The organism is Cyanobacterium sp. (assembly GCF_054166785.1).
Genome location: NZ_JBSZCP010000040.1, coordinates 1 through 55866, shown reverse-complemented (window position 1 = coordinate 55866; position 55866 = coordinate 1). Strand labels below are relative to the sequence as shown.

The 55866-nt window shown below is 39.0% G+C and carries 65 protein-coding genes (1 of these 65 only partly in view); 19 read left to right on the top strand and 46 right to left on the bottom strand.

Translation table 11 applies throughout. From position 1 onward, the window contains the following. Window positions 1–174 carry the 3' portion of a phage holin family protein gene (locus ACXITR_RS08220; protein ID WP_457996744.1) on the top strand. It extends 165 nt beyond the left edge of the window, so only the last 174 of its 339 coding nucleotides appear in the window; its start codon lies beyond the left edge, outside the window; it ends in the stop codon at window positions 172–174. 41 nt (window positions 175–215) lie between these two features. On the opposite strand, the gene asnS is transcribed toward ACXITR_RS08220, so the two are convergent. From asnS to ACXITR_RS08205, 3 genes are all read right to left on the bottom strand, one after another. After that, window positions 216–1604, bottom strand: coding sequence for an asparagine--tRNA ligase (asnS, locus tag ACXITR_RS08215; protein ID WP_457996743.1), 1389 nt, complete (start codon window positions 1602–1604; stop codon window positions 216–218). A gap of 146 nt (window positions 1605–1750) precedes the next feature. Beyond that, entirely contained in the window at window positions 1751–2194 is a 444-nt protein-coding gene (locus ACXITR_RS08210; RefSeq protein WP_457996742.1) for a bacteriohemerythrin, read from the bottom strand. A gap of 106 nt (window positions 2195–2300) precedes the next feature. Continuing rightward, a complete protein-coding gene (locus ACXITR_RS08205) occupies window positions 2301–3011 on the bottom strand; it encodes a TIGR04283 family arsenosugar biosynthesis glycosyltransferase (RefSeq protein WP_457996741.1) in 711 nt (236 codons plus the stop codon). Window positions 3012–3066: 55 nt separating this feature from the next. Here ACXITR_RS08205 and ACXITR_RS08200 point away from each other — a divergent pair, with 55 nt between their 5' ends. Further along, window positions 3067–3567, top strand: a complete 501-nt coding sequence (locus tag ACXITR_RS08200) for a DUF427 domain-containing protein (RefSeq protein ID WP_457996740.1) — start codon at window positions 3067–3069, stop codon at window positions 3565–3567. Window positions 3568–3608: 41 nt separating this feature from the next. Here ACXITR_RS08200 and crtH read toward each other — a convergent pair whose 3' ends face one another. Further along, a complete protein-coding gene (crtH, locus tag ACXITR_RS08195) occupies window positions 3609–5099 on the bottom strand; it encodes a carotenoid isomerase (RefSeq protein WP_457996739.1) in 1491 nt (496 codons plus the stop codon). 398 nt (window positions 5100–5497) lie between these two features. On the opposite strand from crtH, the gene ACXITR_RS08190 reads away from it, so the two are divergent. Continuing rightward, the gene (locus ACXITR_RS08190; protein WP_457996738.1) at window positions 5498–6451 is read left to right on the top strand and encodes a PhoH family protein; all 954 of its coding nucleotides are present in this window, start codon (window positions 5498–5500) and stop codon (window positions 6449–6451) included. A gap of 6 nt (window positions 6452–6457) precedes the next feature. Here the strand turns inward: ACXITR_RS08190 and ACXITR_RS08185 are convergent, their stop codons facing one another. Beyond that, window positions 6458–7504, bottom strand: a complete 1047-nt coding sequence (locus ACXITR_RS08185) for a HEAT repeat domain-containing protein (RefSeq protein WP_457996737.1) — start codon at window positions 7502–7504, stop codon at window positions 6458–6460. 280 nt (window positions 7505–7784) lie between these two features. On the opposite strand from ACXITR_RS08185, the gene ACXITR_RS08180 reads away from it, so the two are divergent. Then, window positions 7785–8993, top strand: a complete 1209-nt coding sequence (locus ACXITR_RS08180; RefSeq protein WP_457996736.1) for a GNAT family N-acetyltransferase — start codon at window positions 7785–7787, stop codon at window positions 8991–8993. 310 nt (window positions 8994–9303) lie between these two features. Here the strand turns inward: ACXITR_RS08180 and ACXITR_RS08175 are convergent, their stop codons facing one another. Beyond that, window positions 9304–9831 (bottom strand): tetratricopeptide repeat protein, encoded by a 528-nt coding sequence (locus tag ACXITR_RS08175; RefSeq protein WP_457996735.1) that lies wholly within the window; start codon window positions 9829–9831, stop codon window positions 9304–9306. 147 nt (window positions 9832–9978) lie between these two features. Here ACXITR_RS08175 and ACXITR_RS08170 point away from each other — a divergent pair, with 147 nt between their 5' ends. From ACXITR_RS08170 to ACXITR_RS08160, 3 genes are all read left to right on the top strand, one after another. Beyond that, window positions 9979–10911 carry a TIGR04168 family protein gene (locus tag ACXITR_RS08170; protein ID WP_457996734.1) on the top strand — a complete coding sequence of 311 codons (933 nt, stop codon included), beginning with the start codon at window positions 9979–9981 and terminating at the stop codon, window positions 10909–10911. 104 nt (window positions 10912–11015) lie between these two features. Continuing rightward, window positions 11016–12113, top strand: a complete 1098-nt coding sequence (gene aroC, locus ACXITR_RS08165; protein WP_457996733.1) for a chorismate synthase — start codon at window positions 11016–11018, stop codon at window positions 12111–12113. Window positions 12114–12207: 94 nt separating this feature from the next. Continuing rightward, window positions 12208–13425 carry an NAD(P)/FAD-dependent oxidoreductase gene (locus ACXITR_RS08160; protein ID WP_457996732.1) on the top strand — a complete coding sequence of 406 codons (1218 nt, stop codon included), beginning with the start codon at window positions 12208–12210 and terminating at the stop codon, window positions 13423–13425. 61 nt (window positions 13426–13486) lie between these two features. On the opposite strand, the gene ACXITR_RS08155 is transcribed toward ACXITR_RS08160, so the two are convergent. Then, window positions 13487–14545 carry a glycosyltransferase family 4 protein gene (locus ACXITR_RS08155; protein WP_457996731.1) on the bottom strand — a complete coding sequence of 353 codons (1059 nt, stop codon included), beginning with the start codon at window positions 14543–14545 and terminating at the stop codon, window positions 13487–13489. A gap of 310 nt (window positions 14546–14855) precedes the next feature. Between ACXITR_RS08155 and ACXITR_RS08150 the strand changes: the two genes are divergently transcribed. Beyond that, entirely contained in the window at window positions 14856–15155 is a 300-nt protein-coding gene (locus ACXITR_RS08150) for a c-type cytochrome (protein ID WP_457996730.1), read from the top strand. 27 nt (window positions 15156–15182) lie between these two features. Here ACXITR_RS08150 and ACXITR_RS08145 read toward each other — a convergent pair whose 3' ends face one another. Beyond that, the gene (locus ACXITR_RS08145; RefSeq protein WP_457996729.1) at window positions 15183–15872 is read right to left on the bottom strand and encodes an N-acetylmannosamine-6-phosphate 2-epimerase; all 690 of its coding nucleotides are present in this window, start codon (window positions 15870–15872) and stop codon (window positions 15183–15185) included. 225 nt (window positions 15873–16097) lie between these two features. Here ACXITR_RS08145 and ACXITR_RS08140 point away from each other — a divergent pair, with 225 nt between their 5' ends. Both ACXITR_RS08140 and rsmA read left to right on the top strand, forming a co-directional pair. Then, a complete protein-coding gene (locus tag ACXITR_RS08140; RefSeq protein ID WP_457996728.1) occupies window positions 16098–18005 on the top strand; it encodes a cation:proton antiporter in 1908 nt (635 codons plus the stop codon). A 128-nt stretch (window positions 18006–18133) separates the two neighbouring features. Continuing rightward, a complete protein-coding gene (rsmA, locus tag ACXITR_RS08135) occupies window positions 18134–18952 on the top strand; it encodes a 16S rRNA (adenine(1518)-N(6)/adenine(1519)-N(6))-dimethyltransferase RsmA (RefSeq protein WP_457996727.1) in 819 nt (272 codons plus the stop codon). A 60-nt stretch (window positions 18953–19012) separates the two neighbouring features. Here rsmA and ACXITR_RS08130 read toward each other — a convergent pair whose 3' ends face one another. The 3 genes from ACXITR_RS08130 to ACXITR_RS08120 are packed head-to-tail and all read right to left on the bottom strand — an operon-like array spanning window position 19013 to window position 22386. Further along, entirely contained in the window at window positions 19013–21154 is a 2142-nt protein-coding gene (locus tag ACXITR_RS08130; protein ID WP_457996726.1) for a Tex family protein, read from the bottom strand. Window positions 21155–21175: 21 nt separating this feature from the next. After that, the gene (locus ACXITR_RS08125) at window positions 21176–21337 is read right to left on the bottom strand and encodes a hypothetical protein (RefSeq protein WP_457996725.1); all 162 of its coding nucleotides are present in this window, start codon (window positions 21335–21337) and stop codon (window positions 21176–21178) included. A 44-nt stretch (window positions 21338–21381) separates the two neighbouring features. Next, the gene (locus ACXITR_RS08120; RefSeq protein WP_457996724.1) at window positions 21382–22386 is read right to left on the bottom strand and encodes an ABC transporter permease; all 1005 of its coding nucleotides are present in this window, start codon (window positions 22384–22386) and stop codon (window positions 21382–21384) included. Between the two features lie 340 nt (window positions 22387–22726). Here ACXITR_RS08120 and crtB point away from each other — a divergent pair, with 340 nt between their 5' ends. The 4 genes from crtB to ACXITR_RS08100 all read left to right on the top strand — a co-directional run bounded on the left by crtB (window position 22727) and on the right by ACXITR_RS08100 (window position 28187). Next, window positions 22727–23653: a cyanoexosortase B gene (gene crtB, locus ACXITR_RS08115; RefSeq protein WP_457996723.1), complete on the top strand. Its 927-nt coding sequence runs from the start codon at window positions 22727–22729 to the stop codon at window positions 23651–23653. 68 nt (window positions 23654–23721) lie between these two features. After that, window positions 23722–24621 (top strand): cyanoexosortase B system-associated protein, encoded by a 900-nt coding sequence (locus tag ACXITR_RS08110; RefSeq protein WP_457996722.1) that lies wholly within the window; start codon window positions 23722–23724, stop codon window positions 24619–24621. A gap of 111 nt (window positions 24622–24732) precedes the next feature. Further along, the gene (locus tag ACXITR_RS08105) at window positions 24733–25890 is read left to right on the top strand and encodes a polysaccharide biosynthesis/export family protein (RefSeq protein ID WP_457996721.1); all 1158 of its coding nucleotides are present in this window, start codon (window positions 24733–24735) and stop codon (window positions 25888–25890) included. 35 nt (window positions 25891–25925) lie between these two features. Beyond that, window positions 25926–28187: a GumC family protein gene (locus tag ACXITR_RS08100; protein WP_457996720.1), complete on the top strand. Its 2262-nt coding sequence runs from the start codon at window positions 25926–25928 to the stop codon at window positions 28185–28187. Window positions 28188–28227: 40 nt separating this feature from the next. On the opposite strand, the gene dndC is transcribed toward ACXITR_RS08100, so the two are convergent. Further along, window positions 28228–29781 carry a DNA phosphorothioation system sulfurtransferase DndC gene (gene dndC / locus ACXITR_RS08095; RefSeq protein WP_457996719.1) on the bottom strand — a complete coding sequence of 518 codons (1554 nt, stop codon included), beginning with the start codon at window positions 29779–29781 and terminating at the stop codon, window positions 28228–28230. 182 nt (window positions 29782–29963) lie between these two features. Between dndC and ACXITR_RS08090 the strand changes: the two genes are divergently transcribed. From ACXITR_RS08090 to ACXITR_RS08080, 3 genes are read left to right on the top strand one after another with little or no spacing between them, the layout of a single operon-like run. Beyond that, window positions 29964–30530: a DUF2062 domain-containing protein gene (locus ACXITR_RS08090; protein WP_457996718.1), complete on the top strand. Its 567-nt coding sequence runs from the start codon at window positions 29964–29966 to the stop codon at window positions 30528–30530. Window positions 30531–30561: 31 nt separating this feature from the next. Continuing rightward, window positions 30562–31113, top strand: a complete 552-nt coding sequence (locus tag ACXITR_RS08085) for a hypothetical protein (RefSeq protein ID WP_457996717.1) — start codon at window positions 30562–30564, stop codon at window positions 31111–31113. A gap of 9 nt (window positions 31114–31122) precedes the next feature. Further along, window positions 31123–31617: a chemotaxis protein CheW gene (locus ACXITR_RS08080; protein WP_457996716.1), complete on the top strand. Its 495-nt coding sequence runs from the start codon at window positions 31123–31125 to the stop codon at window positions 31615–31617. 48 nt (window positions 31618–31665) lie between these two features. Here the strand turns inward: ACXITR_RS08080 and rpmE are convergent, their stop codons facing one another. The 31 genes from rpmE to tatC all read right to left on the bottom strand — a co-directional run bounded on the left by rpmE (window position 31666) and on the right by tatC (window position 49268). Then, window positions 31666–31917, bottom strand: coding sequence for a 50S ribosomal protein L31 (gene rpmE, locus ACXITR_RS08075; protein ID WP_457996715.1), 252 nt, complete (start codon window positions 31915–31917; stop codon window positions 31666–31668). Between the two features lie 127 nt (window positions 31918–32044). Next, on the bottom strand, window positions 32045–32443 hold the full coding sequence (gene rpsI / locus ACXITR_RS08070; protein ID WP_457996714.1) for a 30S ribosomal protein S9: 399 nt from the start codon (window positions 32441–32443) through the stop codon (window positions 32045–32047). Window positions 32444–32445: 2 nt separating this feature from the next. Beyond that, window positions 32446–32901 (bottom strand): 50S ribosomal protein L13, encoded by a 456-nt coding sequence (gene rplM / locus ACXITR_RS08065; protein ID WP_457996713.1) that lies wholly within the window; start codon window positions 32899–32901, stop codon window positions 32446–32448. Between the two features lie 18 nt (window positions 32902–32919). Further along, a complete protein-coding gene (gene truA / locus ACXITR_RS08060; protein WP_457996712.1) occupies window positions 32920–33738 on the bottom strand; it encodes a tRNA pseudouridine(38-40) synthase TruA in 819 nt (272 codons plus the stop codon). Window positions 33739–33761: 23 nt separating this feature from the next. Beyond that, window positions 33762–34112, bottom strand: a complete 351-nt coding sequence (gene rplQ, locus ACXITR_RS08055) for a 50S ribosomal protein L17 (protein ID WP_457996711.1) — start codon at window positions 34110–34112, stop codon at window positions 33762–33764. Window positions 34113–34191: 79 nt separating this feature from the next. Beyond that, the gene (locus ACXITR_RS08050) at window positions 34192–35178 is read right to left on the bottom strand and encodes a DNA-directed RNA polymerase subunit alpha (protein WP_457996753.1); all 987 of its coding nucleotides are present in this window, start codon (window positions 35176–35178) and stop codon (window positions 34192–34194) included. Between the two features lie 147 nt (window positions 35179–35325). Next, window positions 35326–35718, bottom strand: a complete 393-nt coding sequence (rpsK, locus tag ACXITR_RS08045) for a 30S ribosomal protein S11 (protein ID WP_015223438.1) — start codon at window positions 35716–35718, stop codon at window positions 35326–35328. Between the two features lie 179 nt (window positions 35719–35897). After that, on the bottom strand, window positions 35898–36278 hold the full coding sequence (gene rpsM, locus ACXITR_RS08040) for a 30S ribosomal protein S13 (RefSeq protein WP_069790217.1): 381 nt from the start codon (window positions 36276–36278) through the stop codon (window positions 35898–35900). 83 nt (window positions 36279–36361) lie between these two features. Next, complete coding sequence (gene rpmJ, locus ACXITR_RS08035; RefSeq protein WP_015223440.1) at window positions 36362–36475, bottom strand: 50S ribosomal protein L36; 114 nt, start codon at window positions 36473–36475, stop codon at window positions 36362–36364. Window positions 36476–36678: 203 nt separating this feature from the next. Next, window positions 36679–36909, bottom strand: coding sequence for a translation initiation factor IF-1 (gene infA, locus ACXITR_RS08030; RefSeq protein ID WP_457996710.1), 231 nt, complete (start codon window positions 36907–36909; stop codon window positions 36679–36681). Between the two features lie 75 nt (window positions 36910–36984). Next, complete coding sequence (locus tag ACXITR_RS08025; protein WP_457996709.1) at window positions 36985–37539, bottom strand: adenylate kinase; 555 nt, start codon at window positions 37537–37539, stop codon at window positions 36985–36987. Between the two features lie 140 nt (window positions 37540–37679). After that, the gene (secY, locus tag ACXITR_RS08020; protein WP_457996708.1) at window positions 37680–38993 is read right to left on the bottom strand and encodes a preprotein translocase subunit SecY; all 1314 of its coding nucleotides are present in this window, start codon (window positions 38991–38993) and stop codon (window positions 37680–37682) included. A gap of 170 nt (window positions 38994–39163) precedes the next feature. Then, window positions 39164–39628, bottom strand: coding sequence for a 50S ribosomal protein L15 (rplO, locus tag ACXITR_RS08015; RefSeq protein ID WP_457996707.1), 465 nt, complete (start codon window positions 39626–39628; stop codon window positions 39164–39166). Window positions 39629–39652: 24 nt separating this feature from the next. Continuing rightward, window positions 39653–40201: a 30S ribosomal protein S5 gene (gene rpsE / locus ACXITR_RS08010; RefSeq protein ID WP_446683559.1), complete on the bottom strand. Its 549-nt coding sequence runs from the start codon at window positions 40199–40201 to the stop codon at window positions 39653–39655. Window positions 40202–40213: 12 nt separating this feature from the next. Further along, window positions 40214–40576 (bottom strand): 50S ribosomal protein L18, encoded by a 363-nt coding sequence (gene rplR, locus ACXITR_RS08005; RefSeq protein WP_457996706.1) that lies wholly within the window; start codon window positions 40574–40576, stop codon window positions 40214–40216. Window positions 40577–40578: 2 nt separating this feature from the next. Continuing rightward, window positions 40579–41118, bottom strand: coding sequence for a 50S ribosomal protein L6 (rplF, locus tag ACXITR_RS08000; RefSeq protein WP_457996705.1), 540 nt, complete (start codon window positions 41116–41118; stop codon window positions 40579–40581). Between the two features lie 135 nt (window positions 41119–41253). Beyond that, window positions 41254–41655: a 30S ribosomal protein S8 gene (gene rpsH / locus ACXITR_RS07995; RefSeq protein WP_457996704.1), complete on the bottom strand. Its 402-nt coding sequence runs from the start codon at window positions 41653–41655 to the stop codon at window positions 41254–41256. 29 nt (window positions 41656–41684) lie between these two features. Continuing rightward, window positions 41685–42227, bottom strand: coding sequence for a 50S ribosomal protein L5 (rplE, locus tag ACXITR_RS07990; RefSeq protein ID WP_457996703.1), 543 nt, complete (start codon window positions 42225–42227; stop codon window positions 41685–41687). Between the two features lie 48 nt (window positions 42228–42275). Further along, the gene (rplX, locus tag ACXITR_RS07985; RefSeq protein WP_457996702.1) at window positions 42276–42632 is read right to left on the bottom strand and encodes a 50S ribosomal protein L24; all 357 of its coding nucleotides are present in this window, start codon (window positions 42630–42632) and stop codon (window positions 42276–42278) included. 3 nt (window positions 42633–42635) lie between these two features. Next, complete coding sequence (gene rplN / locus ACXITR_RS07980) at window positions 42636–43004, bottom strand: 50S ribosomal protein L14 (RefSeq protein ID WP_015223451.1); 369 nt, start codon at window positions 43002–43004, stop codon at window positions 42636–42638. 40 nt (window positions 43005–43044) lie between these two features. Then, window positions 43045–43293, bottom strand: coding sequence for a 30S ribosomal protein S17 (rpsQ, locus tag ACXITR_RS07975; protein WP_457996701.1), 249 nt, complete (start codon window positions 43291–43293; stop codon window positions 43045–43047). An 18-nt stretch (window positions 43294–43311) separates the two neighbouring features. After that, complete coding sequence (gene rpmC / locus ACXITR_RS07970; protein WP_457996700.1) at window positions 43312–43533, bottom strand: 50S ribosomal protein L29; 222 nt, start codon at window positions 43531–43533, stop codon at window positions 43312–43314. A 6-nt stretch (window positions 43534–43539) separates the two neighbouring features. Then, the gene (gene rplP, locus ACXITR_RS07965; protein WP_015223454.1) at window positions 43540–43956 is read right to left on the bottom strand and encodes a 50S ribosomal protein L16; all 417 of its coding nucleotides are present in this window, start codon (window positions 43954–43956) and stop codon (window positions 43540–43542) included. Window positions 43957–44073: 117 nt separating this feature from the next. Further along, entirely contained in the window at window positions 44074–44796 is a 723-nt protein-coding gene (gene rpsC / locus ACXITR_RS07960; protein WP_457996699.1) for a 30S ribosomal protein S3, read from the bottom strand. A gap of 31 nt (window positions 44797–44827) precedes the next feature. Then, on the bottom strand, window positions 44828–45181 hold the full coding sequence (gene rplV, locus ACXITR_RS07955) for a 50S ribosomal protein L22 (RefSeq protein ID WP_083260397.1): 354 nt from the start codon (window positions 45179–45181) through the stop codon (window positions 44828–44830). 99 nt (window positions 45182–45280) lie between these two features. Next, on the bottom strand, window positions 45281–45559 hold the full coding sequence (gene rpsS, locus ACXITR_RS07950; protein ID WP_015223457.1) for a 30S ribosomal protein S19: 279 nt from the start codon (window positions 45557–45559) through the stop codon (window positions 45281–45283). Window positions 45560–45612: 53 nt separating this feature from the next. Further along, window positions 45613–46455 (bottom strand): 50S ribosomal protein L2, encoded by an 843-nt coding sequence (gene rplB / locus ACXITR_RS07945; RefSeq protein WP_069790233.1) that lies wholly within the window; start codon window positions 46453–46455, stop codon window positions 45613–45615. Window positions 46456–46494: 39 nt separating this feature from the next. Then, window positions 46495–46833, bottom strand: a complete 339-nt coding sequence (locus ACXITR_RS07940) for a 50S ribosomal protein L23 (RefSeq protein WP_015223459.1) — start codon at window positions 46831–46833, stop codon at window positions 46495–46497. Beyond that, complete coding sequence (gene rplD, locus ACXITR_RS07935) at window positions 46823–47461, bottom strand: 50S ribosomal protein L4 (RefSeq protein WP_446683555.1); 639 nt, start codon at window positions 47459–47461, stop codon at window positions 46823–46825. The genes ACXITR_RS07940 and rplD overlap by 11 nt, the downstream gene beginning before the upstream one ends. 38 nt (window positions 47462–47499) lie before the next feature. Further along, window positions 47500–48183 carry a 50S ribosomal protein L3 gene (gene rplC / locus ACXITR_RS07930; RefSeq protein ID WP_457996698.1) on the bottom strand — a complete coding sequence of 228 codons (684 nt, stop codon included), beginning with the start codon at window positions 48181–48183 and terminating at the stop codon, window positions 47500–47502. Between the two features lie 320 nt (window positions 48184–48503). Beyond that, window positions 48504–49268 (bottom strand): twin-arginine translocase subunit TatC, encoded by a 765-nt coding sequence (tatC, locus tag ACXITR_RS07925; protein ID WP_457996697.1) that lies wholly within the window; start codon window positions 49266–49268, stop codon window positions 48504–48506. Window positions 49269–49696: 428 nt separating this feature from the next. Between tatC and ACXITR_RS07920 the strand changes: the two genes are divergently transcribed. Continuing rightward, the gene (locus ACXITR_RS07920; protein WP_457996696.1) at window positions 49697–51850 is read left to right on the top strand and encodes a tetratricopeptide repeat protein; all 2154 of its coding nucleotides are present in this window, start codon (window positions 49697–49699) and stop codon (window positions 51848–51850) included. Between the two features lie 20 nt (window positions 51851–51870). Here ACXITR_RS07920 and ACXITR_RS07915 read toward each other — a convergent pair whose 3' ends face one another. The 3 genes from ACXITR_RS07915 to ACXITR_RS07905 all read right to left on the bottom strand — a co-directional run bounded on the left by ACXITR_RS07915 (window position 51871) and on the right by ACXITR_RS07905 (window position 54931). Continuing rightward, on the bottom strand, window positions 51871–52320 hold the full coding sequence (locus ACXITR_RS07915) for a hypothetical protein (protein WP_457996695.1): 450 nt from the start codon (window positions 52318–52320) through the stop codon (window positions 51871–51873). Window positions 52321–52385: 65 nt separating this feature from the next. Continuing rightward, on the bottom strand, window positions 52386–54407 hold the full coding sequence (locus ACXITR_RS07910; protein WP_457996694.1) for an FHA domain-containing protein: 2022 nt from the start codon (window positions 54405–54407) through the stop codon (window positions 52386–52388). Between the two features lie 23 nt (window positions 54408–54430). Then, window positions 54431–54931 carry an FHA domain-containing protein gene (locus ACXITR_RS07905; RefSeq protein ID WP_457996693.1) on the bottom strand — a complete coding sequence of 167 codons (501 nt, stop codon included), beginning with the start codon at window positions 54929–54931 and terminating at the stop codon, window positions 54431–54433. Window positions 54932–55167: 236 nt separating this feature from the next. Between ACXITR_RS07905 and ACXITR_RS07900 the strand changes: the two genes are divergently transcribed. Beyond that, entirely contained in the window at window positions 55168–55455 is a 288-nt protein-coding gene (locus ACXITR_RS07900; protein ID WP_457996692.1) for a sll1863 family stress response protein, read from the top strand. Window positions 55456–55866 lie beyond the last annotated feature (411 nt).

The window sequence follows — 55866 nt, the reverse complement described above, 5'->3', positions numbered from 1 at the left end:
TTCCCCATAACCATTGTTACCTTGGGGTTATTTTTGTTGGTGGTAAATGCAATTTGCTTTTCTCTGGTGGGTTATTTTACCCCCGGTTTTAAAGTGGGAGGATTTCTGAATGCCTTATTTGGCTCGGTGATAGTTTCTATCGTATCCACTATCATCAATCAAATTGTTTTTTAGTTTTTTTTGTTGGGTTTCGTTTCCTCCACCCAACCTATGGATTAAAATTCGGCACTCATGGGGGTGCGGGGGAAGGGAATCACATCTCTGATGTTGTCGATGCCCGTCATGAATTGTACTAATCTTTCAAAGCCTAAACCAAATCCTGCATGGGGTACGGTGCCATATCTCCTTAAGTCTAGGTACCACCATAAATCTTGGGGATTGATGTCCATTTCTTTAATTCTGGCTTCTAATACATCATATCTTTCTTCCCTTTGAGAACCGCCAATGATTTCTCCGATATTAGGTGCTAAGATGTCCATGGCGGCGACGGTTTTTTGGTCTTCATTCATACGCATATAGAATGCTTTGATGCCTTTGGGGTAGTTGGTGACGATGACGGGTTTTTTGAAGTATTCCTCGGCTAAATATCTTTCATGCTCTGATTGTAAGTCTATGCCCCATTCTACGGGAAATTGGAAGGTGCGATCGCACTTTAATAGTAAATCCACGGCTTCAGTGTAGGTAATCCGTGCAAACTCATTATTGATGATATTTTCAGCATTAGCAAGTACCGTATTATTGATACGTAAATTAAAAAATTCCATATCTTCAGGACAATTTTTCAACACATAATCAAAAACATATTTTAAAAATTCCTCCGCCAAATTTTGATCCCCCTCCAAATCACAAAAAGCCATTTCAGGTTCCACCATCCAAAACTCAGCAAGGTGACGGGAAGTGTTAGAATTTTCTGCCCTAAAAGTGGGTCCAAAAGTATAGACATTTTCAAAGGACATGGCCATAATTTCGGCTTCTAGCTGTCCACTAACCGTTAAATAGGCTTTCTTCCCAAAAAAATCTTCCTTATAATCGGTTTTGCCGTCTTCATAACGGGGAATATTATCCAAATTAAAATTAGTCACCGTAAACAATTCCCCCGCCCCCTCACAGTCACTAGCCGTAATAATAGGAGTATGCACCCACAAAAAACCTTTTTCCTGAAAAAATTGATGGATGGCATTAGCACAGGCATTACGCACCCTCATCACTGCCCCAAGGGTATTGGTGCGCCCCCGTAAATGGGCAATAGTACGTAAAAATTCGAGGGAATGACGTTTTTTTTGTAGAGGATAATCTTTGCCATCACATTCCCCATAAACCTGTACCTTATCAGCCTGTAACTCTATTCTTTGCCCCTTGGCAGGAGATTCCACCAAAACCCCCTCTACCGCTAAAGATGCCCCTGTACTCAGTCTTTTGATGATAGTATTATAATCAGGGATGTCTTGATTTAAAACCACTTGTAAGTTAGCTAAAGATGAACCGTCACTTACTTCAATAAAGGTAAATTCTTTTAGTTCTCTTTTAGTTCTTACCCACCCTTGAATTTTAACTTTTTCTTGGGGTTGTCCTTGACGCAAAATATTAATTATACGGTTATTCATCTTGATATAAAAAGTAAAAAAAACTAAAATTTATGGTTTATTTATTTTAACATATACTATCTAATATAATTTATTTTAAACTGTTATTAGTAACTTAATTAGCTAGTAAAAGAAGATGAATAATTGTCTATTTACCCCTTGTTAAATCAGTAGTTGTTCATTTCTTCTCGTTCATACCTTCTCATTTCTCCTTTCTTTTGTTTAATATAATGGATCATTTGTAGGTCTTCTCCTTTAATGTGATGGATTAACCAATCTGTTAAAAATCTTGATACTTTTGCGGTGATAAATTGTTGATGTTCTAACAGTTCTTTTTGTAAAACGATCACATCATGTTTTAAGGATTCATGTTTTTCTTTATGGAGAGCATAATTAGGATAATTATAGTCAATCATAAATTGCTCTTCTGCATCGAAGTGTTTAATGGTATATTCTACTAATCTTGCTAATGTGTTGTTAATTACTTCTTGTCCATGACCTTCCATCATGGCATTATGTAGTTGATTGATTAACTTGAATAGGTATTGATGTTGTTGGTCAATTACACTTTCCCCCGTCATATATTCTTCTCTCCAAAAGGCAATAGACATAATTGATTTCTCCTCAAGCTCTATACTTTTAATTATATGCTAGGGTTTTTTAAAATAAAATTTTTTATGACTTTTTAGCCTTAATTTTTACAAGAATTTATAAAAGTTAACTATTTTTCCATTCCCTATATATTTTGGCTAATTTATGGGGATTTATTTTTAAGTAATAGCCGATGATTATAATTTGATTAATAATGGTTGTTTTTAATATACCTAATTTTTTCCATCGACGAGCCGAGGTAGTAACGGCGGAATTAGCAATTTTTATTTTGCCTCTTTTTTGTAGTTTTTTCACCAAAGCAAAGTCTTCCATAATCGGGATTTCAGGAAAACCCCCTATCATTTCAAAGGTTTCTTTTTTCATAAAAATTCCTTGATCTCCATAGGGTAAAGACCATAAGTGCGATCGCACTTTAACCATATTACAAATAAATTTAAACAGAAAATTATGCCCTTCGATCATCAAATTAAACGCTCCCGCCACAACCCCAGATTGACTTAAAATAGTTTCAATCTGTTGATAATAATTAGAAGGTAAAAGAGTATCTCCATGGAGGAATAACAGTAGATTTCCTTTTGCCGATTTTGCCCCCAAATTCATCTGATAACTACGACAAGCCACAGGAGATGAGACCATATTTAAACCATTATTGATAATAACTTCCCTAGTATTATCGTTACTGCCACCATCCACAAAAATAACATCATGATTACTATGTAAACGTACAAAAAAAGATATATTTTGTTTTATAAAAACCTCTTCATTCAATACAGGAATTATAATACTTAGCTGATTAGAATTAATTTTTTGATACATTTATAAATATACAAGCAAAATTAACGTCTTTTTATTATTTACAAAAAAATAAACAATGTTTAATGACATTCAAAAAATAACCCCTCAACCCGGGCAAGAATCCGTATGGGATTACCCTCGCCCCCCCAGACTAGAAGCCGTTGAAGCCCCCATTGAGATTATTTGTAACGGGGTAAAAATTGCCAACACCAAAGGTGCTTACCGTGTCTTAGAAACCAGCCATCCCCCCGTTTATTACCTTCCTCCCCAAGACATTAAAATGGAATATTTAAGGACTGTTTCTGGGCAATCTTTTTGTGAGTGGAAAGGAGTGGCACAATACTATACAGTAACCGTTGAAGATAGGGTATTACCAAAAGTAGCATGGTATTATCCAGAACCAACGGAAGCATTTAAAGACATTGCTGGTTATGTTGCTTTCTACGCTTCCCCCATGGATGGATGTTATGTAGATGGGGAAAAAGTCACCCCCCAACCCGGTAACTTCTATGGTGGTTGGATTACCTCCAATATTGTAGGGCCTTTTAAGGGGGAGTCTGGTAGTTGGGGATGGTAGGGAATTAATTGATAATTAAAAATGGATAAATAAATCCGCTTTTAATAACCTAAATCAACAGCGATGCGGTGGGCGCAACTAAAACCAGAAAAAGCCACTGCATTTAAACCCTGCCCGGGAAATGTACTATCTCCCACACAATAAAGATTCTTGATAGCGGTGCGGTTGAAAGACATGGATAACAAGCCCTTTAATTTGCGACGGGGAATAGGGCCATAGGTGCCGTTGTCTCGATTTAAAAAGCGTCGGTGGGTGCGGGGTGTACCTATTTCCATATAGTCTAATCCTGCATCTAACCCGGGAAAAATTTTCTCTAAACGTTCAATTAGTCTTCCTGCGGCTTCTTCTTTTTTGTATTCATATTGCTCTGCGGATAACCCTTTCCAGTAGTCTATATAACTAGGGGTAAAGGTATGAATGATATGATAACCATCTGGGGCTAAACTAGGATCGAGGAGGGTAGGAATTGATACAAAAATTGTACCTTGTTCGGCTTCTAAGTTTGACCAATTTTCAAGGATGATGTGATGGCATTCTGTGCCATGGGGTAATACTTGGGCATCGACTCCTAAATGAAGACTAAGGAAGCTAGGGGATTGTTTGTAGTTGTTTTCCCATCGTTTTTCTTTGGCTGGTTTTTCCTTTTCAATCAATTTCTCGAAAGTATCCCAACGGGTAGCATTGGAAACAATCCTTTGGGCTTGATATTCTGTACCATCGGATAGTTTAACGGCGATCGCACAGTTCCCTTCTACTATAATATCTGTAACCCTTGCTCCATAATGAATTTCTCCTCCATGACTTTCTAAACCCTCCACCAATTTCTCCGCAATTTGTCCTACCCCTCCTTTAGGATAGTTAATACCTCCATAATGACGGTCAGAAAATACCATCCCAGCATTAATCATGGGAGTCTTATCCGCCGGTACTACAGACCAACAATAACACTCCATATCGATAAATTTTAACAACTCAGGATTTTTGATATGTTTACGGGCAATATCTCCCACATTCAAGGGCAAATATTTCACTAAACCCAAACAAGCCAAAGGATGCTGAAAAAATACCCTTGTCAAATAGCCCATTTCCTCAAGGGAAAGTAATTCCATGGTATTGAGGCAATTAAATACCTTCCAACACTCATCATAAAACTTCTTGATGCCCTCTTCTTCGGCAGGGAAACGAACATACAATTCCTGTAAAAACTTGTCATAGTCTCGGTGAACTTTTAAGTCCAAATTATCGGGTAAATGATAGTGTATTTGTACTGGATCTGCGTAGGTTTCAATACTCATATCCACCGCATCCAAAGCACGGGTTAAGAGATTGGTAGTGCCTTCTGTGCCAAAACCGAAAATCATGGAAGCACCCACATCAAAGCGATAACCTTCTCTTTCAAAGTAACCTGCACTGCCCCCCGGGATAAGGTAACGTTCTAAGACTAATACTTTTATACCCTTGGCGGCCAATTGAGTAGCGGTTACTAAGCCACCAATACCTGATCCGATTACTATGACATCGTATTTACTCATAATCCGATTTTTAGCTGACAGTTGACAGTTATTTTTTAAATTTTTGTTACACTACTAATTCTAAACTCTCCATACTAATTTTTTCATCTTCTTCTTACCCTTTGACGGTAGTAATGTTACAAATTTTTCAAAAAGTTGCTTTTTTTTTGACTTTTACTTCTTTTTCGTAGATGATAGAGATATACTGTTTAATAATCGGAATCTTTATATTTGTTTTTAAAAATGCACAGATTTCCATTATATTAAAATAATATCATAAAATGAAGTAATAAAAATCAAAAAGTTTAGTTTTAAGAATTTTTTTAAGAGCATTAGCTTCCCTTTGCTCCTATAAGATTAAAAATAGTAAGATAGGGAGTTAGAGTTTAATCACATCTCAATTAATTATCCATTACTAAATGTCAGAAGATTCTAAAACGATTTCCCTTCCTAGTATCGAAAGTGCGATCGCCCTTGCGGGTAAACAAGAAGAAAACCTAAAATATATAGCTAGAATGACGGGGGCAAGTCTCTCATTGCAGGGGCAGGATGTCGCCATTTACGGAAAAACTAAACCCGTAGCCAGAAGTGTAGAAATCGTTAAAGCCTTAGAAACCTTGTGGCTAGAAGCAAAACCCATCACCGAGTCAGATATATTAGTGGTCTTCCACGCCCTCGATACTAATAAAATGGAAGAGTATCAGGGAATCCAAAAGGAAGTATTAGCCCGTACCCGTAGCGGTGAGTCCATTCGAGCTAAAACCTTTAAACAAAGGCAGTATGTCCAGACTATCCAAAAATATGATATTACCTTTGGCATTGGCCCTGCAGGTACAGGAAAAACATTTTTAGCGGCGGTGTTAGCCGTACAAGCACTTTTGAATGATGAGTGTGAGAGATTAATTTTAACTCGCCCTGCGGTGGAAGCGGGAGAAAAACTAGGTTTTTTACCGGGGGATTTACAACAAAAAGTTGACCCTTTTCTACGTCCTTTGTATGATGCTTTATATCAATTCATTGAACCTATAAAAATTCCTGACTTAATTGAGAAAGGAAAAATAGAAGTTGCCCCCATTGCCTATATGAGAGGTAGAACTTTAAGTAATGCTTTTGTTATCGTTGATGAGGCGCAGAATACCACCCCAGCCCAGTTGAAAATGGTGTTAACTCGTCTTGGTTTTGGTTCTAAAATGGTAGTGACGGGGGATATTACCCAAACTGATTTACCCAATCAACAGCAGTCGGGGTTAATTGTTGCTTCGAAAATTTTGCAGGGGGTGGAGGGTATTGGTTTTTGTAATCTTACCCAAGCTGATGTTATCCGTCATCCCTTGGTACAAAAAATTGTGGCTGCCTATGAAAGACATTTTTAAGGAGGGCTATGGGGAATCGAAATTGTTATTATCCTCGATGAGGGTGGCATCTACTTCTTGGGCATAATCTGGGTGATTGTCTTGGGAAAGGAGATTTTGACTAGAGGCTATTTTTTCGAGGGTGCGCAGGGCGATTTCCCTTACTTCTGGATCTGGATCGTTGTAAGCGGTTTGGGTTATGATAGGCTGAACTTGGGTTATTAATTCATATACCTTGGTAATGTCTCTGAGGGCATTTTTGCGCACGCTTCCATGGTCATCCTGTAGGGATAATATTAAGGCTTGATTGATGGGTTTAATGCTATTGAAGGCTATTTGAGAGATGGCTTCCAATATTAGTGTCTTTTCTTGAGAGTTACTATGGCTCATTATATCAAGAAGAGGGGCGATCGCCCTTGAATCGGCTTCTGACGCTAAATTCCAAATAATTTTACTTTTATTTTTGCCATCACTTTCTCCTAATTCTTTAATCAATTCTTGAGTTTTATCCGTCGGTTTTTCAATTTCTGGGTTAATTCTTTTGGCTAATGTTCCTTTATTTAGCGGTGTATTTGGTAGTAATTTATTATCTTCATTTTCTTCTAAAATATTCTGATTATTTAAAGATAATTGTTCAAGATTTCTTTCTGAAGTTGTTTTGATATTTTTTTTGTTGTCATTTAATATTTTCATCCCAATCACAATTAAAGTAATACTGATAATAATGATGAGAATAACTAAACAAATGGTGAGGATAAATAAAAGGCTATCCATATTCCAATTATTATTACTACTATTGTTAGCTAAAATGGTCTCAACATTATTAATTGCCCGTTGGGCATAACCATCTTCAGGGCGGTAAGAAAGAGCAGTTTTAAAGTAATCTAAAGCCTCTTCATATCGACGATTATTAGTAGCTTGATAACCTTTGTGCATATTTTCATCGTAGAGAATCGCCGCATCTTGACTGGTTACATTTTCTGTTTCCGAGGCGATCGCCTGTAAATCATTATTAGTCGTATAATTTTTATGAAGGGATAAACTGAGAAATACATTACAAAAAACTATTGACAACACTAAATTGAAAGCCCATTTTTTGTGTATCATATATGTCCTTTAATATGTTTATTCGATGAAATTAAAATAAGACAAGAAGGCAAAACAAGATAATAAGATTTTTTAATGTGGTAATACAAAATAATTTTTATTCATATCATAAATCAAGATTTCATCCTCAACAACCATAAATAAAGAATTACACTAGAAAAAGGAATTATAAAAAATTAGGACTTATATCCCGATTTTCCTGTAAACCCCAAGAAAAACAAGGTAACTACAATTTATTGTCAAGGTTATGATGGATAAAATTTTTCGCAAAAAAAGTACTTCCCCCTATACTATCCGTTGGCATCAACAAATAGCAGAAATTCCCCAATCAGCATGGGATGAAATGGCGATGCCCTTGGCAACTCCCTTTTTAGAATGGGAATGGTTACACAATTTGGAAACCTCTGGTAGTGTTAAACCTCAAACAGGTTGGCAACCTTGTCATTTAACGGTATGGCATGAACAAAAATTGGTAGCAGGGGCGCCTTTATACATCAAAGGGCATAGTTATGGAGAATTTGTTTTTGATCATCAATGGGCTGATTTAGCCTACCGATTAGGGATACAATATTATCCTAAACTTCTGGGCATGACTCCTTTTACCCCCGCTGTGGGTTATCGTTTTCTGGTGGCGGAGGATGAAAATGAAGAAGATATTACCGAAATGATGGTAAGTGCGATCGATCATTTTTGTGTTAAAAATAAATTATCAGGGTGCAACTTTCTTTTTGTTGATCCTCAATGGCAATCTATCATCGCAAAATTTGGCTTTTCTGCATGGATGCACCATGGTTATGTCTGGGGGAGTCAAGATTTTAATACCTTTGATGACTATTTAAAAATATTTAACTCCAATCAGCGTAAAAATATCAAAAGAGAAAGAAAATTAGTTCAAAAAGCAGGGTTAATCACTAAAAACCTTGTGGGAGAAGAAATACCTCATTATTTTTATCCTTATATCTACCAATTTTATAACAGTACCTGTAGCAAATTTTATGGGGGTAGTAAATATTTAACCAAACAATTTTTTGAACAACTTTATCCATCCTATAGTCATCGTCTCATGGTAGTGGCAGCTTTTGAAGAGGGCAACGAACATCAACCCGTGGGAATGTCTTTTTGTATCCGTAAGGGAGAAAACCTTTATGGGCGTTATTGGGGTAGTCTGGATGAATATGACTGTTTACACTTCGAGACTTGTTATTATAAACCCATTGAATGGGCTATTAGTCAAGGGATAAAAATGTATGACCCAGGGGCGGGGGGTAGCCATAAACGTCGTCGAGGTTTTCCTGCTAAGGCTAACTATAGTATGCACCGTTTTTATAATCAACGGATGAGTAGTATTTTAAGCCACTACATTGATGAAATTAATTTTGCTCAACAACAGGAAATTGATGCTATTAATAATGATTTACCTTTTAGTAAGAAGGAAATTAATTTTTCTATTGATTAATGTATAGCAATTCCCGTAAAATAAGCAGAGTTTTATCACATAAGGGGTTAAAACCTAATAATACTGAGTCCGTAAAAAATACGATACTAATAAAACGAATAATGGGTTTAAGTCCATTGCCAAAACAATAAATAAAAGTATATTTTCTCCATGGGACTTAGTATCAATAGAAAGTGCCTTTTATTTTTAAATGTGTTATTGAAAAAGGCTATATTTAATGGTGGGCTATGCCCACCCGAATAAAAATATGATTAGAGTGTTTTTAAAGCTCTAATATTTAGCATCATTTATGATGAGTGAATAGGAAAGTTTATGGGGTAGCAAATCTTTTTTGTAGTGATTCTACCCTAGCTTTAGCGACGGAGTTATTAGCATCAATGGTTAATACTTCTTTGTAGGTTTCTAATGCTTGGACTGTTAATTGTTTTTTCTCATATACGTTACCTAAGTTGTTAAGGGCGATCGCATATTGAGGATATAATTTAATAGCTTCTTTATAGTTACGAATAGCAATATCATATTGTTCTTGGGAAAAATGAGCAAAACCGAGGGCATTATAGATTAAGGCTTTGTTTTCCTCTCCAATTTTATCGGAGGCTTTGAGGGCTTTTTGTAATAATTGCACTGCTTGAACATAAAGTTTTTTGTCAAGATAAATACTAGCTAATTCGTAATATTCTTCGGCTGTTCCCCTCTCTTTTGTTAATTTTTTTTGTAGGCTGGAAAATCTATTTTCTACTTTTCTTGTTTTAATAATTTGTCTTAATAAAAGAACTGCAACAATGGTCAAAATTCCAAGTAAGATAGAAATATAAACTACTGGAAGATTCTCATTCATGGTAAAAGTTTGTTAATATATTTGTTTTTATTACTTTGATATATTATCACATTCAGACATTTTTATAATCCTGAGAATAAATGTGGGACTTTTGTTAATTTTAGGTAACAATATTAAGAAAGGTAAATAAAAAAATAGATTAATTTGATGGTGGATAATAAAATAAAAGTTGCAGTAATTGGAGATGTACATGATCAATGGAATGAAATAGATCATCAAATTCTCGACTTTTTGGGGGTTGATTTAGTTTTGTTGGTGGGGGATTTTGGCAATGAATCCATCGCCGTGGTGGAGCAGGTGGCGAGGTTAGAAATTCCGAAGGCAGTAATTTTAGGCAACCATGATGCTTGGTATAGCGCCACGGATTGGGGTAGAAAAAAAGCTCCTTACGATCATAGCAAAGAGGATAGGGTGCAACAACAGCTAGATTTATTAGGGGATGCCCATGTGGGTTACGGCAAAATTGATTTCCCTCATTTGGGATTATCTGTGGTGGGGAGTCGTCCTTTTAGTTGGGGTGGTTCAAAATGGAAGTGTAAGAATTTTTATGCTCAACGGTATGGGGTATCTAGTTTTGAGGATTCTAGTCAAAAAATCTTTGCTCAATGTCAAAAGACGACGGAATCTAATGTAATTTTTATCGGGCATAATGGCCCTTTTGGGTTGGGGGGGAATCCAGAGGATACTTGTGGGAAGGATTGGAATCCCATTGGGGGTGATTTTGGAGATCCTGATTTTCAAAGTGCGATCGCAAAGTGGCGCAGTGCGATCGCCCTTAATCCTCAACTAAACAAAACCATTAGCCTAGTTACCTTTGGACATATGCACCATCGCCTTAGACATACCAAAGAAAGATTAAGAACAATCATTAACCGAGATCAAGATAATACGATATATCTCAACGCCGCCTCAACCCCTCGTATCCAAGAATTTGATGGCATCAAAGCCCATAACTATTCCATTGTTACCTATGAAAAAAATCAAATTACCGATATATCCCTGCTGTGGGTGACAGAAAACCTCGACATTCTATCTAAAAACCCCTTGTTTACAGGTTTAACCAGTCTTAAAATACCCTAACCCTTGCCATCAAAATCCATTGACAACGGACAATGAACCATGAACAATGGATATAGTATAGAAAAATTTGATCATCCCACTACCTTTACATTACCTTTTTATAAATGAGCAGTATCTTTGGTGAATTATTTAGAATCTCTACCTTCGGAGAATCCCATGGGGGCGGAGTTGGCGTTGTCATTGATGGTTGCCCCCCCCGTATCGAGATTAGCGCCGAAGAAATTCAAGAGGATTTGAACCGCAGAAAACCCGGGCAAAGTAAAATTACCACCCCCCGTAAAGAATCGGACTTGTGCGAAATCGTCTCAGGGGTATTTGAAGGTAAAACCCTAGGTACTCCCATTGCTATTTTAGTCAGAAATAAAGATGCCAGATCCCAAGATTATGATGAAATGGCGGTAAAATATCGTCCTTCCCATGCTGATGCCACCTATGACGCAAAATACGGTATCCGTAATTGGCAGGGGGGGGGGCGCTCTTCCGCCCGGGAAACCATCGGTAGGGTAGCCGCAGGGGCGATCGCCAAGAAAATCCTCAAACAAGTAGCAGGGGTAGAAATCATCGCCTATGTTAAAAGCATCAAAGACATAGAAGCCACCAACATTAACCAAGATACCGTCACCCAAGAGCAAGTAGAAAGTAATATCGTCCGTTGCCCCGACAGCGTCACCGCTGAAAAAATGATCGACCTCATCGACCAAATTCGCAAAGAAAAAGACTCCCTCGGAGGTACCCTCGAATGTATCGTTAGAAACGTCCCCAGAGGACTAGGAGAGCCAGTATTTGATAAACTAGAAGCAGATCTTGCCAAAGCCATCATGTCATTACCCGCCACCAAAGGCTTTGAAATCGGTTCAGGATTTGCAGGTACCACCCTCACAGGAAGCCAACACAACGACGAATTTTACCTCGATGAAAATGGCACCCCTCGCACCACCACCAACCGCTCAGGGGGCATCCAAGGGGGCATCAGTAACGGCGAAAACATTGTTATCAGGGCGGCCTTCAAACCCACCGCCACCATCGGCAAAGAGCAAAAAACCGTCAGCAAAGAAGGGCAAGAAACCACCCTTGCCGCCAAAGGAAGACATGATCCCTGTGTACTACCCAGAGCAGTACCTATGGTAGAAGCCATGGTTGCCTTGGTATTGTGTGATCATCTTTTGCGTCACCATGCACAATGTAATTTAATTGAGAATTGATAATGAATAATGGATAATGAATTTTTTTATCCACGTCAATCAACTAAAATCAAATTATCTTCCCCCTTATTAAGGGGGGCTAGGGGGGAGCAAAATGAATCAACAAATAATCATCATCGGCGGAGGGGCAGCGGGATTTTTTGGAGCCATTAGTGCCGCCACCCATCAACCCCAAGCAAAAATTACTATCCTAGAAGCTAGTAAACAACTACTAGGGAAAGTAAAAATATCTGGGGGCGGTAGGTGTAACGTGACTCATCACTGTTTTAACCCCAGTCAATTAATTACTAACTATCCCCGTGGGGCAAAAGAATTAAGGGGTGCATTTTCCCGTTTTCAACCCCAAGACACCGTAAAATGGTTCACAGACAGAGGAGTTAAACTAAAAACCGAAGCCGATGGGCGAATGTTTCCCATCACCGATGACTCCCAAACCATTATTGATTGCCTTATAAATACCGCTAAATCATTGGGTATTAAAATTAAAACCCAAACCCCCGTAAAAAGCATTAATAAAATAGACAATAAATTTATTATCACCCTCAAATCAGGGGCAGAATTGGAAGCAGATAAAATCTTAATCGCCACAGGAAGTAATAAGTTAGGTTATCAATGGGCGCAGTCTTTAGGACATACTATAAAAACTCCTACTCCTTCATTATTTACCTTTAAAATAAATGATCCTAGAATTAAAAATTTAGCAGGGATTAGCTCAGAAAATGTCCATATTCAATTGAAACAAAAACAAGGAAAAAAGTTAGAACAACAAGGACCTTTATTAATTACCCATTGGGGCATAAGTGGTCCTGCGGTACTAAAGTTATCGGCTTGGGGTGCAAGGGTATTATATGACCATAACTATAAAATGGAATTAATAATCAATTGGCTACCTGAAAAAAATATGGAGGTCATTAAAACTGAATTAAATCAACTTAAGATAGATAATCCTAAACAAAAAGTTATTAATTATAATGGTTATAAATTACCTAAAAGGCTATGGCAAAGTTTAGTAGATTATAGCTTATTGAATAATGATAAAATTTGGGCAGAAATTACAAAAAAAGAACTTGAAAAATTAGCCCTAGAATTAACAAAAGGGGTTTATAAAATAGAAGGAAAAGGAGTATTTAAAGATGAATTTGTTACCTGCGGTGGAGTTGCCCTCAAAGAAATTGACTTTAAAACCATGGGAAGTAAAAAGTGTGAAGGGCTTTATTTTGCAGGGGAAATATTAGACATTGATGGGGTTACAGGGGGTTTCAATTTTCAAAATGCTTGGACAACTGGTTGGCTATTCGGAAGGCAAGATTGATAAAGTGAAGTACAATTCCCCATTGCCCACCTAAATGATTAATATATTTTGATCTGAGAATCTAAGACACTATTTTTCTGAACCAACTTTCAAATCTATCTCCCCATACTTGCAAAGAGTATTCCCTTTCCACCACGATACGACAATCATAACGGTTAATGGTTGATAACTTCTCAATAGCTTCCACTAAGCCCTCTACACTATCAGGAGTTACTAAAAAGCCTGTCTTTCCATCTTCCACAATTTCCGATGGTCCTCCCCTAGCATAGGCAATTACAGGAACACCACAAGCCAAAGCCTCAATGGCAACATTCCCAAAAGCCTCTATCCACCGAGGAGTCATTAATAATCCTTGACATTGCCTTAATTCTTCTTGTAAATCTTGGGTAGATAAAAAACCTCGATAGTCGATGGGGGCATCAGGATATTGGGTGAGAATTTTTTGCCAGTATTGCTCATCTTGAATTTTACCAAAAATTAATAGGGGAACTTGAGTAATATTACTAGCTTTGACGGCATCTTCGAGGGCTTTTTCTGGGGCAATTCGTCCTAACCATGCCAGTTTTTTATCAAATTTTTCACTATATTTATACAAGGATAAATCTAAGCCACTGCCTAATATTTGGCACACTTCCCCAAAGGGAAAAGTATCGGCCTGAGACTTGGTATATACGCCAAAATTGTGGGGATATTGTTGGGCGATTTTATTCATTATCTCATCCAAACTATCGGATAAAGAACCCATGCTGATAAATTGGGCGATGGGGGTAGAGAAAAAAGGGGTTAGATAAAAAGGAAGCCAATCAAAGGCAAAGTTGACTATTAAATCGTAATCGGATTGTACTTTTCTGGCATATTCCCACATGTTAGCTAAAACGGAATTTTCAGGCATGATGGTAGGAATATTCCTTGATTGAGTCTGGGCTGGTATATGCACATTACCTTCTATTTCGATAATTTTGGCATTAGCAAAATAGGATTTTGTTGGGGCTATGGTGGTGATGTCATAACCTCTTTTTTGCATTTCTTGGATGAGGTTGTATAGGGTTAATTCGACTCCGCCCCCAATCCCTGAGCTTAAAGCACCGACAGGGGTTGACATGAATAACAGTTTGTGCATTTTAATTTTTTAAAAAATAACAGGGAGTTTTTGGTTTTTTTGCCTATGGGTTATTGTTACATCTTGAGAATTTTTAATCAATTGCCATGGTAATTAGCCGATTAAGCTATAAATTTTGAGAGTCAGGAAGCGTTAAAAGTTAATTAAATCTTGAAAAGTGGCATTAATGAGACAAAATATTGCAGAATGTTAAATAGGTAAACCAAAAGTTAACAATGATTCCGTGAACAACCAAATATTAGAAACAAAAATTAATAGACCAGAAGTCAGGAACGTGATCATAACTATTTCCAGCGTTATTTTGTTAACAATGGTAATAATTCTCTCATTTTGGTTGTTACCCTCAAAAAATCCTTACATAGTGGAAGTCTTATCTTATCAAGGTAATGCAGAAAGGGGTGAGGCAATTTTTAATGTCAATTGTGCTGGTTGCCATGGAGTACAAGGGGTGGGAAATGTGGGCCCTACTCTTACTCATGTTTCTAGGCGCAAGTCGGAGGAAAGCATTATTAATCAGGTGATTAGTGGACAAACTCCTCCCATGCCAAAATTTCAACCCTCAGCGGAGGAGATGGCGGATTTATTGGTCTATTTACGAGAGTTAAATTAATCGGAATATTATTCTTTAACAAGGGGCTTAAGCCCCTTGCCTATTTCCTGCCTCCATTGTCGCCACATATTCTTTTGTTTGTAAGTCTATGCCTGTGATGGCGGTACCCACAACTACGGCAAAGGCTCCTATTTCGAGGGCTTTTTTGGCTTCTTGGGGGGTTTTGATGCCTCCTTCACAAATGATGGGTTTATCGATGGTATTTACTAATTCTTTGAGAAAGTCGAAGTTAGGGGGTTTTTTATCGATGGTGTCTTCGGTATAGCCGTAAAGGGTTGTACCGATAAAGTCTGCCCCTGCTTGGCTAGAGGAGATCGCACTTTGAAGGGTATCAATATCAGCCATCACTAGACGACCTAAATTTGATTTAATTTTATGGATAATATCCGCCATGGTTTCTCCGTTAGGACGATTTCTGAGGGTGGCATCCACGGCAATAATATCTGCCCCCGCCTCACTCACTGCCACGGCATCTTCATATCTGGGGGTAATGTACACCGAAGAATTAAGCCCCATTTGTTTCCATAAACCGATAATAGGAATGTTAGGAGCTAGGTTACGCACTGCCCGAATATGGCTTGGACTATCGATTCTGACTCCTTTTGCCCCATTGTTGAGGGATGCAAGGGCGATCGCACCTATCATTTCAGGTTGATGTAAAGGAGAATCGCTAGGCGCTTGACAGGAAACAATTAAACTGGATTTTAAAACCTTCATGGGGAATGGGGAATGGGCAATAGTAATAATAGTTCTAATATTATATATTTACTGTAGTTTAATGATGTTGCATATCCAAAATGAACTGCACCTCAAAATTAATCGTCCATTATCCTTTGTTTATTGTCAATTGTTAAATTAAGCTACCATGGATAAGACATAACCATAATTTCCACAGAAATTATTAAGAAAATACAAAACGTATTATATTAGACCTCTGGTACCATGGAAGACTCTTTTACTCTGACTTTACTGATTATCATAACCGTATTTGCAGGGATAAGCTCTCAAGTATTGGGAGAATTTTTTAAAATACCCAGTATCGTTTTCCTGCTCATATTTGGAGTGCTATTAGGTAGAGACGGTTTAGGCATATTACAGCCAGAACTTTTGGGAGTAGGATTAGAAGTATTAGTCGCCCTTGCGGTCGCCATCATCCTGTTTGAAGGGGGCTTAAACCTAGAATTAAAACAACTAGATAAAGTATCAGGAAGTTTACGAAATCTTGTCACCATCGGTACTTTAATTACATTTATCCTCGGAGGTATGGCCGCCCACTGGTTAGCTGAATTTCCTTGGGAAATCGCCTTTTTATACGCATCCTTGGTGGTTGTAACAGGCCCCACGGTGGTTGGTCCATTATTAAAACAAGTAGCCGTAGATAAGCGTGTAGCTACCCTCCTAGAAGGGGAAGGAGTTTTAATTGATCCTGTGGGTGCGATCCTTGCCGTGGTAGTATTAGATACTATTCTTAATAGCTCTGCCTATTCCCTCGAAATTGTCACAGGGTTGTTATTCCGTCTAGGTATCGGAGCAATTATCGGTGGTGTGGGTGGTTGGTTATTGGGCTCATTTCAAAAAAACGCCAACTTTGTCCCCGAAGAATTAAAAAATTTGGTGGTTTTAGCAGGAGTATGGGGGATATTTGGACTATCCCAGATGATTATTAGCGAATCAGGATTAATGGCAACGGTGACGGCGGGGATTGTGGTGAGGGCTTCTGACATTCCCGAAGAAAGGTTATTATTACGCTTTAAAGGACAATTAACCGTATTATGTGTGTCGGTGTTATTTATCCTTTTGGCGGCGGATTTATCCATTGACAGTATCTTTGCTTTGGGATGGGGTAGTGTCTTTACAGTTTTGGTACTGATGTTCTTGGTTCGTCCCCTTAGTATTCTGATTTGTACGTGGAATAGTGACCTTAATTGGCGACAAAAGACTTTTTTAGCATGGATTGCCCCCCGAGGTATTGTGTCGGCTTCCGTGGCTTCTTTATTCTCGATTTTGTTAACCCAAAATGGCATTAACGGGGGAGACTCTATTAAGGGATTAGTTTTCCTTACCATTATGATGACGGTTTTTGCCCAAGGTTTGAGCGCTGGGGGGGTAGCAAGTTTACTAAAAATAAAATCTAACTGTGCAGGGGGGGCGGTGATTGTTGGTTGTAATCAATTGGGGCGTTTAATTGGGCGTATTTATCAAAATGAAGGGGAATCGGTGGTTTTAATTGATACGGATAAGGATGCCTGTGAGAAGGCTAAACAGGATAATTTACCTGTGTTTGAGAGTAGCGGATTAGATCCTCAAGTGATGGAAAAGGCTGATATTACGTCCGTAGGGACTTTAGTTGCCCTTACAAATAATGGGGATGTTAATTTAATGATTGCACAAAGGGCGATCGAGGAGTTTGCACCGCCGAAGGTGTTGGCCGTTTTTCCGAAGCAAAATGATAATAATGTGAAGGCTAATAAGCAAAAAATTAATCAACCTTTTATTAATGAGTTACCTGTAAAAGTTTGGAATCAATATCTTCAGGATGGCTTATTTCGGCTTGGTAAAACGGTGATTCGGGGTAAGGGGGAGGCTATCGATTTTCAGCAGGTACATATTCAAGCGTTGATTTCTTCGGGGGAAATGTTACCTCTATTGATGCGCCGTGATGGTAAATTGGATATTATTCAGGCTAATGAAGAATGGAAGTTAGGGGATGAAATTATTTATCTTCTTCATGATCCTCGTCCACAGTTATTAAAACGTTTATCGGGAATTAGTGCTTCTTCTCGTCTCAATTTGGAGAAATTGCCCAAGGTTGAGGAGATTCCTTTATCGGTGAATATCAAACAAGCCTAGTTAGATAAGAATTGATAATTGATAGTTGAGAATTGATAATGGGTAAGCAGTAATGGGCAAGGGGCTTAAGCCCCTTGTTAAAGGAAGGTTTCAGGGTTTGTGTATTTCTACTAATTTTAATTTTTTTTATGGCAATTAGAGCAAAAAAACAGTTTGGACAGCATTGGTTAACCAGTGAAACGGCTTTAAATAATATTATTCGCACCGCTCAATTAAGTAAGGGCGATCGCATTTTAGAAATAGGACCAGGCACAGGGGTTTTAACTAAAAGAATGTTACCCTATGTGGACAAGTTATTGGCCATTGAAATTGACCGAGATTTATGTAAATTATTAATTAAAGAACACGGCGAAAAGGATAATTTTTTATTATTGGAAGGAGATTTTTTAGAGTTAAATATTCCTAGTATTTTAACTAATTTTCCCGATTTTAGTAATTACAATAAAGTGGTAGCAAATATTCCTTATAATATTACAGGTCCTATCATTGAAAAGCTCCTCGGTACTATTAGCAGCCCTAATCCTAACCCTTTGGAGTCCATCGTTTTACTAATTCAAAAGGAAGTGGGCGATCGCCTTGTAGCCGTTCCTAATAACAAAATTTATGGAGCATTATCCCTAAAAGTACAATATTTAGCACACTGCGAAATTGTGTGTGATGTACCTGCAAAAGATTTTCGTCCTCGCCCTAATGTTGATTCGGTAGTGGTGAAAATTACCCCTAGAAAATTAGACAAAGAAGCTAATAATCCTAAGTTTTTAGAAACTATTATTAAGCTAGGTTTTGCTAGTAGAAGAAAAATGCTTAAAAATAATTTAAAATCAATTATTGATAATGATAAATTAGAAGAGGTTTTAACAAAATTAAACTTAAATACCCTAGCAAGGGCAGAAAATTTAAGTCTTTCTGATTGGATTTTATTAAGTGATGAATTAGAAAAAATTTAAGTAGGGTGCACTGAAAAATAAAGCCATAAGGCAAGGGGTTTAAACCCCTGATTAAACTAACTAAAGTTTTTTTAGCCCAATGCGTTTAAGTTTTTGATTAACTTCTAACACCCTAACTCTGACAACTTCCCCCACCTTCACAACTTCGTTAGTATCCTCAATAAACCTATCTGCTAATTGGGAAATGTGAATTAGCCCATCCTGATGTACCCCAACATCCACAAAAGCACCAAAATTGACTACGTTAGTAACAACCCCCTCTAACTCCATACCCTCTTGTAGGTCACTAATTTCGTTGATACCCTCCCTAAAAGTAGCATAGCGAAACTCTGCACGGGGATCTCTACCCGGTTTTTCTAATTCTTGCTTAATGTCTTCTAGGGTAGGTAAACCAACGGTATCGGTGACATATTTTCGTAAATCTAACTGGGGAATATAAGCACTAAATTTATTAATTTGGGTTAGGGGGATGTTAATGTCTTGGGCAATGGCTTCGACTATGGGATAACTTTCGGGATGGACGGCGGTATTATCTAAAGGATTTTTTCCTCCCTGAATTTTGAGGAAACCTGCACATAATTCATAGGTTTTTGCCCCTAGTTTTTTCACTTTGAGCAATTCTTTTCGGCTTTTAAATGCCCCATGCTCGTTGCGATAATTAACGATATTGTTGGCAATGGTGGGGTTAATGCCTGAGACGAAGGTGAGTAATTCTTGGGAAGCGGTGTTTAAATCTACTCCCACATAGTTAACGCAACTTTCTACGGTTTCTTCTAGTTTTTTCTTGAGCAGTTTTTGGTCAACGTCATGTTGATATTGTCCTACTCCGATGGATTTGGGGTCAATTTTTACTAATTCGGCTAAAGGGTCTTGTAATCTCCTACCGATGCTAATGGCACCCCGTACGGTAATGTCCAAATCTGGAAATTCTGATATGGCTATGTCACTGGCAGAATAGATGGAAGCCCCAGATTCGTTGACCATTACCTTAATGGGTTTAGGGTTTAAAGGGGCGATCGCCTCGGCGATAAATTGCTCGGTTTCTCTCCCTGCTGTGCCATTTCCAATGGCAATCAATTCTATGCTATATTTTTTTATAAGATTTTGAATTGTATTAGTGGAAGTCTGTCTTTTTTGCTCCCCTGTGTGGGGAAATATGGCTTGATAGTCCAAAAATTGTCCTGTTTCCGAGAGAATAGCTACTTTACAACCCGTACGAAATCCGGGGTCAATGGCCATGGTGGGTTTCATACCTGCGGGGGCAGATAAGAGTAATTCCCGTAAATTCGCTTCAAAGGTTTTGATGGATTCACCGTCAGCCCATGCTTTTTTTTCTGCCCTTACTTCCCTTAATAAAGCTGGTTTCATGAGGCGGTTAAAACTATCTTTGATGGTATCTTGATAAAAGTTTTTTAGGCTTTTGTCTTTAGTTTTGATGATTTTTGATTCTAAATAATGAAGACTTTTTTCTTCATCAAAAGTAATATCTACATTTAATATTTTTTCGTTTTCGCCCCTAAATAAGGCAAGAATATTATGGGGGGCAATTTTAGTTAGTTTTCCTTGAAAGTTACGGTACATTTCATATTTAGTTGTACCTTCTTCATAATCTTTTTTTACGCTAGATGTAAACCAACCATCCTTTAAAATAAACTCCCTCAAGTAAGCTCTTAAATTAGCTTTTTCTCCTATTTCTTCAGCTAGTATATCCCCAGCCCCAGCGATAGCTTCTTCGATGGTTTTTACTTCGTCATTTAGATATTTTTGGGCTTCTTTTTCTAGGGCAAAATTATTTGTTTGGGGTTGATTCTTAGCTTTGATTAATTCGGCAAGGGGGGTTAATCCTTTTTCCTTTGCCATGGTGGCACGGGTACGCCGTTTAGTCTTGAAAGGTAAATAAAGGTCTTCAAGTTCATTTTTTTGTAAACAGGCGGTGATTTGGGCTTTTAAGGGGTCACTGAGTTGATTTTTAAGGGCGATCGCCTCTAGGATAACTTGCTTACGATTTTCTAATTCTTGTAAATAGTTAAAACGTTCTTCAATATTCCTTAATTCTATTTCATTAAGGGATTCTGTCACTTCTTTACGATAACGGGCGATAAAGGGAATTGTTGCTCCTTCTGAAAATAGGTTTAAGGCACTATTTACCTGGTCAATTTTTAGGGATAATTCTTGGGCGATGACTTGAAGAATATTGATCATTTAATTTTTATAAATTTAGAGCTAATGAAATGGTGTTTCGTTATGTATGGCCTTTAATTCTTGTGCATAAGCATCTAAATGCTCATCGTTACTATTTTTACGATTGATTTTTAGTTTTCCTTTTACTTTAGTTGCTGGTAAACTTTGTAAATCTCGAAATGCTTTAGATATTTTTTTCGCCATGGTGAATTTCCTGTACTCAATAAATAAAAATATCAATTATAAATTTACTCTAAGTTTTCTAACTTAATGCGAGGATCAACAAATTTTAACAATAAATCAGCCATTAAATTACCGATAATTAACATAGTTGCCCCCATGATTAAACTTGCCATAACTAAATATAAATCCTGAGCCTGTACCGCTTGTAAAATTAGCCTACCCAATCCAGGCCAATTAAAGAAAAACTCGGCGATGAATGCACCACCTAACAAACTAGCAAATTCAAATCCTAATAGAGTGATGAGAGGGTTAATGGCGTTACGCAAAGCATGAACATACAATACTCGATTTTCAGGAAGTCCTTTTGCCCTTGCGGTTTGAATATAATCTTGGCGCAGTACATCTAAAAGTTGCCCTCGGGTTAATCGTTGTAACCCTGCAAAACTGGTAATACTTAGGGCGATGGTGGGTAATATCATATGCCAACCAATATCCAGAATTTTACCGAAAAAGGATAGTTGGTTATGGTTTACACTTGTCATGCCTCCCACGGGAAATAAGGGGGATAAATTTTGAGCTACCACCAATAAAATTAGGGCGGTGATAAAGCTAGGAAATCCTTGTCCAAAATAGCTCATTACCCTTAGGGTTTTGTCGATGGGTTTATTTTGATTAACAGCGCTGATTATGCCGAGGGGAAGGGCGATCGCCCATGTTACAATAATTGATGAAATGGCTAATAATAAAGTAGCGGGAATACGCTCAAGAATAAGAGAAGAAACCGAGCGAGAATAAACAAAACTTTCACCAAAATCGAATCTAGTAATTACTTGCCGAAACCACAATAAATACTGCTGTAGAGGGGGTTTATCTAACCCAAAACGGGTTTGTAACTCGTCGATGGTTTCAGGGGAAATTGTCGGATTTTGTCGTAAGTTATCAAGATAATCTCCCGGGGCTAGTTGGATGATGATGAAACTAAGCATGGAAGCTAACAAAAGAGTTAGTAACCCTTGGGATAGTCTCTTAATAACATAGATGACGTTTTCATTAAAGAAAAAACTTTTCACAGATATATGCTGAGGGATTTGTCGTGTCAGTTAATCCCATCAACATTAACATTTTTTCATTATGATAGGCAACTAAACTTGGGCTTAGACACATTTTATAGGTTATAAATAAATTGAAACAATGTACTACATAAAATAGTTAAAGTAGGTTGACGGTTTTAGGAAAAAATTAATTTCTGTTGACAATATAAATAAGGCGAGAAACCTAATAGAATTTTTATTAAGAAAGATATTCACTTAAGTATATTTTAGTTACAATGATGATGAGAAAAAATATTACCATAACAACCTTTTAAAAATATGAGGGGTTGATGACGATTTATTAATAATATATTTAAAGATGGCACTAATAAAAAGTAAACGAACTTTCTTCGATGAACGAACGATTTCTTATCTTATACTAGGATTTTTATGTTTACTATATCTCCCCTTAATATGGCATTGGTATGATGGTTGGTTAAATAAAACCATTAGTATTGAACATGAATATTTTAGCCATGGGGTTATTGGTATTCCCTTTGCATTTTATTTATGTTGGTTAGATAGGAAGAAATGGCAAAAATTACCTGATTTATTCCATCCATTGGGTTTTTTTCCCCTGAGCATTGGTGGCATTTTTTATCTCTCAGGAGTGCCAGAATTTGTTAATCTTTCATTTCCTCTTATTTTGTTAGGAGTATGTTACTTTTTGAAAGGAAAAGCAGGGTTAAAGTTGTTTTGGTTTCCTTTTGTGTTGATTATTTTGGCTACCCCTAACTCCATTCCTTATCTCATCACCCCTTATACCCTATGGCTACAAAGATTTATTGCTACCCTTTCGGGATTTTTACTGTTTCACCTTGGTTTTGATGTGGCTGTTAATGGTATTTACATTTCAGTTAATGGTCGTTTGGTGGAAGTAGCACCCTATTGTGCTGGGCTAAAGATGCTTTTTACCAGCTTATATGTTTCTCTTATCTTACTATATTGGCGAGATGTTCTGGGCGATCGCCCTCGCTCCCTATGTTTATTAGTGGGTGCAGTATTTATTAGTGTAATGGGTAACGTATTTCGCAACGCAATCCTAGCATTTTTCCATGGGGCAAGACAGGATTCTTTGTTTGTTTGGTTTCATGATAGTTGGGGGGGTAGTGTTTATTCTGCAGGTATGTTAATGGTTATTTTTGCCCTACTTCTATGGATTGAAAAAGTGGATTTTTCCCCTAAATTAGAAGATAAATCAGAACAATTAAACTCTGATGATGATGAATTTAATTTTAATTTTTAATTAGTAGTTAATATTAAATAATTATAGGCTTTAATAATAAATACTTTTAGGATAAGATAAAGCATAAAATGCCCAATAAAAAAAAAGATAAATATTCTTATTTAGGTTTAATAATAATATTGATATTGTTAATTGCCATAGGAGTTATACCCGGTTATTTAGGAGGAGGTAACTGGAGTTGGAGCAATGAAAATGAACCTAGTAATATGGGCTTAATTAGGAACTTAAGGAATGAATCTATTTCCCTAGAAGGTTGGGAAACCTTAGAAAGACATAGGGTAAGGTTAAGTGGGAAAAATTGGATTTGGGAAATCATGGAAAAAGATCAACAAAGAATTAGTTTATTAATACAACCTCAGCCATACTATAAAGATAAACCTAGTGTAGAATGGACTGATTTACAGGGCTTAAATGTGAATGGTTCTTTTTGTCTTCAAGAAATATCTGAAAGATTATCCCTAGCACCACAGGAGTTAAATATTGACTCCTCTGCTGAAAATATCGGTCAATTAATTAATCAAAAAGATGTTAATAGAGATGTTTTAAATACTATTTTAGAATCTTTGCCATCCATATGTAACCGAGCTTTTACAGTGCAAAATATAGATAATCAAGAAGTAATAATTCCCCTAGTAGATCCTCAAGATTGGTCAACAGATTCTCCACAAACCCTGACCTTCAATACGGAAGATAATCTGGCTATTACAACCCTATTTCAAAGGGGGTGGAATCAAAATACTACCGTAGCAATGATGAATTGGTACACATGGAAAGATGGGGGACATCATAAGCCCTATCGTTGGTTTTTACGGGATCTTAAAAGTCAAATTCAGGGCGATCGCACTGGGTGGGTAGCCATTAGTTTAAGACTACATATAGACCCCTTAGAAGAGATAAAACCAAGACAAGAAGAAATAAAAACCATAGCAAAACAAATACAAACAGCAATTATGGAAAAAATTAGGTAAAGTTAAGCAAACCCAAAAAATTAATATTAAGCAAAAGAATTGATAACCAACTTTATGGTAACTATTAAAACCGCTATAATCTGAAGCATAAAAAATTATTTGAAATCACCAATGACTAAGACATTTCAACCCCTGAAACTATTACTATTCCAATCCCTCTGCCTTATGCTTATCCCCCCACAAATAGCATGGTCACAAAATAATTTAACCCTTCAAACCAACGAACCTTCAAACTTTCCCTCCGTACCTAGGGGTTATGAACCAAGACCTTTCGATCAAGGAGGAAATACACAACAATTAAACGATTATCGTCTCGATTTTGGGGACTCCGTCAGCGTATCCGTGGCAAGATTTCCCGAATTTGACTTTTCAGGAACCCTAGACGCTCAAGGAAACATCGTTATCCCAATCCTAGGTCGCATTTCTGCCCGAGGTTTAACCGTCGAAGAGTTGGAAAATAAAATTAGTTTTGAACTAGGAAATCGGTTCTTGCGACAACGCCCCCAAGTTTTAGCGGTACTAACAGGGCAACGCCCCTTTAACCTAACGGTCATCGGTGAAGTGACTAGACCAGGATTCTATACCGTCAGTGATGGAGTTCTCATGAGTTCTCTTCTTACCTTAGCAGGAGGTACCACCAATCAAGCCGATATTCGCTCTATCATAGTACGTCGTCGTCTGGCTGATGATACCCTTGTAGAACAAAAAATAGACCTTTATCGACCCCTTATCGAGGGAACAGGAGAGCCTCGTATTCGCCTCCAACCCGGTGATACCATCGTAGTTTCAGCCCTTGAACCAGGACAAGATCAAGGATATGACAGGGCGCTGATTGCTCGGAGTAATATTCCCCAAGAGCTAATTAGAGTTAGGGTAGTTGCTCCCACCGGTGCGGCAGGAGTGACCCTCAGAAATATAAATATCCCGAACGGTAGTAGCTTCCTCGATGCGGTAGCACTGTTACCAGAGTTTATTCCCCTAGTTACCAACAATGAAGTAACCTTAATGCGTTTTGACCCAGAATTAGGTCGAGTAGTTACTCAATCTCTCAATGTTCGTGAAACTATACAAAGAGGTGATACCACTCAGAATCTGCCTTTACGGGAAGACGATGTTATCGTGGTGAGCCGTACTGTCTTAGGACGGATTTTGGGCGGTATCCGAGTTATTACCCAACCCATCAGAGACATTTTAGGTTTTACCAACTTCATTCAAGGTACCATCGATGGCAGTCTGTTTGATAATAATCGTAATAATTTCCGCTTTTAAAATAAATTAAATTTATAGAATAGTTACAACTTGTTATGGCTCCTCCTATTGTTACTCGTTTCTTTATTTCCCTTAATGAACATAAATGGCTAGGTCTGGTGGTTTTTGCCCTAATTACTGGGGGTTCTTTTCTTTTTACCCTCGTTCCTGAACCAGAAAGACAAGAAGATAAAATTCTCGCCTTTGGTCGTTTATCGGTAAATAGTCCTGTGGCTACTTTTACCTCCGCCGGGGAAAGTGTTAGCAGTCAAGGTCGATTAACTAATATCCGAGATCTTATTTCCCAACAGGTCATAGAAAATATCGCTAATCGTGTTGACTTTAATTTAAGACAAACAGAAAGAGCTGTTGCTGATTTAATTTTGAGTTTACCAGAGGAAGAAGAAGGTCAAGGAAGAAGAAATAATGATAATAGAGTCCGTTTAATCACGTTTCGATATGACGGAGGGGCAACACCAGAACAATCCAGAGATGTTTTACAGGCATTTCTCGAAGAGGTTGTTAATGAAAGCTATCGTGTCAACACCGTAAGACTGCAAGATAGGATTAATGATTTACAAAGAAGACTAGCGAATGTTCAAGAGGATGTAAAGCAAGCGGAACAAAATTACTATAATTATATTTCCAATGAGGGGGCTTTACTTTTATCGATTCAAGACGGCAGTTTATTTGGTGGCATTACCAGTTCTGAACAACAAAAAAGACAATTGGATGTGTTGTTATCTGGCATTGATGCGGAAATACAAACATTACAACAACAATTACAGTTAACCCCAGAGGAGGCCTATGTGTCTTCTGCCCTGAGTGCAGATCCTATTATTGCCAATTTAAGGGCGTTAATTTTACAAAATGATTTGGAATTACAAAGACTACAAAGGGATCTAAGGGAAGATCATCCTACCATGGTGGAGTTGAGGGAACAAAAAGCTCTCAATCAGAGGTTGATAGAAGAAAGAGGACGGGAGGTAATTGGCACAGATAGAGTGTTTCAGCCCATCAGGGGTAGTGTACGAGATGCGAGTAATTTAGATCAAACTAGGGCGCAGTTGGCGGCGAGATTAATAAATTTACAAGGACAAAGAAATGCTGTGGCGGGGCAATTGGCGGCGGTGGAGGAGGTTCAAAATACCTTACGCCAAGAGTATGAGCAGTTTCCCGAAAGACAAACCCAACAAACTTCTTTAATTCAAAAGGTTCAAGCCCAGAGGGTTCTTTATGAGACTATTTTTGCGGCATTGGTGGATGCTCAGTCGGCAGAAGCCGAAGCCGATAGTAGTTTTACTATTGTACAACCTGCTTTTTTGATTCGTGAACCTAGCCCTGCGGTGCCTCCCGGTGCTAGTCCTATTTTAATTGTGGGCATTGGGGTCGTAATTGGTTTTGCCTCAGCTATGGGAATAATTTTCCTCTTTGCTACCCTTGATGAAAGATTACATACTCCAAAAGAGCTACAGGACTTTTTTATGGAACGGGATGTACCGTTATTGGCGGAGTTACCTATGGTGGTTAATCCTGAGCCTTTCCGTAAGGCTATGCCGATTATCTTTGAATCAGATTCCCCTTATTCTCGGTTTTATGAGCGTCTTCGCAGTAATATTCGCCGTTTAGGGGGTGATAATACTAAGGTAGTGCTTGTTTCTAGTGTTATTGCTAATGAGGGGCGCACGGTGACGGCTTATAATTTGGCGATCGCCTCGGCTAATGCGGGAAAACGTACTTTATTAGTTGAATTAGATTTACGGGATAAAAACCCTGGTTCTCGCAAATATTTCCAATTACAACCAGATCCTGCCCTCAGTAGTAATCCCATTAGTTACTATGATTTTCAAGGGGCTAGGGGGGGAGATCTTAATTCGTTAATTCAAAGGGTAATAGAAATTCCTAATTTTTCCATTGTTCCTAGTCCGGGGATACAGAAACAAGCCCCTGCCATTTTGGAGTCTTCGGAAATTAAGGCTTTTTTACGCTATGTGCGATCGCAATATGATTTTGTCGTAATAGATAGTCCATCCTTATCTAGTTGTAATGATGCTTTACTATTAGAGCCCTTTGTGGATGGAATTATTTTAGTAACCCACCCGGGTAAAAGTCTTCGTAATCTCCTTGGGACTACCATTGATGATTTTATCGAGGAAGAGCTACCCCTTATCGGCGCTGTTATCAATAATGTCAATTTTAACAGTCAAACTCTCCAGCAACAGGATGATGACGAATCTAGTTTTTTAATTATTAATGATGATGAAGATAATTCATCCTTTTTTGGTAATGCTGAGGAGGATGAGTATAGCAGACAATAAAATATGCTTAATACTTAATCCTCAACCGCTAGGATACAAATTAGTCTTGAGTGTTTTTGCCAAATTTCATTTTGCCCCAAGTTAGTTTTTGTTGCAGTGCCTTCACATCTCCTTTTTGAGCAGTTTTTTTTACATCTCGAATATATTCCGCATTGGCGATCGCCTCTTCTGGGGAACGGGAGCTAGTCTGAAAACACTTTTCAAGGGCTTGATAAATTCCCACCCGACGAACCCTAGTCAAATACTGTCTTTCGGTGTCTAATAAACGAGTCATCAATTCTAGGTGCATGGTATCTCCTTCACATAATTCCTCGAGGGTTTGCCATTCTTCCGAACCCAATAGGGAATTGCCTGCCCCAATGCGAGGATCCTTAAATTCTTCCCCTGTTACTTCTTGATAAATACGGGGTAAACTATCGTCAAATTCATGTTTTTCCTCCAGCCAAATTCTGCGAATCTCGCTCAACTCAGCAATGGAGATTAGGTCTAAGTTCTGAAACTCTGGGGGGGCATTCTTCCTAATGCTCATCTGGGCTTCTAATACCTTGGTTAACCAATATTCTCGCCACTGCTTCAGATATGGGCCGGGGATATTATGCACGGTGGTTTCCCCATCCACATTACGCTCAAAAAGCTCTACTTTTCCATAAATGCGCCGAAAATCTCTTTTATCTCGATCATCCCTAATATCTAACTCATTTCTTAGGTCTAATAAAGGTTGTAACCATTCTTTTTCTTCATCATTTTGAATCATGGCTTCCATGGATTTATCTTTACTCACCATGGTACATACCCAACAACCAAAACGAGAATCTCCACAACTAGGGGTTGAGGTATCCACCACCAAAGGACATTCATTGTCTGCCGTAGCTCCTTGGTACATGGTAAACAAATCTTGATTATCCCCTCCCCAAGGGTTTTGCCATTGTAGTAAATACATCCACACCTCATCGGTGCGCCAATCTTCGATGGGGGTATAAATATAAGAGTTAGGTAAACGGGAGTTAATATTTAATCTGGCTCTAAACCTACCTTTTTCATGTTTTTCCATGGTTTTTTTTCGGGTAGCACTTTCGGCTTTACGGGTACCTAGCACCAAAATTACTTCCCCATTGGCTCGAATGGTTTCACGGATAAATTGATTGGCTGGTTGAATTTTCATGCGTTCAGTACACCAGCGAAAGCCCTGACGGGGGGCAGGATAACCTTTGCCCATCAGACATACCCAAAAGGTATCTTTGGTGGCGGGGTGGGTAAGATGAGCCATGAAAGGCATATTTTGCTCTTGGGCAGATTGATTAATTTTGTCAATACAACCCCTTACCCAGTGGGAGACGATGGGATTTTCCACAAAGGTATCGTTAGTGATAACATGAACTGTTTTTTTTCTCTGGGGGGCAGGCAAAAGGGCGATCGCCCTCCAGATTAGTTGTAAAATGCAGGAACTATCTTTACCGCCACTGTATCCAATAATCCAGGGTACTTGATCTTGACAATACAATTCTTGAATTTCTGCGGTTAGTAGGTCTATATCGGCTACTAATTCATCAATGGTGCGGGGTGGAAAAAGGGGAATTTGGTTGTTAGTAGTCATTTCCATAAACAGAAAGTCAACGATGTTATATATGGTACAAAATAGAAGAAAGGTTAAAATTATTTTTTTATAACTTTTATCTTGAAAATAATTTGTTATTATAATCTTGTAAATAAACTTTTTATCTTTATCTTTTGTCTATAGATATACATGCCTAAAATGTCCATTTATATTATAGCTCAATGCTAAAAAATAAATCAAAATCTATTAATAATGTTAATAAAAATAGACATATTCCTTTGAAAAAAAGAAAAAAAATATCGCCCATTAAGCATTATTATCAATATTTTATTAGGCGTATTTTGAGCTTAAAAGAACAACCCAAAGCGATTGCCCGTGGTTTTGCCATCGGTGTTTTTACGGGTAGTTTTCCTTTTTTTGGGTTACAAATGATCGTAGCTTTATTACTAGCTATCATATTCCGTGCCAACAAAGTAACCGCCATGATGGGGACTTGGATCAGTAATCCTTTTACCTATGTCCCTATCTTTTTATTTAACTATAAAATCGGCTCATTTATTCTCGAAAAAATTTTCAATTTTCAAGTCAATCACTTAGATGAATTTAACTCAGAGTCTTGGCAAAACTTAGCGGACTCGGGAGCCGAAATCACCATTGTTCTTTTGATTGGTTCTTTTTGTTTGGGTTTAACCTTATCCATCATTGCCTATTATTTTATTTTAACTATTATTAAAAAGCAAAATAAAACTTTACATAAAACCTCTTGGAAAAAAGAGGATAAATGTTAATATTAAAGTATAGTAAATTGAGGTTAGTGCCATGGGTGAAAAAAAGATTGAAAAACTATATAACCTCCAAAAAAGAGCTAATAAAAATCTTTTTATTACAGGATTTTTAACTTTTATCTTCTCTCCCTTCGGCTATCTATACACTAACCGTTACTGGGGTGCTGCCATCACTTTTATTATTTTCTTTGCCATGGTGGAAGAGCCTGATTTTGAAGAAGTTTGGGGCGTAATTGCCGTGGGTGGTACCATTGAAAATATTATTTCCGTACGTCATGCTAGGGATAAATTGGCGATCGCCCAGGGAAATCCAGAAAATAACTCTCTACCTTTCCAACCCATAGCCACCCCCATACAAAACCAACAACCCGCCATCCCCCCCACCGTAAATCAGCCCAAAAGTTTAGAACTCCAAATCCTCAAAGCCATCAAAGAGCAAGGAGAAATGACCGTTTCTGATGTGGTTATCACCACGGAATTAAGCCCAGCCATCGTCAAAGAAACATTACTAAAACTAGAAACAGAGCAGTTAATTTATGGGTACAATAGACACAGTGACGGCGCCGTAGTTTATAAAAACATCTAAGATAACTCCATGAATCTTGCCAACCTTTCCTCTCCCGAATCCAATGCAGTGGTTAATAAAATTAAACTACTGAGTTTTCCCATTGGCAAATTAAATGCAGGTTTTCATATTGATGTGGTGCAAAAAGTAGTCAACTTTTCCATGGTGTACGGGAGTGGCTTAAATCAATATGGTATGGCAACCATCGAGGGGGAAGAAATCACCGTCATCGACTTACACAAAAAATTTTTTAATACCCCCACAACTTTTGAGGGAGAAGACAAGAAATATTTACTCCTAGTGGAGAATAGTACGGGAGAAAGGTTCGGCATCATCGTAACCAACACTCCTAGTCTTTATGACATTGCCATGAAGGATATAAGGGCTTTACCCCCATCCTACCGTCAGGCGGACACCTTCAAAATAGCTTCCCACATAACAATGATCAAGGAAGAAGAGGAAGTAATTACTATTTTCATTTTAGACCCGGATGAATTAATTACTCCCACCCATAGTAAAAAATAAAAAACCCTCCTCTTATGATGAGAAGGGCTTTAATCAAGAAAAGCAAAACTACTTACTTTCTTCTTCGGTTTTAGTCTCTTTAGGTTGATTACCAGAGAGCATACCGTATTTACGTAAGAAACGATCCACACGTCCTTCTGCGTCAATAATTTTCTGGGTTCCAGTGTAAAAAGGATGATTTCCAGACCAAACCTCAACGTTAATTTCAGGCTTGGTAGAACCAATGTGCATAACTACTTCACCGTTACAAATTACTTTGGCATCGGGGTACCATTCGGGATGAATTCCAGCTTTAGGCATTATTTTCTCCTAACTATAGTTGACAAATGAATAATTGAAATGGACAAAAGTATTAAAATGGGGCTTAAGTACAATTTGATTAACTAACTTGCTAATACACCAGTACCTAAAACCTCCGTAAATAATATTAACGTTTAGAGAACTGAGGAGCTTTACGGGCTTTACGTAAACCGTATTTTTTACGCTCTTTGGCTCGGGGGTCACGGGTTAAATAACCTTCGCTTTTGAGGGGTTGACGGTTTTCAGGATCTAATTCACATAATGCTCTAGCTACCCCTAGTTTAACGGCATCGGATTGACCAGTTAGTCCGCCACCATGGGCATTTACTAAAATGTCATACTCATTTTCTAAACCAAGGGTTTCGAGGGGAGCTTTAACCGCTTGAATATAACTTTGAATTTGTTGGAAATAGTCGGTCCCTGTTTTACCGTTAACGGTGACAGCACCAGAGCCTGGGATTAGGCGAACACGGGCAACGGACGCTTTACGGCGACCTGTTCCTAAGTAAACTACTTTATCAGACATGGTTATTTACCTCCTGCGGGAATGGTTTGGATGTTTAATACTTCGGGCTGTTGTGCCTGATGGGGGTGGTTAGGACCGGTATAAACTTTGAGTTTAGTAAAGAGGCTACGTCCTAAGCTGTTTTTAGGTAACATTCCTTTGACAGCAACTTCGATGATTCTTTCGGGAATACGGTTTTGTAATTTCTCGAAGGTTTCGGTTTTCATACCACCGGGGCGGCCGGAGTGACGACGGTATAGTTTTTGAGAACTTTTGTTGCCTGTAACTACTACTTTTTCAGCGTTGACGACGATAACGAAGTCTCCAGTATCTAAGTGGGGGGTAAAGTTGGGATTATTTTTTCCTCTTAAAACGTTAGCAATTTCGGTGGCTAAACGTCCAAGACGTTGATTTTCAGCATCGACAACGAACCACTTCTGATCGATGTCTTCTATTTTGGGTACTGTTGTTTTATTCATTTTATTTGATGGTCAATTTTAACTAAAAGTAAAAATAGGTTGACTGTTATACCATACTGATTCAGGGATGGGAAATTCTGGATAATGAACTCTTAAAAAGCATAGTCCTTTGGCTGGGGCTGAATATTTGACGAGATCTCGACGTTTATTTACCCATATATCTTTGAATTCTAAGGGCGATCGCACCTCGGCTCCTACTTCTACCAACAATCCCACCAGTAAACGTACCATACCATACAAAAAACCACTGGCTTGAATTTCAATATGAATCAAGTCTTGGACTCTTTGGCAGGATACCTCTTGCATTTCTAAGAAAGAATGGGGACGGGGAGAACCAGCACGGCGAAAAGCACTAAAATCATGAGTCCCTAACAAAGGTTGTAATGCCTCTGCCATGATTTCCGCATTTAAAGGGTGATGATAGTAATGCCAACTAAAGGGTTTTAAGAATAAATTGGGAACTTTCCCAGTATATATAGTATAACGATAACGACGAGCTAAGGCGGAAAAACAGCCGTGCCAATGGGGAGGGACCTGGGCAGATGCTCTGATAAAAATATCATCCCCAAGGCGAGTGTTTAAGACTTTTGCCCAACGCTCGGGAGGAATGCTTGATACCGCATCAAAATGGGCTACCTGAGCCGCTGCATGAACTCCACTGTCCGTTCTACCTGCCCCATGGATGGTCACATCATGACCAAGGGTAAGGGCGATCGCCGTTTCAATTTCTTCCTGTACACTACGATGATGGGGTTGCCTCTGCCAACCGTGAAAATTAGTACCAATATACTGAATTACCAAAGCAATTCTTTTCACATCAAGGTTAGGGCGTGTCATCAAATTAGTCGTCAAAGGAATAACTATACTAACTGAAGGATAGCCATTTCAGCATTATCCCCACGACGGTTTTTAGTCCGAACTAAGCGGGTATAGCCACCATTGCGATTGCCATAACGTTCCGCTGCTTTAGCAAAAATATCGTTAACTAAATCCTTGTCATAGATATAACCCAAAGCTCTTCTACGGGCAGCCACAGAACCATCCTTTGCCAAGGTGATCATCTTGTCCGCAGTAGAACGCACCGCCTTAGCACGGGCTTTGGTGGTAACAATTTCCCCTTCTCTCAATAACTGAGTAGTCAAGCCCCTTAAAAGAGCCTTTCTTTGATCAGCAGGTAAGCCTAGTTGGGCTACCTTACGACGATGTCTCATAAATTTCCTCCTTGATAAATTATAGATAGAGATCTTTAGTGATCCTTAAAATTATTGTCCAACGACAACCGTTGTAACGTTAGGGAGTGGCAACGGGTTCTTGACTATCAATCAAATCTCCTGCCACATCTTTAGCCTTTCCTTCCGCTAGGGTAATGCCAAGGCGCTGCTGTAGAGCCTCAATGACTTCCTCCGCAGATTTCTGACCGAAGTTTTTAATTTCTAGTAAATCATCCTGGGAATACTCCAACAAATCCGCCACAGTATTTATCTGAGCTCGTTTGAGACAGTTATAAGCCCTTACCGATAGATTTAACTCCTCAATGGGAATTTGACTGGTGGGGTCTTCCTCCACGGGTTGAACCTCAGTTTTCCCTCTGATATTATCAACATCTTCTAAGGGAGTAAATAAACCGATTAAAATAGAGGCCGCCTCAGAAAGAGCCTCTTCGGGTTTCATACTTCCATTAGTCCAGATTTCTAAAATTAAGCGATCTGCTAGTAATCCTTCATGGCGTACTTCTTCCACCGTGAAATTAACCTTAGAAACGGGCATAAACACCGAGTCTATTTGCAGAAAGTCTAAAGAAGAGTTTTCATCATTACCTTTTTCAATGGCACGATAACCTCTACCTTTTTCTACCTTAAATTCCATTTCCAACTTCGCACCCTTACCAAGGGTACAAATGTAATGGTTTGGTTCAATTATCTCAATCTCTGATGGTAAACTAAACTGAGCAGCCGTCACCGTGTCAGGACCTGTTGCCACCAAGCGACCGATTTGGGGTGTGTCACTGTAGCTTTTAAACACGAGTTCTTTCATGTTTAGCATAATTTCCAACACATCTTCCCTCACCCCGTCAATCACAGCAAACTCGTGGTTAACTCCCGCAATTCTCACGGCAGTCACTGCTGCACCCTCTAAGTTAGATAAAAGAACCCTTCTCAAGGAGTTACCAACGGTGATGCCCTGACCTCTTTCTAAAGGTTCTAGTACAAATTTACCGTATTGTCCTTGATTTTTTTGAGTTTTATTTTCTAAACAGTCTATTTTAAACACAGCCACAGTGATTATTTCCTCGATGTATGAAGTCAGGTTTGGATTTGATTCTTGATCAGCATAAAGTTTTGTCAAGATTTAATGCGCTTGCCTTGTACATGACAAAGTAAATAAAATTACCCTTTTCAACACAAGAAGCACCGGTGAGCAAAACTATACTCTTCTTCTTTTCGGAGGACGACAACCATTGTGGGGAATGGGGGTAATGTCACGAATTAAAGTAATTTCTAATCCAGCTCCTTGTAATGCTCTGATGGCGGTTTCTCTTCCTGCCCCAGGACCACTTACCATTACCTCCACTTGTTTCATTCCGTTATCCATAGCGGTACGAGCGGCACTGTCGGCGGCGGTTTGAGCGGCAAAGGGAGTACCTTTCTTAGCTCCTTTGAAGCCACTAGAACCAGCGGTTGCCCAAGAAATCACGTTACCGGTGGTGTCGGTGATGGTGACAATGGTGTTATTAAATGTGGATTTAATATAAGCTGTACCACTGGGGATATTTTTCTTCTGCTTTTTTGGACCTCCCCGTTTTGTGGGTTTTGCCATGGTTTTTTTTACCTCTTTTACTGAATTTGTTTAATTTAGTTTTGGTTGTTAATTAATCTAATTTCTACTTTTAGGCAGTTAATTTTTGTAAGCTAGGAAGGGTTGCTAAGGGAAGAATAACAATATTTGGATGCAACGTTTTTCCGCCTAGTTGTTTTTGCTTCCACCTAACTAAGTTTTTATTTCTTAGGTGCTTTTTTCTTCCCAGCGATGGCAACTTTACGTCCTCTGCGAGTTCTACCGTTAGTTTTGGTTCTTTGCCCTCTCACGGGTAAACCTTGGCGATGACGACGACCACGATAGGTGCCAATATCTCCTAGTCGCTTGATGTTCATCGCTTCTAAACGGCGCAAATCTCCTTCGATTTGGTAGTTTTCTTCGATGTTAGCTCTTAGTTTAGCGATGTCTTCGTCACTTAAATCTTTAACTCTGGTGTCAGGATTTACTCCTGTGGCGGCTAAGATTTTTTGAGAAGTTACTAAACCAATGCCGTATAGATAGGTTAGTCCTATTTCTACTCGTTTATCACGAGGTAAGTCAATACCGGATATCCGTGCCATGTCTAATAGTTTCCTTTTGTTTCTTTATTTTTTCCCAATTTGGTCAACTTTTGCTTTTCTTAGGTTACACTTATGTTTAAAGTCTATCCTTGACGTTGTTTATGTTTTGGGTTTTCACAAATTACCATAACCCGACCTTTACGACGGATTACACGGCATTTGTCACAGATTTTTTTGACTGATGCTCTAACTTTCATAGTATTAGTTTACACTGCAAGCCTTTAATTATAACAATATTTTATTTTTGTGTCAAATATACTAATTTGCTTATTTTCAGCCGTTTTCAACGGTTTCGAGAGGGTTGTTTTTGTCATCAATTCTTGACATTTCTATCATAAAGGAAACGGGAATTTTGGCAATTTTTCTCTTAATTGGTTGAAATGAGACTATAAAATGATGATTAGTTCTTTTTACCCTTGAGACGATAAGTAATTCTTCCTTTACTTAGATCGTAGGGGGTAAGTTCTACTTTGACACGATCGCCCGGTAAAATTTTGATGTAATTACGTCTAATTTTTCCAGCGATATGGGCAAGGACGTTAAATCCGTTATCTAAGTCCACTCTAAACATGGCGTTAGGTAAGGATTCAATTACCGTGCCTTCCATTTCAATCAGATCTTTTTTTGACATACAATAGTCCTCTTTATATTTTTAATCCTTGTTGATCATACCAAATCTCTTTGTTTTAAGAAATTACGGTTACGGTTAGGATTTTACTATTGTTTGCAATTCGGTACTGATTTCTTCTAGGGTGCGATCGCCATTAACTGTTTTCAACAACCCTGTATTTTGATAAAAATCAATGAGGGGAGCGGTTTTTTGACGATACACGTCTAAACGGTTAGCGATGGTTTCCTCGTTGTCATCTTTTCTGCCACGACCTAAAAGACGTTCTATTAAGGTAGAATCAGGTACTTCTAGGTTAATTACCGCCGTACAGTCTTGATCCAATTCCGTCAACAGGGTAGAAAGATACTCCGCTTGGGGAACATTACGGGGAAAACCGTCTAAAATCCAACCCTTTTGAGCGTCATTCTGACTTAGTCTATCTTTGATTAAATCAAGGATTAACTCATCGGGTACTAAATCGCCATTATCCACATAGGATTTTGCTTTAATTCCTAAAGGAGTTTGCTGGGCGATCGCACTTCTTAAAATTTCTCCAGTGGAGATGTGAGGAACACTCAAATGTGCTGCCAAAATTTCAGCTTGAGTGCCTTTACCAGCGCCGGGGGCGCCTAAAAAAATTAATCTGGTCATGTTGTAGTAATTGATAATTGATCATTGATAATTGATAATGAAATATTTACTTATCAGAATCAAATATCGGACGGTGCATTGATTACACCTAGGAAAAAAAGGAATAGCAAACCTCCCCTCACGGGAGGAGAGATAAAATGCTAATCCTTAACCATTCCCTCATAACGTTGAGAAATAACGTAGGTTTGAACCTGTTTCGCAGTATCGATGGCTACACCCACAAGAATTAGGAGGGAGGTAGCACCAAAACCTTGAAAAGTTGTCACCCCAGTGGCACTTTCCACAAAAGTAGGTACCGTTGCCACGATGGTTAAGAAAACCGCCCCCAGGAGGGTTAAACGGTTTAATACCCCTTCAATGTAAGCAACCGTTGCCTTACCCGGACGAATCCCTGGGATACTAGATCCCATCTTCTTCAAGTTTTGGGCAATGTCTTCTGGATTGGAAATCAAAGAAGCATAGAAATAACTGAAGAATACGATCAGTAAGGAGTAAACAACCACATACCAAATAGAGCCGGGGCGTAGGGCCAAGGCTACATTATTAAGGAAAGTGTTAAAGGGGGTACCATCAGCAAAACCTGCCACCGAGGATGGTAATACCAAAACCGCCGAAGCGAAAATGATCGGCATTACCCCACCCTGGTTAAGTCTTAGGGGTAAATAGCTGGTGCGTTCACGATATAAACGGCGCCCCACCTGACGACGGGCGGAGATGATGGGAATACGGCGAGTACCTTCTTGGACAAATACAATACCCACAATCATGATCAAAAATACAACGACCAGTAGGACAACCTGTGCGATCGCCTCTCTGCCCCCAGATTGAGCATAATCGATGGTATTACCAAGGGTACGGGGTAACACCGCCACAATGTTGACAAAAATCAACAAAGAAGCACCATTTCCCAAACCTCTTTCCGTAATCAACTCCGATACCCACATTACAAACATAGACCCTGCGGAAATAGCAATCACCGTTTCCACAATAAAAATAGGGCTATCATTAAGGGCATAGGGGCGCAACAAACCAATGGTAATACCCGTAGCCTGAATTACCGCCCAACCAAACGCCACATAGCGGGTAATCTGAGCAATTTTACGGCGACCAGCTTCCCCCTCATTTTTCTGTAAATCCTCTAAAGCGGGAATGGCAGAAGTAAGAAGTTGAATGATAATAGAAGCGTTAATATAGGGCAAAATTCCCAAGGCAAAAATTCCCACAGTAGCTAAACCGCCCCCTGTGAAAAGATCTAAAAAGCCTAAAAAAGGTAAATTTTGAACCGCCGCCTCAAAGGCATCACGATCAATCCCCGGTACAGGAATATAAATCCCTAGCCGAACTAAAATTAATAAACCTATAGTAATCAGCAAACGACCACGAAGCCCTGCGGCTTGAGCCATTTGCATAAAGGTTTCTTGAGCAGTTGGAGTCTTTTCTCTGCTAACAACCATGATCTAAAATATCAATACAATAATGGTGAATAAATTAAAATTAAGGGTCAAAAAACTGATAAATAAAGATAAAGACATAAAACCCCTATCTTTAAGTAAAAGTAATTAACCGTCAATTGTCAATTACTTCCTAATCAATTATTTGACCTCTCCCCTTAGTATCTTGACATTTATTGATCAGTATTACCATGGACAGGTGCAGAAATTGAACCACCAGCGGCCTCAATTTTTTCCTGAGCAGATTTAGTCCACGCCGCTGCTTTCACATTTAAAGCAACTCCTAAATCGCCATTTCCTAGAACCTTCAAAGGTCCATCATTGGTGGTGATGATACCAGCATCTATCAAAGATTCGATGGTTACATCAGAATTAGCCGCAATACCAGCTAATTTTTCCACATTAATAATGGTATATTCCTTACGATTCACCACGGTAAAATGTTTCAACTTAGGTACTCGTCTGTAAAGGGGCATTTGTCCCCCTTCAAAACCAGGTTTAGTACCAGTACCAGAGCGAGATTTTTGACCTCTCATCCCAAAACCGCCACTAGCACCCTGTCCAGCAGAGATACCTCTACCGATACGGCGACGACGCTTTTTAGATGAAGGTTTGGGTCCGATGTTATGAAGTCTCATAGTTATTACTAATTAGCAATGGGCTTATGAATAAATTTGTTCTAAGGGAATCTCTCTTTCTCTGGCCACTTCGGAGAAGCTGCGGATTTGCTCAAGGGCATTAACGGCCGCACGAGCGTTATTAAGAGGATTATTAGATCCTTGTTGTTTAGCTAAAATATTTTTAATTCCTGCTAATTCTAAGACGGTACGCACGGCACCCCCTGCAATTACCCCAGTACCGGGAGCGGCGGGGCGCATGAATACTTTTGCACCACCAGCAATACCGTTACTAACGTGGGTAATAGAACTAGCTTTGTTGATTTTAACGGTGACGAGGTGTTTTTTACCATCGGTAACAGCTTTACGAACCGCATTGATTACGTCTCCAGCTTTTCCTACCCCTACACCTACTTGACCTTTTTCGTTACCAACGACGACGATGGCACGGAAACTGAGTTTTTTACCACCTTTAACAACTTTACTAACACGACGGATTTGTACAACCCTTTCTTGCCAAGTATTGTCTTTTTCTCTACGTTGTTTTCTTTGTTTGCCTTTGCGTTGATCTTTTTGTTCGCGCTCTTTTGCCATGATGATTTCCTCTTAAAAGTTAAGACCTGTTTCACGGGCGGCATCAGCTAAGGCTTTGACTCGTCCATGGTATAAGTTACCACCACGGTCAAAAACTACTTTTTCAATGCCTTTGGATAATGCTCTTTGAGCGACTAATTTACCAACTTCAGCGGAAGCATCACGGTTAGAGGTGGAACTAAGTTTTTCTTGTAGTTCTTTATCTAAGGTAGATGCACTCGCTAGGGTGTGCTGGGCTACATCGTCAATTAATTGAGCATAGATATGTTGATTGGAACGGAATACGGCTAAACGAGGGCGTTCAGCGGTGCCAGTGACTTTTTTACGAATCCGAAGATGGCGACGTTGGACTAGATTTTTACGGTTAATAGTCATAATTATTTCTTACCTGCTTTACCTACTTTACGTCTTACATATTCACCAGCGTAGCGAATACCTTTTCCTTTATAAACTTCAGGAGGACGAACAGCACGGATTTTTGCCGCCATGTTGCCTACTAATTCTTTATCTATACCGCTAATAACAACTTCAGTGTTGGTATTAACAGCAACGGAGATGCCATCGGGCATTTGCATTTCTACGGGTTTAGAATAACCGACGTTAAGGGTTAATTTTGAGCCTTGGGCTTGGGCACGATAACCTACCCCTTGGATTTCGAGTTTTTTCTCAAATCCTTGATTTACTCCGTCAATCATGTTGGCTACGAGGGTACGGCATAAACCGTGTCTTTCTCTAGCTTTACGACTGTCGTTATCACGGTTAACTTGGAGGTTTTCGCCTTCGTGGACTACGGACACAAGAGAGGGTAATTCTCTGGCTAGGTTGCCTTTAGGGCCAGAAACGCTAACATGTTGACCGTTAATCTCGACGTTGACCTTGGGAGGTATCGCTATAGGACGTTTTCCAATACGAGACATGATTTAATTTCTAAGTTCTAAGTTGTGAATTTGTCTGAACAAGAAACAATTAATAATTTTCAATATTTTGTTTGTACAATCCTTGGGGAATTGGTGACAAATTATTGTCCATCGTCAATTGTTTATTGTCAATTGTTACCAGATGTAGCAGAGAATTTCTCCGCCGATACCTTGTTTTCTGGCTTCTCTGTCGGTCATAATGCCATGAGAAGTCGAAATCACTGCAACCCCGATACCACCTAGGACTCTGGGGAGGTCTTTTTTCTTACTATAGACCCTTAAACCGGGGGTACTCACTCTACGGATGTTGTGAATGATGGGTTGGCGGTTTCTGCCTTTGTATTTTAAGGAGATGACGATGTCTTTTTTCACTCCTTCACCGACTTCTTCGTAACTACCAATAAAGCCTTCGGTTCTTAGTACGTCGGCGATACTGCGAGTCATGCGAGTGCTGGGGATTGCCACGGTCGGGTGGCGGACGGCACAGGCGTTACGAATACGAGTCAGCATGTCTGATATGGTGTCGTGTGCTGGCATTCTTTCTTCTTTTCCTCTATTACCTTATATTATTTGTCACGGAAGGGCATTCCCATCTCTTTTAGTAATGCGCGCCCTTCTTCGTCGGTGTTGGCGGTGGTGATAATGGAAATATCAAAACCTCGAATTTGATCGATACTGTCGTATTCGATTTCGGGGAAGATTAATTGTTCACGCACCCCTAAGCTGTAGTTTCCTCGACCGTCGAAACTTTTAGGGCTGATGCCACGGAAGTCACGAATACGAGGTAATGCTAGGCTAATGAGACGATCTAAGAAAGCGTACATTTTATCAGATCTTAATGTCACCATGGCTCCGACGGGCATTCCTTGACGGATTTTAAAACCTGCGATCGCCTTTTTAGCACGGGTAACAACGGGCTTTTGTCCAGTAATAATCGCTAGTTCACTAAGTGAGGACTCTAGTGCTTTAGCGTTCTGAGAAGCCTCTCCCAAACCTCTGTTAATAACAATTTTATTGAGCTTAGGAACTTGGTGGATATTAGTATAACCAAACTGCTCCTTAAGTTTAGGAGTGATCGTTTCTTGATAATAAGTTTTTAGTCTTGACATTGCTTTGGTTACTGATGGTTATGAAATAGTACCGTTATGGTCATTGAGTTAGTCAATGATTTCGCCAGTTTTTTTCAGTTTTCTCACCTTTTTACCTTCTTCAGTAATGACATAGCTAATGCGACTAGCTACTTTTTCTTTTTCAGAGTAAACCATTACTTTGGAGCTATGAATGGGTGCTTCATAGGTGGTGATTTGACCGGATTCCCCTTGTTGACGGGGTTTTACGTGTTTGGTTCTGATGTTGACCCCTTTAACGATAACGGTGCTATCTTTGGGGATGGCTCTGAGGATTTCTCCTACTTTACCTTTATCTTTGCCAGAAATGATCTGCACAGTATCACCTTTTTTAACGTGCATTTTTTGTCTGGCAGGGGCTGTTTTACTTTGATTTCCTGATCTCATGGTTTAGAGTACCTCCGGTGCTAAAGAAATGATCTTGGTGAAGTTGCGATCGCGCAATTCCCTAGCAACCGGACCAAATACACGGGTACCTCTAGGGTTATTATCTTTGTTGATAATTACCGCTGCATTATCATCAAAGCGAATACTCATACCGCTTTCACGACGTAAGGAATGTTTGGTGCGTACGATTACCGCGCGAACAATGTCAGATTTTTTCACTGCCATGTTAGGAATTGCATCTTTGACCACGGCAATAATTACGTCACCGATGCCACCGTAAGTACAGTTACCGGTGGATAACACTCTTAAGCACATAATCTTGCGAGCGCCACTGTTATCGGCTACGTTTAGGTAACTTTGTTGTTGAATCATTTTTATTAGTGAATTGATTGCAAAGGGTCGAAAACCAACATTAAATTGCTTTAGTGCTGATGATTTCCGCTAATTCCCAGCGTTTAGTTTTGCTGAGGGGGCGGGTTTCTCTAATTTTCACGCGATCGCCCTCTTGACATTGATTTTCGGGATCGTGTGCTTTGTACTTTTTAGTTTTAACGACAATTTTGCCGTATTTAGGATGGGGGGAACGGTTTTCAACGGCAACAACGGCGGTTTTATCCATCTTGTTGCTAACTACTACCCCTACTCTTTCTTTTTGTGCCATGGATTATTTACTCACTCCTTATGCTTGAGTAGTGTTGGAAACTCCTCTTTGACGTTCACCTTGAACAGTCATTAATTGAGCAATCCAACGTTTAGTGTGCTTAAACTGATGGGGGGTTTCTAGGCGACCAGTGGTTTGCTCTAATCTTAGTTGAAAGAGCTTTTTCTTGGCGTTAACAATTTCTTGTGCTAGTTCCTCATCATTGAGTTTTCTTGCGTCTGCGACTTTAGGAAAAGCCATAATTTTCTAGTATTCCTCCGATCTGGTAATAAACTTAGTTTTGATGGGAAGTTTTGCAGCGGCTAGGCGCATTGCTTCTCTAGCGGTAGCTTCAGGGATACCAGCAATCTCAAACATAATACGACCGGGTTTTACTACTGCTACCCAGTACTCTGGGTTACCTTTACCAGAACCCATACGGGTTTCAGCAGGGCGCATGGTAACGGGCTTATCGGGGAAAATGCGGATCCATATTTTACCACCACGGCGTACATAACGGGTAATTGCCCGACGTGCGGCCTCAATTTGGCGGGAGGTGATCCAACAGGGTTCAATAGCTTGTAGAGCGTAATCCCCAAAATTAATGGAATTACCTCTATAAGCATTCCCCGTCATTCTGCCCCGATGTTGTTTACGAAATTTCGTTCTTCTTGGACTTAACATAGTTTTCAGTTAATAGTTCAGAATTGCTCTATAAAGGAGCTTGGGCTTAAAATCAAGACATTCAGTGATTGATGAAAGAAAAAAGACAATTATTAATTATCCGTTCTTAACTATCAATTATTCAGATCTGTCTTCAAATTTTTGGCGACGAGGTTGTCTGCGCTCACGATTACCTCGTGGGGCAGGGGTTTCTAAATTTTCTTCACCGGGGATAACTTCACCTTTAAAAATCCAGACTTTTACGCCTAAGATTCCATAAATGGTAGAAGCGGTACGATAACAATAGTCAATGTCAGCACGGAGGGTATGAAGAGGAACACGTCCTTCCCTGATCCACTCACTACGGGCAATTTCTGCACCGTTTAAACGTCCACTGACTTGGATTTTGATTCCTTTTACTTCTGCTTTCTCAGCCCTTTGGAGAGCTTGTCTGACCACACGACGGAAAGATACCCTTCTCTCTAACTGAGAGCCGATAAATTCTGCCATGAGGGCGGCATTAGCATCAACGTTAGCTACTTCGATGACATTAACACGAAATTGACGTTGATTTTTAAGTAAATTTTGTAAATCAGTACGAAGTTTTTCAATTCCTGCTCCTCCTTTTCCGACTACCACCCCTGGACGGGCGGTGTGAATAGAAAGGTCGATTTGATCTGCTTTGCGATCAATTTTGACTTCGGCAATGGAAGCATTGCTGAGGTTTTTGTCAATGTACTGACGAATTAGGTGGTCTTCTTGAAGAAGTTGGGGATATTCTTTCGGATCTGCATACCAACAAGATAAATGATCTTTGGTAATACCGAGACGAAAACCCACTGGATGTACTTTTTGTCCCATATTATTTTTCTAGTTCTTTTCTTGTGGTTTACTAGGCCTGAGGTGCTACTGCTACGGTGATGTGGCAGGTGCGTTTACGAATTTGATAGGCACGACCTTGGGCGCGGGGGCGGTAACGTTTTAAGGTAGGTCCGCCATCGGCGTAAGCAGAGCTTACTACTAAGGTGGTGGGATCTAATCCTTGGTTATGCTCGGCATTAGCAACCGCAGAACGAAGAACTTTAATGATAGGTTCACAAGCTCTGTAGGGCATAAATTCGAGAATAATTAATGCTTCTCGGTAGCTACGCCCACGAATTTGATCTAATACCCTTCTCACCTTGGAGGGAGACATTCTAATGTAACGGGCGATCGCTTTTACTTCTTGGCTGGTATCAACCTCGATTTTTTCCTGTGTTTTCGGCATGATAATTTGTTCAATAATTAATATTGCTAGTAGGAAAATTGATGATAGCTCATCAACTAAAATCCTGAACCGACTGCTTTATCTTCTTGCCTTTTTGTCACTTTTAGCGTGACCTCTAAAGGTGCGAGTCGGAGCAAATTCTCCCAATTTATGACCAACCATTTGCTCTGAAACAAATACGGGTACGTGGGTACGACCGTTATGTACAGCGATGGTGTGACCAATCATTTGAGGGAGAATGGTGGAAGCCCTTGACCAAGTTTTAACTACTTGCTTTTCTCCTTTTTCGTTTAATTTTTCGATTTTGGAGAGCAGACTATCGGCTATAAATGGTCCTTTTTTTAATGAACGACTCATAAACTTGTTTTACTCTAATAGTGAAAATATCTATTTGTATCTTCCTAAACGTCTTATTTTCCTTTGTTGGAGTTACGACGACGGACGATGTATTTGTTGCTGAGTTTTTTCTTCTTACGAGTTTTCTTACCTAAAGCAGGTTGACCCCAAGGAGAAACAGGACCGGAACGACCAATGGGGGCGCGTCCTTCACCACCACCATGGGGGTGATCAACAGGGTTCATCGCACTTCCTCTTACATGGGGTCTAATACCCAAGTGTCTTGTTTTACCAGCTTTTCCGAGTTTGAGGTTTCTGGCTTCGATATTTCCGACTCGACCGATAGTAGCGTAGCATTCTTTACGAATCATACGTACTTCTTTTGAAGGTAGCTTGATGGTGACATAATCACCTTCTTTTGCCATTAACTGAGCAAAACCACCAGCGGCACGAACGATTTGACCACCTTTACCAGCACGCATTTCAATGTTATGAATTTCGGTACCGAGGGGAATTTTCCCTAGGGGTAAGGCGTTGCCAATTTCGTAGGGAGCTTCTTCGCTAGCAACAATGGTTGCTCCGATTTGAATTCCCGCAGGGGCTAAGATATATCTTTTTTCGCCATCTTCATACTGCACAAGGGCAATACGAGCGTTACGGTTTGGATCGTACTCAATGGCTAAGACTTCGGCGTTAATGTCACGCTTGTCTCTTTTGAAATCGATAATACGATATAGTTTTTTGTGACCGCCTCCACGGTGGCGACTGGTGATAACCCCACGGTTATTACGTCCTTTTTTTCTATGAACGTATTTCGTTAGGGACTTTTCTGGCGTACTTTTAGTGATTTCGGAAAAGTCTGAGGTTACTGCTTGTCTTCTTCCGGGGGTATATGGTCTGTATGTGCGAACACCCATAGTTCTGTTATATTTATCAGTTTTCGGTGAACAATTCCCTTAGAGATCAGGGAAGAATGTACTTTGTAATGAATCACCTTCTGCGAGGGTGACTATTGCTTTTTTGTACTGTGGTTTGTAGCCAACATTTTGACCTACCCTGCGTTTTTTGCGAGGTTGGTTCATGGTGTTTACTTTTACCACTTTGACTTCAAATAAGCTTTCGATGGCTGCTCTGATTTGAGGTTTTGTCGCTTGTTTTACGCACTCAAAAACATACTTATTATCTTCCATCATATAAGTAGCTTTTTCGGTAACGATGGGGCGAATAATCAAATCGGCGAGTTCAGCTTCGCTTTTTCTTACTGCGGTCGTTTTTCCGTATCTTTTATTCGGCATTGTAAACCTCCTGTAGTTTTACTAATGCGTCAGAGGTAACAACTATTTTGTCAGCGTTAAGAATGTCATAGATATTTAAACCGTCGTGGTTAATCATTTTGACATTGGGAAGGTTTCTGACGGACAAATAAACGTTATCGGAGGTGGGCTCGGTTACTACTAATAAAATTTTGCAGTTTTGATCCACTTCCCAACGGGTGAAGGCTTCTAAAATAGTTTTGGTTCTAGGAGCTTCAAATTGTTGATTAAAGTTTTCTACTACTACAATATCCTCTGCTCTGCTGATGAAGGCAGTACGAAGGGCTAACCGTCTTTCCTTACGGTTCATTTTTATGTTGTAGTCCTTGGGTTTAGGCCCAAAGATGACACCACCGCCACGCCATAAGGGTGAACGGATGGATCCGGCTCTTGCTCTACCTGTTCCTTTTTGTCGCCAGGGCTTACGACCACCACCACGCACTTCGGCTCTGGTTTTGGTGGATGCTGTTCCTTGACGCTGATTATGTAGTTGACGGACTAGGGCGCGGTGAACAATATGTTCGGCGTTTTCTTCCTTAGCAATTTTCATTTCTAAGGTGGCTTCGCCGCTTTGCTCTCCTTGCCAATTTTTTACTACACAATTAACCATAATTTTTAATTTGATATTTTTTGTAACTGTGTGTTAATTTACTGTTGCCCCACGATGGTGGCGGGAGTAATACTAACTAAATTTCCTGTTTTACCAGGGATTGCTCCTTTAATAAGAAGTAAATTACGTTCTGCGTCAATTTTGACTACAGTTAGTTTACGGACTTTAATGTTGGTGTTACCATAACGACCTGCCATTTTCTTCCCGGGATATACACGACCGGGGGTTGTACCTGCTCCTGTGGAACCGGGTAAACGGTGGTTTTTAGAACCGTGGGTCATGTTACCTCTTTTGAAGTTATGACGTTTCTGATAACCAGCAAAACCTCTACCGATGGTTTTACCGCCAACATCTACCAAATCACCTTCGTTGAAAAAGTCAACTCCGATGGTTTGCCCTAGTTCATAGGAACTAACATCATCAAGACGATATTCTTTTAGGTGACGTAAAGCAGGAAGTCCTTTGGTACTTAAGTGTCCATCTTCTGAACTGGTCAAGTATTTGTTAACTTCTTTTGCTTCTTTGGTGTTTAAGCTACGTTTGCGATCTGGCAACTCGTCATAACCGAGTTGAAGTGCTACATAACCATCTTTTTCTTTAGTTTTGATTTGAGTAACTCGACATGGGCCGGCTTGGACTACGGTGACAGGAATTGCTACTCCTGTTTCTTGGTCGAACACGGTGGTCATGCCTAGTTTTGTACCTAGTATGCCTAAGCTCACGGGATGTATCCCTCTAAATTACTAAACAACGGGGTTATTTTCAGGGAAAGATGTTCTTTCTTGCTGATGAGTAACTGTCTGCAGGGTAAAAGTTAATTTAATTAGGCTACCGAGGTAACTTTCATTAAATTTGGTCTTTTTTCCATGATGAACAGACATTCTTTAAACTTACTAACCTATTTTGAGGTGTAGTAAAGAGCCTTTGTCACCCTAATAGACTTAAAAATTTTTTTAAAATTCTCAGTATCTTTAGGAGGCTAGTTTATCTTTTTCGTCACAAACAAACATTATAAACCATTAACGGACAATACCGCAATAGTTTATTTTCCTATTAATTTTACGGCGCCAATGCCTCCAAAATAGAGAGCTAAAACTGCTCCGCCGAGGAGAGATTGGGTTAGGGGGTCGGTGGATGGGGTAACGATCGCCCCTATCACTACAGATCCTAACACGACTATTCGCCAACCCGACAACATTTGTTGGGAGGTGACTAAATTTAGTTGACCGAGGAGTAATTGAATGATGGGAATTTGAAAAGTTATCCCTGTACAAAACATTAATAATAGGACAAACTTAAAATAGTTATCAATGGACCATGATTGCTCCACCACATCTCCGCCGTAGCTGATGAAAAAATTGAGGGCGGCGGGAATTAATAAATAATAGGCAAAGGCTAACCCTGCAAAAAAGAGGATACTAGAACCAAACACCACAGGGGCAAGGAGCTTTCTTTCTTTTCTGGTCAACCCCGGCACCACAAATTGCACTACCTGATATATAAGAATAGGACTAGCGAGTAAAATTCCTGTATATCCTGCCACTTGGAAAGAGACAAAGAAAAATTCTCCGGGGGCTAGTTGTAAAAACTTGACTCCTTGGGCTGGGATTTCTAGCCAACCGACGATGGGACGTACGAAGGCAAAACAGGCGATCGCACTTACCAATACAGAAATCAGACTAATAAAAAGACGAGTCCTTAATTCTTCAAGATGATCAAAAAAAGACATCTCCGCAGGTTCGGGAATTTGCTCCCAATAGTCTTGAGTTTCTTCTACATTGACAGTTGCTGATTCTTTGGTTGCCATGGGTTATTGTTGAAAGATCTTTGATGTCTAACTAGATATTTTAACCTTTATTTTGCTCATTAAGACAAAGCAGTTACCAGACAAATAGATAGGCTGACTACAGATTTTTATGGACTGTAGATTTTTTTAGTCCATATTTTTGTTTTTAATTTTTAATCTTTTATTCTCTCTTTTAACACAGTCCAAATATTCCTCAATGGAAAGGAATGGTAAGTTTATCGTTATTCATTAAAAATTAATGATACTTTTGAAAAAAAAATAATAGATCGGGACACAATTGTTATTATAATCATTAGTCCTCTTAAGTAGGTCAACCACATAACGCATTAGTTGTATTTTATATAAAATTTTTATTAGTTCCCTACCCAGATTGGTTCATTCTACCTACTCTTTTTCCTTGCCTTCTAAAATAAATATAATTAAAGAAGATGAAACCTTGCTATTGCATTAATCCCCGTTGTTCTCAACCCGATCATCCTGACAATAATAACCCCAGTAGTCGTTATTGTTATAGTTGTGGCTCAGAATTACTTTTAAATGGGAAATATAGAGTTAGTCGTCTATTGAGTGATGATAGTGGTTTTGGGATTGTTTATGAGGTATTCCAAGGATTTGAGCCTAAAATTCTTAAAGTTTTACAAAAGAGATGGAATAAACAACCAAAGGCGGTAGAACTATTTGAAAGGGAGTACGAAGTTTTACTTACTTTAACTAAGGAAAATATTAAAGGAATTCCCCAAGCAGAAGATTTTTTTCAATATCAACCAAGGGATGAGCAAAATGTACATTGCTTAGTAATGGAAAAAGTTGATGGGATGGATTTAGAAAAATGGGTACAAAAAAACGATAAAATCAGCCAAAAACAGGCCATAAAATGGTTAAGGGAAATTACTTTAATTTTACAAAAGATACACCAACACAATTGGTTTCATAGAGATATAAAACCTGCCAATATTATGATGCGCAATAGTGGTGAGTTGGTATTGATTGATTTTGGTACGGCAAGGGAAGAAACTCAAACTTATTATCAAAAGATGGAGGGGCAACAGTTAACGGGTATTGTCTCCACGGGTTATACTCCTAATGAGCAGCAAAATGGTCAATCGGTGGTGCAATCAGATTTTTTTGCATTAGGGCGAACTTTTGTTTATTTATTAACGGGTCAACATCCTTCTTCTATGTATGATCCTTATAAGGATGTCCTTAGCTGGAGAGAGCAAACGGAAAATGTAGATAAACCACTGCTAGATTTTATTGATCATTTGACTTCAAAATTTCCTCAGGATAGACCTAACAATACTGAGGCGATTCTGCAACATTTGGATGATCTTAATCAAAGATTACAAACTCGTCCGAGTAAAGTAAGTTTGGTTCAAAAAATATTGACCTCTACCCAAGGTGTTGTCACCAATAGGGTCGCCCCTGCTTCTGTGACTCGCACAAGACAGATAGGAAATATAAACTTTAGTAAGGGCGGTACGGGGGGAACTTTAGCTATCCATAGTCGTAAGCTAATTATTGGGGGAGGCTTAATCGTCTTTGGGGTTGCTTGGTTATTAGGAAGTTTTGATTTTATTCGGCTTGGTGGCTTGAATTTTAATAATTCAGAAATGGGCGGTGTGGAAAGTTCCCTTGCGGAGGAGGTGGAGAATCCTCAAAATGGGGCGGTTGAGATGGGTGAAGATTCTTCGGTGAATTTAGATGATGCTCAGATTTTTTATAATCGGGGTAATGAGCTCCGTGATAGCCAGGATTACGAAGAGGCTATTGAGCAATATAGTAGGGCAATTGAACTCAATCCCAATTATGTGGATGCTTACTATAATCGTGGTCTGACTTATGCTGATTTGAAGGATTTTGACCGAGCGATCGCAGATTATACCCAAGCTATTACCATTGATCCTGAATATTTAAATGCCTACAATAATCGAGGTGTTCTTTATGCTAATTTGGGGGATTATGAAAGGGCGATCGCAGATTATCAAAAAGTGTTGGAATCAGATCCTAATTATGTTCTTGCCCATAATAATTTGGGGGTAGCCTATGATAGTTTAGAGCGTTACCAAGAGGCGATCGCCAGTTATACCAGAGCCATTGAGCTAGATCCTAGTTATGTTTTAGCACTCACCAACCGAGGGCTTTCCCATGGTAGTTCAGGAAATTATGAAAATGCCATTAGTGATTACAATCAAGCCATTACCATTCAACCTAATAACGCTGATGCCTATTATTATCGGGGTAATGCTCATAATAGTCTAGGACAGTATCAACAGGCTATTAGTGACTATACCAGAGCCATTGAGATTAATCCTAATAATGTTCTTGCCTTTAATAATCGAGGTGTTTCTTACTATAATTCAAATTCTTGTGAAAGTGCGATCGCCGATTACACCCAAGCAATTCAAATCAATTCTGACTATCCCAACGCTTACTATAACCGTGGTTTGTGTCACCGTAATCTCGGACAAAATCAAAACGCTCTCGCCGACTTTACTAGAGCCGCATTTTTATATCAACAAGAAGATGACGATGCCAGTTATCAAAATGCGATCGCCGAAATTGAAAAAATTTCCCTCAATTAAAACAATAATCCGCCTAAATACTAATCTTTATAAACCCATTTTCCAAACCATTCCCCTCCTCGAAATCTCCAGCTAGTAAACAAAAGACGCATCAACACCCAAGCACAAATATAATTACTCAACCATACCAAACCATAGTGAGCCATAAAAATAAGTAGATCGAAACTTTCCCCATCAATTCCGGGTAAACCTATTATCCTAATCATTAAAACCAAAAACAACCCCTCCATAACTCCCGCACCTAATTGTAAAATTCCAGGCCAATCATGATCCCAAAGAAACTTTTGTAAATAGTCATAAAGAATATCCCAAAAAATTCCAAAAATAGCCACATATAACACCACCAAAAAATATGCTAAATCTCCCCCATGTCCACCCAAACCAAAATAAAAAGGGAGACTAAAAATGACTCCGACAGTAGCCAGAAGAAATAATCTAGTTTGCCAACGGCCAAATAGTGTAGGTAACATAATAGTCCACAAAAAAAATAAAATTAACAAATTAAAATGAGAAAATTTACGAACTAAAAATCTGGCTAAGGTTTTTCATTCTTTGCCCATTTAAACCACTGCACCAAAGAGTGAAACCCCGAAATATAATTCACATCAGGAGCATTCAATAAAGCCAAACTTTCAATAATCCTATGTGCCGAATATTGTAACCCTAAAAAAGTATCCACCCCCGCATAGGGTCCGCCCAGAGTGATAATACCATTGGCAAAAACCTTACCATTGCCATTACGCATTTTTTTAATCTCAAAATCATTTGCCACATCAAGTCTCCCCTGAATATTCAATGGTAATTGATAATGATTAACCAAATCATTCAGTAAAGGGCTTTGAAGGGGATCTGAAACCAAGCCTGTACAATCAATAATGAAATCAGCATGAATAGTAATTTCTCCCTTATTAGTTAACAAGGTGCTAACTACCCCGCCAAGGGAATCAGGTCGAACCTCCTTAACTAAGCCATACCTGATTTCGTACCATCCCTCTTGCAAACCTTGCTTAATTAACTTACGCCAAGGCTTTCGACTACTGGTAGTAGTACCGCCCCAAATTTGTAACAATTCTCGCCGTTGGGGGGGAGTTGCCTCCTCCAACATTTTACGCATATCACCGCCCCAAGTGGCTTTAGGCCAATTATAGGGTTGAAATTCCCAGTCATTTTCTACCGCTCTTTGAGCCATACCGTATTGATTACCTTTTCTTGGATCTCGATTCATGTGAATAATTTTTAGTTTGGGATTAGCTTTATAAGCTAAATACAATCGATCCATTATTTGAGAAGCAACAATTCCTGAACCTCTAATAATTACCGTGCCTCCTTTTTTTTCTAAATATTCATATACGTGATCATGGGGTTCGTATCCTTGCACAACAGATTTTAAATCCCCTGTATCATCTCGATAACGTTGTAAATCAGGAAGAAGTTTAAGGGCTGGATAACCCGTACAAATATGAACAAAATCGGCAACAATAAAACGATGATCAGTTTGTCCTGGCTTACTAGAAGAATAGGCAATGCAATAACGCCCATCCTCGGTTTTGCGAATTGCTCTTGCACTACCTTGATAAAACATCTTTTCCCAACCGATGCGTTTAACTTCCCTATCAATGGAATTAAAAACATTATCAGCAATGGGGGTATAAGTATCCGCTAAAACAGGTTCCGCAAACACTTGCCATAAACAGGTAAATGCTAAGTTGAAATTTCCTGAAAAAAATTCGTGCCATGCCTCCCGTAAAGCATAACCGGGCCATCCCCATAAGTTATCTGGACATGAATCTGAGCCAGATCGAATTCTTTTGTACCGAAAAATTTGACAATTACGCAATAGCCTTTCGTATCTTCCATAGGGAATAGGATTTAAACCTACAACGGCGATCTTTTCCCCCTGAACTCCTGCAATGCGAAGATGATCAGCATAAGCAAAACTTCCTAATCCTCCTCCGATGGAAACATAAGTAACTTCTTTGATCGGTAAATTAGTTTTTTGGACAGCTGAAAGAAATATTTTTTCTTCTTCAAAAATGTCAGATGGAGGGAATATATTTTGGGGATTTGAGGAAGTTGAACTTGCAGTGACATTGAGTGAGGGTTGGATTAAGTCTGTTTCAGGATCAAAAATGATGGTAGATGCTCGATGATTTTCACTGGTTGATTTTTGTGGAGGATTGGTATTTAAAATTGTAGATGGGCTTGGAGCGATTACGGTGGGGGGCATTCCCCAAGTAATGGTAATACTATAGTTACCAATGGTAATGACGTCTCCGTTATTGAGAGGTTGAGATTCTTGGTAGATTCTTTGAGTATTGATAAATGTACCGTTACTGCTTCTATCTTCTATAACAATTTGATGATTAGATTCTTTGATGATGACATGAAAACGAGAAATTAGATTTTGAGAATCTAACAAGGTGATTGGGGTGGATTCTTTATTATCAATGATGTTTGGTAGTTGGTTACTATCTCTACCGATGACGATGGGTAAAGTAAATGATTGTTGCTCTTGGTCTTCGGTAATGGGATTTTGGGTGATTAATTGGATTTCCATGGGATTTATTGATTATTAGGTTGCTATTTAAGGGTTGTACCAGTAAAAACTACATAGCCACAATAGGGGCAGTTTAAGCCTTCATATTCTGGAGTGAGGATATGTTTTTTTGCCCCAGAACATTTAACGATGTATTCTCCTGTGCGATTTTGTAGTTCTATATTTCTTACTACCATGGTGATTTTTCCTAATTTTATAACGGTATTTTTATCAATTTCTACGGTGTCGTGAATTATTTTTTTCCCATTAATAATAATGGGGTTCGGTTTTTTAGGTGGTTGACGATTTTGGGTTAGATTGTTAGCGAAAAGTTTATTTTTTTCTTGGTCATAAAAAATTTGTAGATGGGTATTAGAAACTGTTCTGATAATCATAGGATCTGAATGTTTTAAGGTTATGTCACATTCTTTTTGTTCTCCTCTACCGATAATTATTTTCTGAGGGTATAGGGTACAGTCGTCATCGGCAATGGTGCGGGTACGAATTTCTCTATCTTCTTGCCATGCCAGGGTAATTCTATACATGATTTTTTGACTTTAATACTACATTTATTTTATCTGAATCATATGTAAGCAAATACTACTACTATTAATGGTTGTGAAAGGTTATATTTTGTTAATTAGTTTTTAATTTTTTTTATTTGGATTATTGTGATTTGATCTCTAATTCTATTACGGATTACCGTAATTTAAGGGTATGGCAAAAAATATTGATTATATCTATTATGAAGATGAAAATATTTTATAGGTAATTCATAATTATGGAAAATAGAGAAGTTAAACAAGGACAAATGGAGAATACCCTGAAAGAATGGGGAGCAAAAATTGATTCCCTTAAAGCAGAAGCGGACAAGGTAGGGGAAGATGCTCAAGCTGATTTACATAAAAAGATTGAGTATTTAGAAGGAAAAAAAGCTGAAATGGAAGCTAATTTACAGAAGCTAAAAGAATCTAGTGATGATGCTTGGGAAAGTGTTGTCACTGGATTTAAAGGAGCATGGGAAGAATTGGGCGGTGCTTTTGAGGAAGCGGCTTCTAAGTTTAAATAATGTCCATGGTGAAATGATAGGGTAGGTGCGATCAGACGTAGTCTGCCACTTCGTGATCGCACAACACCTTTTCATAACCCTCGAACACGCCCAACCACGAACCGATATTAATAACTTGCCTTTTCAACAAATAGTTGCTTAAGGGCGATCGCACAGCAACAGAATACCCTTGATCGCCCTCTCACTCAGTGCCCCTTAAGCCCTCACCAAACCCCAAGTCCCCCTTTAGAGGATAATAAAACGTAAAGATAACTCTAATATCAGAATCTAATTAACGGTACTTAAACAGAAAAGTAAGGTAAACTAATAATAAAAGTAGACAGAGTGACAACATTAGGTCATTATGAAAGAAACAACGTCTTCGTCCATGCCACCATGTTTTAATCGTTGGTGTGAAAAATTCGACCCATT

Excerpts from the sequence above, each read along its gene's own strand:
- asnS (WP_457996743.1), bottom strand. The coding sequence starts at position 1,604 with ATGAATAACCGTATAATTAATATTTTGCGTCAAGGACAACCCCAAGAA.
- ACXITR_RS08210 (WP_457996742.1), bottom strand. The coding sequence starts at position 2,194 with ATGTCTATTGCCTTTTGGAGAGAAGAATATATGACGGGGGAAAGTGTA.
- ACXITR_RS08205 (WP_457996741.1), bottom strand. The coding sequence starts at position 3,011 with ATGTATCAAAAAATTAATTCTAATCAGCTAAGTATTATAATTCCTGTA.
- ACXITR_RS08200 (WP_457996740.1), top strand. The coding sequence starts at position 3,067 with ATGTTTAATGACATTCAAAAAATAACCCCTCAACCCGGGCAAGAATCC.
- crtH (WP_457996739.1), bottom strand. The coding sequence starts at position 5,099 with ATGAGTAAATACGATGTCATAGTAATCGGATCAGGTATTGGTGGCTTA.
- ACXITR_RS08190 (WP_457996738.1), top strand. The coding sequence starts at position 5,498 with ATGTCAGAAGATTCTAAAACGATTTCCCTTCCTAGTATCGAAAGTGCG.
- ACXITR_RS08180 (WP_457996736.1), top strand. The coding sequence starts at position 7,785 with ATGATGGATAAAATTTTTCGCAAAAAAAGTACTTCCCCCTATACTATC.
- ACXITR_RS08175 (WP_457996735.1), bottom strand. The coding sequence starts at position 9,831 with ATGAATGAGAATCTTCCAGTAGTTTATATTTCTATCTTACTTGGAATT.
- ACXITR_RS08170 (WP_457996734.1), top strand. The coding sequence starts at position 9,979 with ATGGTGGATAATAAAATAAAAGTTGCAGTAATTGGAGATGTACATGAT.
- aroC (WP_457996733.1), top strand. The coding sequence starts at position 11,016 with ATGAGCAGTATCTTTGGTGAATTATTTAGAATCTCTACCTTCGGAGAA.
- ACXITR_RS08160 (WP_457996732.1), top strand. The coding sequence starts at position 12,208 with ATGAATCAACAAATAATCATCATCGGCGGAGGGGCAGCGGGATTTTTT.
- ACXITR_RS08155 (WP_457996731.1), bottom strand. The coding sequence starts at position 14,545 with ATGCACAAACTGTTATTCATGTCAACCCCTGTCGGTGCTTTAAGCTCA.
- ACXITR_RS08150 (WP_457996730.1), top strand. The coding sequence starts at position 14,856 with ATGGTAATAATTCTCTCATTTTGGTTGTTACCCTCAAAAAATCCTTAC.
- ACXITR_RS08145 (WP_457996729.1), bottom strand. The coding sequence starts at position 15,872 with ATGAAGGTTTTAAAATCCAGTTTAATTGTTTCCTGTCAAGCGCCTAGC.
- ACXITR_RS08140 (WP_457996728.1), top strand. The coding sequence starts at position 16,098 with ATGGAAGACTCTTTTACTCTGACTTTACTGATTATCATAACCGTATTT.
- rsmA (WP_457996727.1), top strand. The coding sequence starts at position 18,134 with ATGGCAATTAGAGCAAAAAAACAGTTTGGACAGCATTGGTTAACCAGT.
- ACXITR_RS08130 (WP_457996726.1), bottom strand. The coding sequence starts at position 21,154 with ATGATCAATATTCTTCAAGTCATCGCCCAAGAATTATCCCTAAAAATT.
- ACXITR_RS08125 (WP_457996725.1), bottom strand. The coding sequence starts at position 21,337 with ATGGCGAAAAAAATATCTAAAGCATTTCGAGATTTACAAAGTTTACCA.
- crtB (WP_457996723.1), top strand. The coding sequence starts at position 22,727 with ATGGCACTAATAAAAAGTAAACGAACTTTCTTCGATGAACGAACGATT.
- ACXITR_RS08110 (WP_457996722.1), top strand. The coding sequence starts at position 23,722 with ATGCCCAATAAAAAAAAAGATAAATATTCTTATTTAGGTTTAATAATA.
- ACXITR_RS08105 (WP_457996721.1), top strand. The coding sequence starts at position 24,733 with ATGACTAAGACATTTCAACCCCTGAAACTATTACTATTCCAATCCCTC.
- ACXITR_RS08100 (WP_457996720.1), top strand. The coding sequence starts at position 25,926 with ATGGCTCCTCCTATTGTTACTCGTTTCTTTATTTCCCTTAATGAACAT.
- dndC (WP_457996719.1), bottom strand. The coding sequence starts at position 29,781 with ATGACTACTAACAACCAAATTCCCCTTTTTCCACCCCGCACCATTGAT.
- ACXITR_RS08090 (WP_457996718.1), top strand. The coding sequence starts at position 29,964 with ATGCTAAAAAATAAATCAAAATCTATTAATAATGTTAATAAAAATAGA.
- ACXITR_RS08085 (WP_457996717.1), top strand. The coding sequence starts at position 30,562 with ATGGGTGAAAAAAAGATTGAAAAACTATATAACCTCCAAAAAAGAGCT.
- ACXITR_RS08080 (WP_457996716.1), top strand. The coding sequence starts at position 31,123 with ATGAATCTTGCCAACCTTTCCTCTCCCGAATCCAATGCAGTGGTTAAT.
- rpmE (WP_457996715.1), bottom strand. The coding sequence starts at position 31,917 with ATGCCTAAAGCTGGAATTCATCCCGAATGGTACCCCGATGCCAAAGTA.
- rpsI (WP_457996714.1), bottom strand. The coding sequence starts at position 32,443 with ATGTCTGATAAAGTAGTTTACTTAGGAACAGGTCGCCGTAAAGCGTCC.
- rplM (WP_457996713.1), bottom strand. The coding sequence starts at position 32,901 with ATGAATAAAACAACAGTACCCAAAATAGAAGACATCGATCAGAAGTGG.
- truA (WP_457996712.1), bottom strand. The coding sequence starts at position 33,738 with ATGACACGCCCTAACCTTGATGTGAAAAGAATTGCTTTGGTAATTCAG.
- rplQ (WP_457996711.1), bottom strand. The coding sequence starts at position 34,112 with ATGAGACATCGTCGTAAGGTAGCCCAACTAGGCTTACCTGCTGATCAA.
- rpsK (WP_015223438.1), bottom strand. The coding sequence starts at position 35,718 with ATGGCAAAACCCACAAAACGGGGAGGTCCAAAAAAGCAGAAGAAAAAT.
- rpsM (WP_069790217.1), bottom strand. The coding sequence starts at position 36,278 with ATGGCACGGATATCCGGTATTGACTTACCTCGTGATAAACGAGTAGAA.
- rpmJ (WP_015223440.1), bottom strand. The coding sequence starts at position 36,475 with ATGAAAGTTAGAGCATCAGTCAAAAAAATCTGTGACAAATGCCGTGTA.
- infA (WP_457996710.1), bottom strand. The coding sequence starts at position 36,909 with ATGTCAAAAAAAGATCTGATTGAAATGGAAGGCACGGTAATTGAATCC.
- ACXITR_RS08025 (WP_457996709.1), bottom strand. The coding sequence starts at position 37,539 with ATGACCAGATTAATTTTTTTAGGCGCCCCCGGCGCTGGTAAAGGCACT.
- secY (WP_457996708.1), bottom strand. The coding sequence starts at position 38,993 with ATGGTTGTTAGCAGAGAAAAGACTCCAACTGCTCAAGAAACCTTTATG.
- rplO (WP_457996707.1), bottom strand. The coding sequence starts at position 39,628 with ATGAGACTTCATAACATCGGACCCAAACCTTCATCTAAAAAGCGTCGT.
- rpsE (WP_446683559.1), bottom strand. The coding sequence starts at position 40,201 with ATGGCAAAAGAGCGCGAACAAAAAGATCAACGCAAAGGCAAACAAAGA.
- rplR (WP_457996706.1), bottom strand. The coding sequence starts at position 40,576 with ATGACTATTAACCGTAAAAATCTAGTCCAACGTCGCCATCTTCGGATT.
- rplF (WP_457996705.1), bottom strand. The coding sequence starts at position 41,118 with ATGTCTCGTATTGGAAAACGTCCTATAGCGATACCTCCCAAGGTCAAC.
- rpsH (WP_457996704.1), bottom strand. The coding sequence starts at position 41,655 with ATGCCAGCACACGACACCATATCAGACATGCTGACTCGTATTCGTAAC.
- rplE (WP_457996703.1), bottom strand. The coding sequence starts at position 42,227 with ATGTCAAGACTAAAAACTTATTATCAAGAAACGATCACTCCTAAACTT.
- rplX (WP_457996702.1), bottom strand. The coding sequence starts at position 42,632 with ATGAGATCAGGAAATCAAAGTAAAACAGCCCCTGCCAGACAAAAAATG.
- rplN (WP_015223451.1), bottom strand. The coding sequence starts at position 43,004 with ATGATTCAACAACAAAGTTACCTAAACGTAGCCGATAACAGTGGCGCT.
- rpsQ (WP_457996701.1), bottom strand. The coding sequence starts at position 43,293 with ATGGCACAAAAAGAAAGAGTAGGGGTAGTAGTTAGCAACAAGATGGAT.
- rpmC (WP_457996700.1), bottom strand. The coding sequence starts at position 43,533 with ATGGCTTTTCCTAAAGTCGCAGACGCAAGAAAACTCAATGATGAGGAA.
- rplP (WP_015223454.1), bottom strand. The coding sequence starts at position 43,956 with ATGTTAAGTCCAAGAAGAACGAAATTTCGTAAACAACATCGGGGCAGA.
- rpsC (WP_457996699.1), bottom strand. The coding sequence starts at position 44,796 with ATGGGACAAAAAGTACATCCAGTGGGTTTTCGTCTCGGTATTACCAAA.
- rpsS (WP_015223457.1), bottom strand. The coding sequence starts at position 45,559 with ATGAGTCGTTCATTAAAAAAAGGACCATTTATAGCCGATAGTCTGCTC.
- rplB (WP_069790233.1), bottom strand. The coding sequence starts at position 46,455 with ATGGGTGTTCGCACATACAGACCATATACCCCCGGAAGAAGACAAGCA.
- ACXITR_RS07940 (WP_015223459.1), bottom strand. The coding sequence starts at position 46,833 with ATGCCGAATAAAAGATACGGAAAAACGACCGCAGTAAGAAAAAGCGAA.
- rplD (WP_446683555.1), bottom strand. The coding sequence starts at position 47,461 with ATGGTTAATTGTGTAGTAAAAAATTGGCAAGGAGAGCAAAGCGGCGAA.
- tatC (WP_457996697.1), bottom strand. The coding sequence starts at position 49,268 with ATGGCAACCAAAGAATCAGCAACTGTCAATGTAGAAGAAACTCAAGAC.
- ACXITR_RS07920 (WP_457996696.1), top strand. The coding sequence starts at position 49,697 with ATGAAACCTTGCTATTGCATTAATCCCCGTTGTTCTCAACCCGATCAT.
- ACXITR_RS07915 (WP_457996695.1), bottom strand. The coding sequence starts at position 52,320 with ATGTTACCTACACTATTTGGCCGTTGGCAAACTAGATTATTTCTTCTG.
- ACXITR_RS07910 (WP_457996694.1), bottom strand. The coding sequence starts at position 54,407 with ATGGAAATCCAATTAATCACCCAAAATCCCATTACCGAAGACCAAGAG.
- ACXITR_RS07905 (WP_457996693.1), bottom strand. The coding sequence starts at position 54,931 with ATGTATAGAATTACCCTGGCATGGCAAGAAGATAGAGAAATTCGTACC.
- ACXITR_RS07900 (WP_457996692.1), top strand. The coding sequence starts at position 55,168 with ATGGAAAATAGAGAAGTTAAACAAGGACAAATGGAGAATACCCTGAAA.